Below are 55,843 nucleotides of genomic sequence, written 5' to 3' on the forward strand. Positions count from 1 at the left end.
AGCTTGCGCTGTCTTCTCGCGCTGCGCTCTGTGTTGCGGGCCCGGCTCAAAGTGATTTCACGGCCTCAGGCGACGGGATGACCACCCCGCTCCTTGATTGGGTCAGGCTCGCGGCCACCAGACCCGGCGATCCCGCGCTACCGGCGGATCAGCTCATCCGCCACCCATTGCGCCACCCCTTCGGGATACGGATCCGCCAGCCCGAGCACGAAGTGCCCGAACCCGGCGTCGGCCGCCTCGGCGATCTTGCTCCGCGTCACCTCCGGCCGGTCGTAGTCCACCGGCAGGAAGATCGACCGGGTGATCTCCGCCGGGTCGCGGCCGATCTCCGCGCAGTACTTGTCCAGCAAGCGGCTGCGCCCCGCCAGGTCCGCGATGTCACCGCCGCCCGGGATGTTCCACATGTTCGCGTGCTCCGCGACCACCCGCAGGGTGGCGCTCGCCCGGCCGCCGATCAAGATCGGGGGGTGCGGGTGCTGCACCGGCTTGGGGTTCCCGAATGCTCCGGTCAGCCGGACGTGCGATCCCGCGAAGTCGAACGGCTCCGGGGATGTCCACAAGCGACGGATGACCGTGCACGCCTCCGCCAGCGCCGCGACCGCGTCGTCCTGACTGTGGTACGGCAGGCCGTGTGCGTCGTACTCGCGGCGGGCCAGCGGGTGGCTCGGCCGGGAGCCCGCGCCGATGCCGAAGTCGAGGCGGCCGCCGGAGACTATGTCGACCGTTGTGGCGATCTTCGCCAGCATCGCCGGTGGGCGGAATCGGTTGCTGGTGACCAGAAGCCCGATTCGCAGGCGGGAAGTCTGGGCCGCCAAGGCCGAAAGCAGCGTCCAGCCGTCGAAGATCGGGCCGTCCGGGTCGCCGCCGATCGGCATCAGGTGGTCGAACAGCCACGCGTGCTCGATCTCCGGCACCGTGTCCGCTTCCCGCCACACGCGCAGAATCTCGTCGTACCGCACCTGCTGAGGTGCGGTCAGGATGCCGAACCTCATCGGCGCCGCCGCAGCGACGGGTCGAGCAGGGCCGGCGGGGTGTCGAACTTCTCGCCCGGGGCCAGGTCGGTGCCCGGGGCGACGATCGCGTCGATCTCGTCGAGGACGTCGGCCGGCAGCACAGTGCCGGCGGCTTCGAGCTGCGAGCGCAGGTGGTCGAGCGTCCGCGGGCCGATGAGGGCGCTCGTCACGCCGGGGTGCGCGGTGACGAAACCGAGCGCGAGCTGGATCAGGGTCAGCCCGGCCTGCTCGGCGAGCTTGGCCAGCTGTTCGACGGCGTCGAGCCGGGCCCGGTTGGCGGGGACGTCGAGGTTGAAGCGCTCCGGCACGACCTTCGCGCGATTGCCACTCATCTCCCGGCCCGCGCGGACCGCGCCCGACAGCCAGCCCGAAGCCAGCGGGCTCCACGCCAGCACGCCCATGCCGTACTCCTCGGTCACCGGCAGCACGTGGGCTTCGATACCGCGCTGCAAGATCGAGTAGCTCGGCTGCTCGGTGACGTACCGGCCGAGGCGGTGCTCGCGGGCGGCCCACTGCGCCTGCACGATGCGGTACGCGGGGAACGTCGAGGACCCGAAGTAGCGGATCTTGCCCGCGCGCTGCAGGTCGGTCAGCGCGGAAAGCGCTTCCTCGTCGCTCGTGGCGGGGTCCCAGCGGTGGATCTGGTAGAGGTCGACGTGGTCGACGTCGAGGCGGCGCAGGCTGTCCTCGAGCGCGCGGACCAGCCAGCGGCGCGAGTTGCCGCGGTGGTTGCGCTCTTCGCCCATCGGCATGGTCGCCTTCGTGGCCAGCACGAGGTCGTCGCGGCGGCCGGCGATCGCCCGGCCGACGATCACCTCCGACTCGCCCTGGCCGTACATGTCGGCGGTGTCGATCAGGTTGATCCCGGCTTCGAGCGCGGCGTCGACGATGGCGGTGGCCTCGTCCTGGGGGACGCGCCCGATGGCGCCGAAGTTCATCGCGCCCAGCGCGAGGGTGCTGACCTGGACGCCGGTGCGGCCCAAGGTGCGGTACTGCATGGGGGGTGCCTCCGTGGCATGATGAGCAAACGGAACGTTGCTCCGCTAACGATACGGAACATTGCTCCGCTTAGCAAGGAGGGGTCGTGGGCGAACTCAAGCCCAAGCGGGCGGATGCCCGGCGCAACGAAAAGGCGCTGCTGGACGCGGCGGCCGCGGTCTTCGTCGCGTCCGGCGTGGACGCGCCGGTGCGGGACATCGCGGCGAAGGCCGGGGTCGGGATGGGCACGATCTACCGCCACTTCCCGACCCGCGCGGACCTCGTCATCGCCGTCTTCCGGCACCAGGTGGACGCCTGCACGGAGGCGGGCCCCGCGCTGCTGGCCGCCAGCGAATCGCCGTACGCCGCGCTGGCGCGGTGGATCGACCTGTTCGTCGACTTCCTGGTGACCAAGCACGGGCTCGCCGGGGCTCTCCAGTCCGACAACGCCGGCTTCGAGACGCTGCACGCGTACTTCCTCGACCGCCTGGTGCCGGTGTGCGGCGAGCTGCTCGACGCCGCCGCCGCGGCCGGCGAGATCCGGGCCGAGGTGGCGCCCTTGGACCTCATGCGCGGCGTCGGCAACCTCTGCATCGGCGCGGACGACCCCCGGTACGACGCACGCCGGATGGTGAAAGTCCTCGTCGCCGGACTGCGGTGCGGCACGATGGGCGCATGACGGCGTGGCGGGAGTTCGAAGCGGCGGAGCCGGAGTTCGCGCGGCGGGTGCGGGCCCTGTTCGACGCGCACAAGCACAAGACGATCGCCACCCTGCGGGCCGACGGCTCGCCGCGGATCTCGGGGATCGAAACGGCTTTCGAGGACGGTGAGCTGGCCTTCGGGTCGATGCCGAACGCGCGCAAGGGCGCGGACCTGCGGCGGGATCCGCGGTTCGCGCTGCACAGCGCCACGGTCGACCCCGTCGAGGGCGCCGAGGCGCAGTGGCCGGGGGAGGCGAAGATCGCCGGGCGGGCGCGCACCGAGGACGGCGAGCGGTTCCTGGCCGACGTCGCCGAGGTCGTCCACACCCACCTGAACGAGGCGGCAACGTTGCTGGTCGTCGAGTGGTGGACGCCGGAGGGCGGTCTGCGCAAGGTCGAGCGCGAGTAGTCGGCCCGCCCCAAGGTCGCGAATGAGTCATTCGCGACCTCTGAGGTCCCGAATGAGTCATTCGCGGCATCCGGGTGCGCCTCGATTAAGTCAACTGCTTGACTTAATCGCGGATCGTCGCCATGCTCGGGACAGGGGACATTCACCAACGAGAGGCCCGTGATGACGCCCAGCCACACCGACCCGTTGCCGCGTTTCCCGTTCGAGGCCGCCACCGCGCTGGCGCCGCCGGCCGAGTGGGCGGAGTTCCGGGAGAAGTGCCCGGTCGCGCGCGTGGCGCTGGCCAGCGGGGACGAAGCCGCCCTGATCACCCGCTACGACGACGTCAAGACCGTGCTGTCCGATCCGCGGTTCACCCGCCCGACGCCGGCGGACAACGCGGCCCGCGTCGCGGACACCGAGTCGGGCGGGGTGTTCAACAGCGAGATGGCGACCGTGCTCCCGCAGCACGGCGAAGCGCACCTGAAGTGGCGGCGCCTGCTGGGGAAGTGGTTCACCGCCAAGCGGATGAACGCGCTGCGGCCGGGCATGGCGGCGATGGCCGAGCAGCTCATCGACGAGCTGGTCGCGAAGGGCGCGCCCGGCGACCTCAAGGCCGGCCTCGCCTTCCCGCTGCCGGTCTGGGTCATCTGCGACATGCTCGGCGTGCCGGACACCGACCGCGACCGGTTCGCCCACTGGTCCGACGTCATGCTCAGCATGACCCGCTACACCCAGGCGGAGTTCGACGCGGCGCAGGCGGAGTTCGGCCGGTACATGGGCGCGCACATCGCGGCCAAGCGGGCCGAGCCGGGCGAAGACATCCTCAGCGCGCTGATCGCCGAGGGCGCCGGCTGGTCCGACGCGATGCTGACCGCCACCGGCATCGGCCTGCTCATCGCCGGCCACGAGACCACCGCGAACATGATCGCGAAGATGACGGCGATGCTGCTGGCCGACCGGAGCCGGTGGGAGCAGCTGCTGGCCGACCCGTCGCTGGTGCGCACGGCGGTCGAGGAGGCGCTGCGGGCGGACGCCAACGCGGGGGTGGGCATGCAGCGCTACCTCACCGAGGAGTTCGAGGTCGGCGGCACGGTGCTGCCGGCCGGGACGACCGCGATGTGCAGCATGGCCGCGGCCAACCGCGACGAGGACGCCTTCGAGAACGCCGCCGAGCTGGACCTGACCCGCAGCCCGAACCCGCACCTGGCCTTCGGCGCCGGCGCGCACGCGTGCCTCGGGCAGCCGCTGGCCCGCACCGAGCTGCAGGTCGTGCTGGAAGTGCTGCTGCGCAAGCTGCCGAACCTCGAGCTCGCCGTGCCGGCGGACGAGCTGCGGCGGGTCGAAGGGCTCGCGGTCGGCGGCCTGCGGGAACTGCCCGTCCGCTGGTGACGGACCGGGCGCGGGCGACGCGGGAGCGGATCCTCGTGGCGGCGGAACGCCTCTACGCCGAACACGGCGTGCTGGCCGTGTCCAACCGGCAGATCAGCGAGGCGGCCGGGCAGGGGAACAACACCGCCGTCGGCTACCACTTCGGCACCCGGGCGGAGCTGGTGCGGGCCATCGTCCGCAAGCACACCGGGTCGATCGAACGGCTGCGGGATCGCCGGCTGGGCCAGGGCCACGCGGAGCTGCGGGACTGGCTCGGGTGCCTGGTGCACCCCACGACCGAGCACCTGGCCGGGCTGGGCACGCCCACCTGGTTCGCCCGGTTCGCCGCCCAGGTGATGACCGAGCCGTCGCTGCGCGCGGTCATCGTCGAGGAGACGCTGACGTCCCCGTCGCTGGCGCGGACCCTCGCGGGCCTCTACCGGTGCCTGCCCGGGCTGCCCGCCGAAGTCCGCGCCGAACGCAACGACATCACCCGCCTCGTGCTGATGCACGCGCTGGCCGAGCGGGAACGCGCTCTCGCCGAAGGCGCGGGCACCCCGGCGGCCGGCTGGCGCGACACCGCCACCGCCCTCACCGACGTGCTGGCCGGGCTGTGGCTCGCGCCGGTCACCGAGCAACTCCAGTGAAAGGAACCACCATGAAGGTCACCGTGGACGAAGCCAAGTGCTGCGGGGCAGGCACCTGCGTCATGCTCGCCCCGGACGTGTTCGACCAGCGCGACGACGACGGCATCGTCATCCTGCTCGACGAACACCCCGGCGAAGCGCTGCACGGCGTCGTCCGGGAGGCGGCGAGCGTGTGCCCGGGTGTGGCGATTTCGGTCAGCGAGCAGGGATGACCGGCGACGTCCTGGTCGTCGGCGCCTCGGCCGCCGGGCTCGCGACCGTGGAAGCCCTGCGCCGCAAGGGCTACGCCGGGCGCGTGACGGTCCTGGGTGCCGAGGCGCACCTGCCCTACGACCGGCCGCCGCTGTCCAAGCAGGTCCTCGGCGGGAGCTGGGCGCCCGGGCAGGCGCAGTTGCGGACGCCCGCGGCACTGTCCGCATTGGACGCCGAGTTCGTGCTCGGCGACCCGGCGGTGCGCCTCGACGCCGGGGCGCGGACCGTCCACACCGCGGCCGGGCGGATCCTGACCGCGGACGCGGTCGTGCTCGCCACCGGGCTGCGGCCGCGCACCCTGCCCGGGCAGGACGGCCTCGCCGGCGTCCACGTGCTGCGCACCCTCGACGACGCGCTGGGCCTGCGCGCGGACCTCGCGCCGGGCAAGCGGGTGGTGGTCGTCGGCGACGGTGTGCTCGGTGCGGAAACCGCCGCGACCGTGTGCGCGGCGGGCGTGCCGGTCACCCTCGCGGGCCCCCAGCCCGCGCCGCTGGCCTACCAGTTCGGCTCCTTCGCCGCGGGCCTGCTCGCCGGACTGCACGCTGCTCGCGGTGTCGAGCTGCGGCTCGGCTCCGCGGTCACCGGGCTGGCCGCCGACGACGGCCGGGTCTCGGGAGTGCGGCTGGCCTCCGGCGAGGTGCTGCCCGCCGACGTCGTCGTGGTCGCCTTCGGGGCCGCGCCGGCGACGGAGTGGCTGGCGGGCAGCGGGGTGCTGTGCGACAACGGTGTCGTGTGCGACTCCCGCTGCCGGGCGGCGGACGGGATCTACGCGGCCGGTGACGTCGCTCGCTGGCACCACGAGGGCCTCGATGCGCTGCTGCGGCTGGAAAACCGGACCAACGCCACCGAGCAGGCGGTCGCCGTCGCGGGGAACATCCTCGGCGAAGACCGCCCGTACACGCCGGTGCCCTACTTCTGGACCAACCAGTTCGACGCCCGGATCCACGTGCACGGGACGTTGTCGGCGGACGCCGAGGTGTCCATTGTGGAAGGTGACCCGGGCGTGGGCCGGTTCGTGGCGCAGTACCGCCGCGGGGGTGCCGTCACCGGCGTGCTCGGCTGGAACATGCCCAAGCAGGCCCGGCTGCGGCGCCAGGACATCGCCGGTGCGGTGCTGGCCGGGAGAACCTGAAACCCCCCATCCGTCGGTTGACGGCGGTGCGGCGGCGGTCGATCCTTGTTCGCGTTAACACCGCGGGAAGGGTGCGCCATGGCCACGAAGAGAGCGCTTTCCAGAATTCTCGGCGTGCTGGTGGCCGCGGCCCTGCCGCTGCTGCCCGCCGCACCCGCCGAGGCGGCCGTCTCCGTGGTCAAGATCGCCGACACCCAGCTCGACGCGAAGGCGCTGTACTTCGTCTCCTACGACGGGCTGGTGAACAACGACTCCTTCCAGCAGAGCGGGATCTTCAGCTACGCGGGCTACCAGTACGCGGCCTGGTACACCGCGGACCGCAGTGCCGTGGTCGCCCGGCGGGCCGGGGGCGCCGGCGCGTGGCAGACCGTCGCGCTGCCGCACAAGCTGACCGTGGACGACTCGCACAACGTCATTTCGATGGGCGTCTCGCCCGAGGACGGCCGGCTGCACGTGGCCATGGACACCCACGGCAACCAGGTCTACTACGTGGAGTCGGTGGCCGGGCTGCTGTCCGCGCCCGCTTCGCACGCCTGGACGTCGTCGGCGTTCGGCGGGGTCCAGCGCACGCTGAACGGCGTCGACCTCGGCGCGATCACGTACCCGCAGTTCGTCGTCACACCGGAGCGCAAACTGCAGCTCAGCTACCGGACCGGGGCGTCCGGCAACGGCACCAACGAGCTCGCCGAGTACAGCGGGGGCAGCTGGCGCAAGCTCGGCAAGTGGTCGTCGGCGACCGGCTCGTGGACCTCCGGCAACGGCGTCACCAGCACGACCCGCAACATGTACCTGCACGGCATCACCTACGGCCCCGGCGGCCGGCTGCACACGACGTTCACTTGGCGCGAAGGCAATTCCGGGGTGCTGTGCAACTCCGGCGGCCTCGCCAACCACGACACCGGCTACGCCTACAGCGACGACCGCGGCCGGACCTGGCGGAACAACGCCGGCGCGGTCATCGCGACGACGGGCGGCACGCCGGTGGCCGTGTCCTCGCCCGGCACGGTCGTGGACCCGCTCGGCGTCGACCACGGGCTGATGAACCAGGAGAGCCAGGCCGTCGACTCCGCGGGGCAGCCGCACGCGGTGATCAGCTACGTGCCCGGCCGGTTCACCCAGTGCGTCTCGAACTACTCCGCGCAGCGCAAGCAGTACGGCCGCACGTTCTTCCTCAGCCGGGCGGCCGACGGCAGCTGGACCAAGCGCGAAGTGCCGGTCGCGCCCGAGTCCACCCAGCGGACGAAGCTGGTCTTCGACCGCGCCGACAACGCCTACCTCGTCATGCCGTACGGGCGGATCGTCGCGGCCACCAAGGCGAGCGGCTGGACCGACTGGAAGACGGTGTACAGCCCGGACCTGAACGCCTTCGGCGAAGTCGACGTCGACGACTCGCGGCTGGCCACCGACGGCGTGCTCTCCGTGCTGTACCAGCAGGCTTCGAGCGGGACGACACCCTCGCCGATTCGGGTGGCCGACTTCCGCCTGGGCTGAAGTGCTACTCGACTGTGACGGATTTCGCCAGGTTGCGCGGCTTGTCGATGTCGTAGCCCAGGGTCAGCGCCGCGTGGTAGGCGAGCAGCTGCAGCGGGATGGTCAGCAGGATCGGGTCGAGCTCCGGCTCGGTCTTGGGCACCACGATCCGCGGGACGTCCAGTTCGCCGAAGTCGACGTCCGCGTGGGTCACCGCCAGTACCGCGCCGCCGCGGGCCTTGATCTGCTGGACCGCGGCCAGGTTGCGCCCGGTCAGCTCGTCCGACGGCACGATGGCGACCGTCGGGAGTGCTTCGTCGATCAGCGCGAGCGGGCCGTGCTTGAGCTCCGAGGTCTGGTACGCCTCGGCGTGGCGGTAGGAGATCTCCTTGAACTTCTGCGCGCCCTCCCGGGCCACCGGGAAGCCGCGGACCCGCCCGACGAAGAAGAGGCTCTTCGCGGCGGCGACGGTCTTCGCGTGCTCGGCGATCTCCGGTTCGAAGTCCAGGACGGCCTTGATCTGGCCGGGCAGCGCGCGGATCGCGTCGATGATCCGCTGACCGTCCGCATTGGACAGATCGCGCACCCGGCCGAGGGCCAGCGCGATCAGCGCGAACCCGACGGCCATGTTGGTCAGCGCCTTGGTCGAGGCGACCGCGATCTCCGGGCCGGCGTGCAGGTAGACGCCGCCGTCGCAGGCGCGGGCGATCGTCGAGCCGACGACGTTGACCAGGCCGACGACCCGGCCGCCCTTGCGCTTGATTTCCTCGACGGCGAAGGCGGTGTCGATCGTCTCGCCGGACTGGCTGACCGCGATGTAGAGCGTGTCGGCTTCGATGATCGGGTTGCGGTAGCGGAACTCCGACGCGGCTTCGGCGTCGGCCGGGATCCTCGCCAGCTCCTCGATCATCGTCGCGCCGATCTGGCCGACGTAGTAGGCGGAGCCGCAGCCGAGGATCTTCACGCGGGCGAAGCCGCGCAGCTCCCGCGGCGTCAGGTTGAGCCCGTCCAGGCGGGCGACGCCGAACCGGTCGTCCAGCCGGCCGCGGATGATCCGCTCGACGGATTCGGGCTGTTCCTGGATCTCCTTGGCCATGTAGTGCGGGTAGCCGCCCAGGTCGAGGTCCTCGGCGTTGATGTCGATCTCGGTGGCGGGCTTGGTGGTGTCGCTCTCGTCGACGGTGAAGGTGCGGTAGCCGGTGGCGAAGACGGTCGCGAACTCGCCGTCGTCGAGGTGCGCGACCTGCGAGGTGTGCCGGACGAGCGCGGCGAGGTCGCTGGCGACGAACATCTCCCGCTCGCCGACGCCGATGATCAGCGGCGAGCCGTTGCGCGCGATGACCAGGCGGTCCGGGTGCGCGCTGTCGGTGACGGCGATCGCGTACGTGCCGGTGATCCGCGAGACCGCCTCCACGACGGCGTCCTCGAGGTTTTCGGCGGCCGACCGCGCGATCAGGTGGGCGAGGACCTCGGTGTCGGTCTCGGAGGTGAGGGTGACGCCGGCGTCGGCGAGCTGGGCGCGCAGCGTGTCGGCGTTGTCGATGATGCCGTTGTGGACGACGCTGATCCGGCCGTCCTCGGACGTGTGCGGATGGGCGTTGGCCTCCGACGCGGGCCCGTGCGTGGCCCAGCGCGTGTGCCCGATGCCGGCCTTGCCGGCGAGCCGCTTGGGCAGCGCGGCGGTGAGGTTGCGCACCCGGCCGACGACGCGGTGGACCTGGGTGCCGCCCTTGGCGCCGAGGACGGCGATGCCCGCCGAGTCGTACCCGCGGTACTCGAGCCGGGTCAGGCCCTCGAGCAGGATGGGGGCGGCGTTCTGGCCGCCGATGTAGCCGACGATCCCGCACATGGCGAACCTCTTCCTAGCCGTAGACGATGCGGCGCAGCTGCCGCTCGGAGAGGACCGGCGCGGCCACCAGCCGGCCACGGAGCTCGGCGGCGATCAGCGGGAAGATCTCGGGGTTCTTCCGGCCCTGGGCCTGCAGCTCGGCGTGCCGGTGGCGCACGTAGTCCTCGGTGGGAGTCCGGTAGAAGGCCAGGACATCGTCGACGACCCGGGCGGCGACCCCGGGCGGCAGCCCGGTGGACGCGGCCACGCGCTCGACGATGTCGGTGTCCTCCACGCGGGCCATCATGCCTCTTCGCGCGGTGAACCCCAAATTCTTGCCCGAAATCGGGCAAGTTCTAATTTCGTTGGACAGTGTCACCCGTCCCGGACGAGGGTGGCGGGGTGCGACAGGACATCTGGGACGCCGAGACGGCCGAGCGGTACGACACCCCCGGCACCGGCATGTTCGCCCCCGAGGTCGTCGAGCCCGCCGTAGCGCGCCTGGCCGAGCTGGCCGGCGACGGCCGGGCGCTGGAGTTCGCCATCGGCACCGGGCGGATCGCCGTCCCGCTCGCCGAGCGCGGGGTGCCCGTCACCGGCATCGAGCTCTCCGAGCCGATGCTCGACCGGCTGCGGCGGAAGGCGGCGCTCCCGGTCGTCGTCGGGGACATGGCGACGGCGCGGGCCGAGGGCCGGTTTTCGCTGGTCTACCTCGTGTACAACACGATCTCGAACCTGCTCACCCAGGATGGGCAAGTGGCGTGCTTCCGCAACGCCGCCCGCCACCTGGACCCGGGCGGCCGGTTCGTGATCGAGCTGGGCGTCCCCGAGCTGCGGCGGCTGCCGCCGGGGCAGGACGCCGTGGTGTTCCGCGCCGACAACGGGTACGTCGGTGTCGACACCTACGACACCGTGCGCCAGCACCTGGTGTCGCACCACTTCACGTTCGGCGACGGCCGGCAGGCGCGGGTGGGCCGCTCGCCGCACCGCTACATCTGGCCGGCCGAGCTGGACCTGATGGGCCGCCTGGCCGGGTTCGAGCTCGAGTCAAGGCACGCGGACTGGACCGGCGCGGAGTTCACGACGGCGTCGGAATCGCACGTTTCGGTCTATCGGCTGGGCTGATCGCTTCGCCCGGGGAAGCCGCGGGGGCCAGTTCGGCCAGCACCGCCCGGATCGCCGGGCTCGCCTCCGCACTGCGCCGCCACACCGCGTGCACCTCGCGCTTCGGCGGCCGCCGCAACGGCCGCGCCACCAGGCCTTCGCCCAGCGGCGGCCGCGCGAGCCGGGGGATCAACGCCACCACCTCGCCCGGAACCACCAGCGACAGCTGCGTCGCGAAGTCGTCCACCGAGTGGCGCACGTCCGGCTGGGCCTGCGCGAACAACCGCCGGAACCACTGGTGGCACACGGTTCCCGGCGGGCTGGTCACCCACGCGTGCCCGGCCAGGGCGGCCTCGTCGAGCGGCGCGTCGAGCCGGGCCAGCGGGTGCTCGCGGCTCATCACCACGTCGCCGAGGTCCGTGTGCAGCCAGCGCCGCACCAGCGACGGCGGCAGCGGGGCCGGCAGCAAGCCGTCGGCGTCGTGGACGAGCGCCAGGTCCGCCGTTCCCGCGCCGACACTGTGCAACGCCTCGTCGGGGTCCTGCTCCGTGAACTCCACGCGCAGCTCCGGGCACCGCGCCGCCAGCCGGGGCACGACCGGGGCGAGCAGGCCGCGGATGGCCGTCGAAAACGCCGCCACCCGCAGCGTGCCGCGCGGTGCGGCCGCCGACACCGACCGGGCCGCTTCGGCGCAGCGTTCCAGCGCCTGGAACACCTCCGGCGCCGAGTCGGCGATCGCCTGCCCGGCCGGGGTCAGCACCACCCCGCGGCCCGCCGGGGCCAGCACCGGCACCCCGATCTGGCGTTCCAGCCGCTTGATCTGCTGCGACACCGCCGACGCCGTGAACCCGAGCTCCTCGGCCGCCCGGGCCAGCGACCCGAGTGCCGCCACCGCGCGCAACGCCCGCAGCGCGCCCACCTCGATCATGAAGCCAGGCTACGCAATACCCGCAAAAAAGCATCGCTGGACCGCAGCAGTCGCACTGGGCAAGGTCAGGGCATGACCGAATTCGGCGCCAACCTCGTCGCGATGGTGACTCCCATGCAGCCCGGCGGCGCGCTCTGCGAACCCGGCCTCGCCCGGCTCGTCGACCACCTGCTGGCCACCGGGTGCGACGGCCTCGTCGTCGGCAGCACCACCGGCGAGTCCCCGACGCTGTCCGGCGCCGAGTCCGCGGGCCTGATCCGGGCGGTGGTGGCCCGGACCGGAGACCGCGCCCGGGTGATCGCCGGCGTCGGCACCCACGACACGGCGACGAGTGTCCGCCGCGCCCGCGAAGCCGAGGCGGCCGGCGCCGACGCACTACTGCTCGTCTGCCCCTACTACTCGCGGCCGACGCAGGCCGGCGTGCTCGCCCACTGCCGGGCCGTGGCGGACGCCACCGAGCTGCCGGTGATGCTCTACGACGTCCCCGCGCGCACCGGCCTCGCGATGACGCCGGCGACCCTGATCGAACTGGCCGGCCACCCGCGGATCCGGGCGGTCAAGGACGCCAAGGGCGACCTGGCCGAAGCGACGACGGTCATGTCCCGGACGTCGCTGGCGTACTACTGCGGCATCGACGAGCTCAACCTGCCCTACCTCGCGTGCGGCGCCGCGGGCCTGGTCAGCGTCGTGGCCAACGTGGCCGCCGGGCGCACCGCCGACCTCATCCGCACCGTCCGCGACGGCGACCTCGAGCGGGCGCGCGCGATCAACAAGGAGCTGATGCCGGTGACGGACCGCCTGATGCGCGCCGGCACGGGCGCGGCGAACGCCAAGGCCGCCCTGGCGGATCTCGGGATCATCCCGCACGCGAGCGTGCGGCTCCCGCTTGTCGAAGCGAAGACCGCCTGATCAGCCTGCCGTCCCGGTCGGCCGGAGCTCGCCTTCGGGATCGTCAGTCCCTGAAGGCGTCTTCGGCGCTCGGGTACGTGGGGAAGAAGTCCGCGAGGCCGATCAGCCCGAACGTCCGGCTCAGCCGGGCCGGGAGGGCGGCCAGCGCGACGGCCGCTCCGGCCGCCTCGGCGACGTTGCGGGCCGCGATGAGCGCGGAGATCCCGCTGGAGTCGCAGAACGTCACCCCGGCCAGGTCCACCACCAGCACCTGGCCGGGCTGCAGGACGAGCGCGGCCACCTCGGCGCGCAGGCGCGGTGCGGTGGCCACGTCGAGCTCTCCCTCGACGGTCACCACCGCGCCGCCCGAGGTGGTGCGCGTCGTGACGGAGAACGAGGTACCGGTCACGGTCGTTCGCCTCCGGGAAGCGGGATGCTCAGCGCCAGCAGGGCCGTGTCGTCCTCGACGCCGTCGCCGAAGCCGGCTAGCAGGCCGGTGACCGCCGTGATCACCGCCGGTGCCGTCGTCGGCGCCAGGCCGGTCAGGTGCTCCTGCAGCTGTTCTTCGCTGTAGCGGACGCGGCCCTGGGTGCGGGCTTCGGTCAACCCGTCGGTGTACAGCAGGAGGGTGTCGCCCGGGGTCAGGAAGACGTCCACGGCGGCGAAGCGCGCGCGGGGCAGCGCCCCCACCAGCTGGCCGCCCGGGACAGGCAGGAACGTGGACGTGCCGTCGGCGCGGATCAGCAGCGCCGGCGGGTGGCCGCCGGTGGCCAGGGTGATCGCCGCGCCGCCGTCCCCGGGCCGGAGGTGGCCCTGGATTACGGTGCAGTAGCGCGGGTCCGGGCCGCGGTACTCGTGGTGCAGCACGGTGTTGAGGTGAGCCAGCACGGTGGCCGGGTCCGGGTCGTGCACCGCGGCGGCGCGCAGCGTGTAGCGCGCCAGGGACGTCACCACGGCCGCGGCGGCGCCCTTCCCGGACACGTCGCCGAGGAAGAACCCCCAGGTGTCGCCGGTCAGCGGGAACAGGTCGTAGAAGTCGCCGCCGACCTCGTCGGCCGACGCCGGGTGGTAGTAGGCCGCGACCTGCACCCCGGGCACCTCGGCCAGGGTGGGCGGCAGCAGGGTCTGCTGCAGCGTCCGCGCGAGCCGCTGCACCCGGTCGCGTTCGCGCTCGGCCTCTTCGCGCGCCCGCAGCAGTTCCTGCTCGTAGGCCCGCCGGTCGCGCGCGTCGAAGATCGTGGTCCGGATCAGCTGCGCCTGTCCGTCGGAGCCGGTCTTGACCGTCGAGGTCACCAGCACCGGCAGCCGGCTCCCGTCCGCGGCCTTCAGCTCGAAGGCGACCCCGCCGAGCTGACCCTGCATGCGCAGGAGCGGCGCGAAGTGCGTCTCGTGGTAGATCCGGCCGCCGACGGTGAGCAGGTCGGCGAACCGGCGCCGGCCCACGACGTCGTCACGCTCGTAGCCGAGCCAGCCGAGCAGCGTCGCGTTGATCTTCGCGATCGTGCCGTCCAGCAGTGTCGAGAGGTACCCGCAGGGGGCGTGCTCGTAGAGGTCTTCCGCGCTGTCCTCCAGCAAAGCCGAGAATTCCGGTGCGGCGCTTTCCTGACCACCCGGGCCCGGGTGGTCTTGGCACATCATGGGCCGCCCACGAACGCCGTGATCGCCTCGGCCGTCGCCTCCGGCGCGCTGAGCTGGGGGCAGTGCCCGGTCGCGGCCAGCGTCACCAGGGTGCTGCCGCTGATCTGCTCGTGGGTGAACCGCCCCACCTCGGGCGGCGCGATGGCGTCGTTCGAGCATTCGAGCACGAGCGTCGGCACCGCGACCTTCGCCAGGTCGGCCCGGTTGTCGGAGAGGAACGTCACCCGGGCGAAGACGCGCGCGATCGCGGGATCGGTGCGGCAGAAGCTGTTCGTCAGCTCCTCGCCGAGCTCCGGCCGGTCCGGGTTGCCCATGATCACCGGCGCCATCGTCGCCGACCAGCCCAGGTAGTTCGATTCGAGCGAGGCGAGCAGCTCGTCGATGTCTTCGCGGCTGAACCCGCCGCGGTAGCCGTCGTCGTCGAGGTAGCAGGGGGACGGCGTGAGCAGCACCAGCTTCGCGAACCGCTCCGGTTCCCGGTTGGCGGCCAGCACCGCGATCATCGCGCTGACCGAGTGGCCCACCAGCACGACGTCCCGCAGGTCCAGCTCGTGGCAGATGGCCAGGACGTCGTCGGCGTAGCCGTCGAGGCTGCCGTAGCGCTCGGGCGTCCAGGCGGCCAGGTCCGAGCGCCCGGCGCCGGTGTGGTCGAACAGCACGACCCGGTACCGCCGCGCGAGTTCGGGGACGACGAGACGCCACAGGTTCTGGTCACAGCCGAAACCGTGGGCCAGCAGGACGGTGGGGCCGTCTTCCCGGCCGGTGACGGTCACGTTGTTCCTGGCGCGCATGCTCACCGCGCACATCCTGCCACCGACCCGGCACCACCGTGGGCTGAGCGCCGGTTTTCCGCGTCCGCGGCTTCGAGCTCACCGCCGCCGCTGGGCGAAGCCGTCCAGCAGGCAGTCCAGGCCGAGCTCGAAGCGGGCGTCCGCCGTCAGGTCCGGCAGGTCCGGGAGCCAGGCGGCGAGCGAGTCGTCGGCCATCTCGCCCGCGTATGCCCCCAGGTCCTCGGTCGAGCCGATGCCGAACCGCTCGAGCAGCACCAGCTCGCGGCTGACGCTCATCGCCGTCCCGGTGACGTAGTTGTCCAGCAGCGAGGCGTAGGCGACGGCCGGCGTGAGGCCCGCGCCGTCGAGGACCGTCAGCAGGAAGGCGGCGCGGCGCAGGGTGCGGGGGCCGAACGGCGGCCGGCCGTCCACGAGCTCGGCGTACCAGCGGTGCCGGCCGATCATCGCCCACAGGCTGGTGGCGAGCCCGCGCAGGTCGCCGCGCCAGTCGCCGCTCGGGGCCGCGGGCACCGCGACCTCGGCCGACACCTCGTCGAGCATCAGGTCGACCAGGCCGTCCTTGTTCAGGACGTACCGGTACAGCGACATCGGCGCCGAGACGCCGAGCGCGTCCGCCACCGCCCGCATGGTCAGGGCGGCGACCCCGCCGGTGTCGGCGACTTCGATGGCCGCGCGCACGACCGACGCGCGGGTGAGGGCGTTCTTGCGGCCCGGCGGCTCCGGGTGGTGCCAGATGAGACGTGGCATGCGCGGAGTGTACAGCGTACATTCGAGTGTACGACGTACATTCGGGAGGGTGGATGCAGCTCCGGGGGATCAACTACGACACCGGCTTCGGCGGCGCGGTCGGCGACCGGTCGCGCCGGGACTTCGAGCCCGCGGTCGTGCGGCGGGAACTCGAGATCATCGCGACGGACCTGCACTGCGATGCGGTCCGGATCAGCGGCGACGATCCGGACCGGCTCGCGCTGGCCGCGCACGCCGCGGTCGACGCCGGGCTGCGCGTGTGGTTTTCGCCGTTCCCGATGGACCGCACGCCACCGCAGCTGACGCCCTACTTCGCCGAATGTGCCCGGCGAGCGGAGGAGATCCGGGTGCGGGACCCGGAAACGGTGCTCGTGCTCGGCTGCGAAATGTCCCTGTTCTGCACCGGGTTCGTGCCCGGCGCCTTCCTGCTGGAGCGCTTGCGCAACGCGGCGGATCCCGCCGCCTGGGCCGGGTTCTCCCGCGAGTGGGACTTCGGCACGATGCTCCGCGAGCTCGCCGGGGTCGCGCGGCAGCACTTCGGCGGCCGGCTCACCTACGCGGCCGGCGAGTGGGAGGAGATCGACTGGGCGGACTTCGATTTCGCCGCCGTCAACCTCTACCGCTCGGCCGCCAACGCCGGCGACTTCGCCCAGCACGTCCGGGCTCACCGGAGCCACGGAAAACCGCTGGTCGTCACGGAATTCGGCTGTTGCACCCACCGGGGCGCGGCCGACGCGGGCGGACTGGGGTGGACGATCGTCGACTTCGACGCCCGCCCGCGGACGCTGAACGGCGACTACGTCCGCGACGAGGCCGGTCAGGCGGCGTACTTCACCGAGCTGATGGACGTCTTCGAGGCCGAGGGCGTGCACGGCGCGTTCTGGTTCACCTTCGCCGGCTACGAGTACCCGTCCGGTCCGGAGCCCCGGCACGACCTCGACCTGGCGAGCTACGGCGTCGTCAGAGTCCTCGACGGATCGGACGGCACGGCGTACCCGGGGCTGACGTGGGAGCCGAAGGAGGTCTTCCACGCCGTCGCGGCCCGGTTCGCCCGGCCTTGATCAGCCGAGCGCGTCGTCCCGGGTGGCGGCGACGGCCAGCGCCTCGTGCAGGCCGGTCAACCGCAGGGTGCGGTTGACGACGCCGCCTTCGGGGGCGACGACCCGGACCCGGGTGCCGGGACCGGCCTCGCGCCGGGCCTCGAGCAGCGCCGTGATGCCGATGGACGCGAGGAAGGACACGTCGGACAGGTCGATGACCAACAGTTCCGGCGCGTCGGCGAGGGCGGTGGTGACGCCGTCGCCGAGCACGGGGGCACTGAGCAGGTCGATCTCGCCCGCCACCGCCAGCACGACCGCGCCGCCCGAGTGGTGGGCCGTCACGCGCAGGAGGTCCTGGGGCCGGACCCGGTTGCCCTCAGCGGCCACGATCACCCCTGGGCTGCATGCGGAAATCCCTTCTTCGCCGAGCGGCCGGTCCGCTCCGGATCGGTGGTACCCCGGCGTCGCAATGACGAAACATCGGGCAACGACCCGAACGGAGTCATTCTCGCGGGGCGGGTGTCCCGCCGGGCGTCATCGGGCCGCGCGTTGAACGCGATTACGGTGATCGGGGAGGCATCTCGCGTGATTGAGGAGTCGACTCGCGTGATTGGAGGGACGACACGCGTGACTGGAGGGGCGACACGGTGGGGCCGGGCCGGGCGTGAGAGGTCAGATCAGCGGCTCCGCCCGGTACCGCCCGATCCGGTCGACCAGGGCACCCACCGCCGCGTCGCCGCGATGCGCGCGCAGGAGCCGCTCCAACGGCGCCAGCCGGTCCTTCGGCCGGACCGAGCCCACGTGCCCGGCCAGCGTGACCGCTTCCTCGCCGATCCGGGTGGCCTCGTCGAGATCGCCCCGGAGCGCGTGGTTCTGGGCCAGCATGATCAACGTCAGCGATCGGCTCCGGGCCATGTCCGGGCCATAGCGGTCCGCCGCTCCGGTCAGCTGGGTGATCGCTTCGCCGCTGTGGCGGGCCGCCACCACGGTGGCCAGCTCCGTCAGGACCGTGCCGCGCATCGCCGCCATGTCCGGCTCGCGGAAGAACGCCTCCCACGGCCTCGGGTCCGGCCACGAACCCGCCGCCGCGAACGCCGTCTCGGCCTCCGCCAGCCGGGTCAGGGCCGTGCGCTCGTCGCCGCCCATCGCGAACGCCCACGCCTCGTTGGCCGCGAGGATCGCCAGGGCCCGGCGGGAATCCGAGCGCCGCGCGGCGGCCCGGCCCCGGGCGAACTCGCCCAGCGCACCGGGCACGTCGTGGCGGTGCAGGTGCACGCGGCCGAGCCGGTAGCGGATGTTCGCCACCAGGCTGTCGTTGCCGGCCTCGGCCGCGATCTCCAGCGCGCGTTCGAAGCGGCGCCGCGCCGGTTCCCCGCGTCCGATGTCGAACTCGGTCCAGCCCAGCAGGTTGTGCACGTCGGCCAGCACTGTGGACAGCCTGGCCCGCAACGGTTCCGGGACCGTACCCCAGTGCAGCAGCAGGCTCGCCGTCTTCACCACCCGGACGGCGTCGCGGCAGAACCCGCCGCCCTGCCGGTAATCCAGCGCCCGCAGGACACCGACGGCCGCTTCCAGCTCGCCGACGTCGGTGGTCTCGATGTGGATCGGAAGGGATTCGCCATCGCCTGTCGTCGTCACCATGACCTCACCTCGCGCAGTGCGCACGCATGGTCGGGTTGCCGGCGCCAGGGAGATACCCACGACGAGCCCGGCGGAAACGGCCGTCACCCGTCGGGGAACGTCAAGGACGCAGGAACCGCGCGAGCGGCAACCGGGCCTCGGCCATCGCCCGCGCGACGAGCGCGGCGAACTGCTCGGCGCCGTACCGGCTGAGGTGGGTCGCGTCGTCGACGCCGTCGTGCGCGAGCGTCAGGTACAGCGGCCAGGACGCGGCTTCGCCCAGGCTTTCCACCAGCGCCTGGCTGCGGGCGGTCAGGTCGAGCAGCGGGATCTGCTGCTGCCGGGCGACGTCCCGCAGCACCGCGGGCAGGTCCACGCCGAGGTTGTTGACGACGAGACCGAGCGGCGTGAGCTTGCCGTCCGCGCCGAACCGGTGCCGCACCGGGGGTGTGACCATGACCGGCAGCCCGCCCTGGTCCCGGACGCCGGTGATCAGGGTGGCGAGGTTGGCGCGGTAGACGTCTTCGGTCGTCTGCTTGTCGTTGTGCGCCAGCTGGATCAGGACCGTGTCCCCGCGCCGGATCATCGGCCGCACCCGGGCGAAGTAGAGCGGGTCCGCGAGGTAGCTGACCGTGCTCGCGCCCGATTGGGCGTAGTTCCGCACGCTCGGCCCGGCGCGGAAGAACTCCGGCAGCGCCTGGGCCCAGCCGTTCTTCGGCAGGTACGCCCAGTCCGACGCGGTGGAGTCGCTGATGACGAAGACCCGCGGCGCCCTCGGTTCCGGTGTCACCGCGATCCGGACCGGCTGCGGCGCCGGACCGGTGAGGTGCACCTGCAGTCCCGGCGTGCCCGGGCCGTCCTGGCCGCTCGGCATGCCCTCGGGCGTGCGCACCTCGACCGTCACCGAACGCTCGACGTACTGTCCCGCCCTGGTGGACACCGGGGCGAGCGCGATCCGCCGGGCCTCGACGTCCAGCCCGGTCGACCCGGCGTCCCGGCCGCCCAGCACCACGTCGATCCGGTAGTCGCCCGCCGGGACGTCGAACGAGCACGAGCCGGTGCACACGGTCCACCGTGGAGCCGCGTCCGCGACGGCCGGGAGGGTGCCGAGCGCGAGGGCGGCCACCAGGACGAGGATCTTCACGGCGCTTCCTCCGGGGCGATGGCGAGCAGGGCGATGGTGGCGAGGTTCCGCTGTGCGAAGTCGTTGGTGGCGAACGTGGCGAAGTCGCCGGCGGGGTTCGTCGTGGTCCGGGTGGGGATCTCCGTCACCGGAGCGGCCACCGCGGAACCGGTGACGCGTTCCGCGGGCGGCCACGGCTTGCCCGCCGGGTCACTGGTGAACTGGTCCCAGCCGCGCTTGCGCAGGTTCGCGTCGCCGAGCTGCTCGCCCGCCCAGGCCGTCACGCGGGAGTAGATCGTCTTGAACAGCCCCGGGTTGAAGTCGCGGCCGTACCGGGCGATCTTCTCGGCCGACGGCGCCTGCGCGTACCGGGCGAAGTCCAGGTAGGTCCGGCGGAACTCCGGGACGTCGACCAGGTCGAGGGCTTCCCAGAGGATCTGCTCGCCGAGGAAGGCCATCGACAGGTTGTAGCCGCCGTCGAAGTCGCCCTTCTCCAGGTTCACCAGGTGGCCGGTCGCCGGGTCGAAGCCGACCGCGCCGCCCGCCTCGCCGGTGAACAGCCCGGCGGGGAACGTGGCGATGTCCTTCATGCCGGTGACGATCCGGTCGCGCCAGCGGACGTCGCCGGTGCGTTCCCACTCCGTCAGCCAGTTGCTGACCAGCGCGTACCAGTCGGGTCCGATGCGGACGCGGGCCGGCGCCTTCGTCTGCGGCGGCAGGACTTCGCGCAGCGGGTCCACCGTGCGCAGCGTCTCGTCCACCTGCAGCGACGACCGGATCAGCTCGCCCAGCAGCTCGTCGGCGGTGAGGTAGTAGGAGAACCGCTTCGTGAACGACTCGCCGACCCGCGCCTCCTTGGCGCCGTCGCCCCAGTGGACGACGGCGTGGCGCGACCCGAGCCCGGCGAACCGGCCGCTGTGGTGGGTGTCCACTTCGGACACGTGCTGGGTCATCGCGTGCGCCAGCCGGAACGTCCGGGGATCGCCCGAGCGCAGGAAGGCGTACCAGAGCAGGGCGTCCGTGCCGAGCTCGGCGTTGTCCCAGGCGTACCCGCCGACGTCGTAGCGCCATTCGTGGCGGTCCGCGTCGTAGGTGTGCATGACGTCGCCGTAGTGCCAGAACCCGTACCACTCGCGCTCGTCGACCTGGTCGGCGTAGAACCCGATCTCCCGGGCGATCCCGTCTTCGAGGGCCGCCCGGGCCGGTGTGCTGCGGTCGGGCAGGCTCCAGCGGCCGAACACCCCGGCCGCGTGGTAGGTGCCCGGATCGGTGACGAGCTGCGGCGGCGCGGTCAGGGTGGCCGACAGCGCGGCGATCGTGTCGCGGGGCGGGGTGGCCGCCAGGGCCCACAGCCGCAGCTCGGTCGAGCGGACCATGCCCTGCGGCGTCGCGAAGCCTTCTTGGACGTCTTCGTAGGACAGGTCGAGCCCGTGGGCGACGGTGTCGTAGGTGCGCAGGTCCATCGCCGGGGCCAGCGGGGAGTACGACCAGAGCGTCACCGACGCCGTGTCCGTCGCCGCACCGCGGACGTCCAGGGAGCGCGGGGCGCGCTGCCAGAAGTCACGCAGCCCGAAGCCCAGCCCGCCGGCGGGACCGCCGACGTAGCCGAAGCCGGACGCGCGGTCGCCGTGACCCGCGTGCTTGAGCCAGCTGCCCGCGGCGCTCGTGCGCTTCCACACGGCGAAGTGGCGGGCGGACTCCTGGAACAGCGTGAAGTCGTTCCACAGAGCGAGGTTCTGGTAGCCGTCGCGCACCTGCTGGCCCCACTGCGCGACCGGCGGGGTGGCGGTGCCGTCGGTCTGGGCCTTCCGGACGGCCGTGCCGGGGTCGCGGCGCAGGCCGGTGAGCACCCGGACGGGCTCGCCCCAGACGCCGCCCGCGGCCGTGCCGAAGCGGACGTGCCGGTTGTGCGGCTCGTCGGTCAGCGGAACGGCGAACCGCAGGCCGAGCCCGCGGACGAAGTCGTGGTTTTCGTCGGCGTCCCAGCGGAAACTGTGCACCACGCGCAGGGATTCGTCACCCGCGCCGAGGTAGACGCGCAGGGTCCAGGGCAGGATCGCGCGGGTGCCGCGGCCGCGGTCGCGCCGGTACCGGCCGGTCAGCTTGACCACCGCGCGCACCGGGCCCGCCTGCTCGACCTCGGCGCGTTCGACGATGCCCGTCCAGTCCTCGCGGCGGGGCACCCGGGTCTCGCCGTCGTCGTCCGGCTGGTCCTGCAGCCGCAGCACCAGCTCGCCGTCGCGGGCGACGACCCGGCCGGCCCGGGACAGCGACGGCAGCGCGACGGCGCCGGTCGTGGCGAGCTTCAGCTCGACCGTTCCGTTGGCCACGGCGATTTCGCGCGGCGACCGGCGGACGGTGACCGGAACCGGTGGCGGCGCGGGTGTGCCGGGGGCCAGCGCGAAGGTGTCCGCGGTGGCGGCCGGCGGCACGGCGTGCCCGGTCCACTTGACCGAGCCGTCCGGCCAGTACGCCAGCGGCCACGACTGCAGCGGGACTCCGCTGCCGTCCCCGGCGTGCAGGGCCAGCGGGACGTTCCTGGACAGCGTTCCCCGCGGCCACGGGACGCCGAAGGCGCAGCCCACCGGGGCGGCGGGCCGGCCGTCCAGCCAGTGCAGGCGCACTTCGCCGCCGCCGGACGCAGGGGCGGTGTCCGGGGCGGTGGCCGCCGCGGCGGCCACCGGTGGGGTGACGGCGGTGGCGGCCAGTGCCGACACGCCGCCGAGGAAGACTCTGCGGGAAAGGGGGAACTGCGGGGACATCGTCGGCCTCCGGATCAGCTCGTCGCTGCCGCGATGAACCGATTCAAGCCAGACCGTTCCCGGGTTGTCAACCCGGTCGACCCGATCAGTCCAGTCCGCGAGTAAGCGCTTTCTCGATGATCGGAGGAACGCGTGCGGCCGTTCGATCGATTCGAAAGTTTCGGCGCTTTCGGGGCGATCATTGCTGGTTGACGCCGCCCGCGCGCGGACTTACCGTGCTTGAACCGATTCAAGACCGAATTCCGGTGAGCTCGCCCGGGTGGTGGTCGCCAGAAGGGAAATTCGATGAACGGACGGTTCGGGGTGCGCGCCGGCTGGGCGGCGGTCGTGGCGGTCACGCTGGCGGGTCTGGTCACCGGGTGCGGTAGCGGCGGCGACGCGCCGGGACCCACGACGATCCGCTTCGTCTGGTGGGGCAACGAAGACCGCGCCAAGGTCACCAAGGCCGCGGTGGACCTGTTCATGAAGGACAATCCGGGCATCACGGTCCAGACGGAGTACGCCGCGTACGACGCCTACTTCCAGAAGCTCTCGACCCAGGTCGCCGGCGGTGCGTCGCCGGACCTGGTCCAGCTGGACCGCGCGACGCTCGGCGAGTACCAGCACCGGCACGTGCTCGAGGACCTGAGTCCGTACGTGGGCAAGGCGGTCGACGTCACCGGGATCGCGCCCGCGCTGCTGGCCGGCGGGAAGATCGACGGGAAGCAGTACGCCGTGCCCGGCGGCCAGACCACGCAGATGCTCGCCTACGACCCCGCGGTATTCACGAAGGCCGGCGTCGAACCGCCGTCCGGGCCCGGCAAGAGCTGGACCTGGGCGCAGTTCGGCGACGGCTTGCGCAAGGTGGCCGCGACCGGGGTGGCCGGGACGACCGACTTCGGCTGGGCGATCGACTGGTTCGAGGTCTGGCTGCACCAGCACGGCAAGCAGCTCTACACCGACGACGGCAAGCTCGGCTTCACCGCCGCCGAGCTGACGCAGTTCTGGACGCTGACCGGCGGCCTGCGTGCGGCCAAGGCCGTCACCGCGCCCGAGGTCACCACGAAGATGGACGGCTCGATGCCGAACTCGGGCCTGGTCACCAAGCACGCCGGGTCGGAGATCAACTACGACTCCAGCCTCAGCGCCTACGTCTCGAGCTACGGCCCGGGGATCAAGGCGGCGCCGCTGCCCACCGACGGGACGGCGTCCGGCATGGCCGCGATGCCGCCGGTCACCTTCGCGGTCGCGCAACGCTCGGCCCACAAGGAGGCCGCCGCCAAGCTGCTGAGCTTCCTGGTCAACAACCCCGAAGCGGGGAAGCTGCTGGGCGTGGCGCGCGGGCTGCCGCCCAACACGGCGATCCGCGAGCAGGTCTGCGGCGCGGCCCAGGCCGCCACGAAGGCGGTGTGCGACTACGAAAAGTCGGTCGCCGACCGGATCGGCCCGGCCACCGGCCTGTGGCCCACCGGGTCCGCGGCGGTCAAGCGCGACTTCCAGCGCGTCTACGACGACGTGATTTTCGGCCGCACGAGTGTCGCCGACGGGGCCGCGCGCGTGGTGCAGACCGCGCAGCAGTCGCTCGGGTCCTGAGGGAGAACGCACGATGACGCAAGCTGTGCTGGACCGGCCGGTGGCGCCGGACCGGGCCGCGCCCCGCCGTCGCCGCGCCGGCCAGGGCACCGGCTACCTGTTCCTGTCGCCGTGGCTGCTCGGCGTGCTGGTGCTGACCATCGGCCCGATGATCGCGTCGCTGTACCTGTCGTTCACCGACTACGACCTGTTCGACGCGCCGCGCTGGGTCGGCCTGGACAACTACGCCACGATGTTCACCCGCGACGAGCGGTTCTGGCACGCCGCCGGCGTCACCGCCCGGTACGTCGGGCTCTCGGTGCCGCTCAAGCTCGGGCTGGCGCTGGCCGTCGCGATGCTGCTGAACCGCGCCCGCCGCGGCGCCGGGCTGTACCGTTCGGCGTTCTACGCGCCCTCGCTGCTCGGCGCGAGCGTGAGCCTCGCCCTGGTGTGGCGCGCGATGTTCTCCACCGGCGGCACGGCGGACCGGGTGCTGGCCGCGTTCGGCCTCGGCACCGGCGGGTGGGTCGACCAGCCGCAGTTCGCGCTGCTGGCCGTGATCGCGCTGGCCGTCTGGCAGTTCGGCGCGCCGATGGTCATCTTCCTGGCCGGGCTCAAGCAGATCCCGAAGGAGCTGTACGAGGCGGCGGAACTCGACGGCGCCGGGGCCTTGCGCCGGTTCCGGTCGGTGACGCTGCCGATGCTGTCCCCGGTGCTGCTGTTCAACCTGGTGCTGGAGACCATCCACGCGTTCCAGTCGTTCACCGGCGCGTTCGTCGTCAGCAGCGGCCGCGGCGGGCCCAGCGACTCGACCCTGCTCTACACCCTCTACCTCTACCAGCGGGGGTTCACCGACTTCCGGATGGGCTTCGCCTCGGCGATGGCCTGGGTGCTGCTGGTGGTGATCGGCGTGCTCACCGCGCTGCTGTTCCGCGGCTCGCGCCGGTGGGTGTTCTACGCGGGGGAGGGGCGATGACCCGCCGGTCGTGGGGGTGGCACCTGCTGATGGTGCTCATCCTGGTGGTGCTGCTGTACCCCGTCGGCTGGCTCGTCTCGGCGTCGTTCAAGCCCGCGGAGGAAGTGCTGGCCGGGCTTTCGCTGCTGCCGTCGCACGCCACCGGGGACAACTACGCGCAGGTGTTCGCCGGCGTGGCCGGCTACAGCGTCTGGCACTACTTCGCCAATTCGCTGGTGATCTCCGTCGGCGCGGTGATCGGGAACGTCGTGTCGTGCTCGTTAGCCGCCTACGCGTTCGCTCGCCTGCACTTCCGGGGCCGCGGGCCGATGTTCGGGTTCATGCTCTCCACCATCATGCTGCCGCAGCACGTCGTGCTCATCCCGCAGTACGTGATCTTCCAGAAGCTCGGCATGGTCAACACGTTCTGGCCGCTGGTCCTGCCGAAGTTCCTGGCCACCGACGCGTTCTTCGTCTTCCTGATGGTCCAGTTCATCCGCGCGCTGCCCGGCGAACTGGACGAGGCCGCGACGATCGACGGCTGCGGGCCGGTGCGGACGTTCCGGTACGTGATCGCGCCGCTGCTGCGCCCGGCGCTGATCACCACCGCCATCTTCACCTTCATCTGGACCTGGAACGACTTCTTCTCGCAGCTGATCTACCTCAACGACCCCGGCCGGTTCACGCTGCCGCTGGCGCTGCAGATCTTCGTCGACCAGACGAGCCAGTCGGCGTTCGGCCCGATGTTCGCCATGTCGGTGCTCGCCCTGCTGCCGATCGGGCTGTTCTTCTTCGCCTTCCAGCGCTACCTGGTGGAAGGCGTGGCGACGTCGGGGCTGAAGGGATGAGCGCCCCAATGTGGCCTTGGTTGCGTCTGACGCACCCAAGGCGGCCTTCGGTGCGTCTGACGCACCGAAGGCCACATTGGGGCGCTCGGGCGCTGACGCTGCTCGGCGAGGTCCTCTTCGTCGGCCTCCTGGTCTGCGCGGCCTCGGTGTTCGTCGTGACGTCCCTGGCCGCGGCGGCCGCCGGTTCGGTCCTGGTCACCGAGGTCGCCGCGGACGTCCGGACCCCGAGCGTGCGCCGGTTCGCCCGGCTGTTCCGCACGGCGCTGGCCCACCCGGTGGCCGTGCTGGCCCCGCTGGGTCTGCTGGCCGTCGGGGCGCTCGACGTCGTCGCGGTGCTGGGCGGGCTGCCCGGCGGCCGGGTGTTCGGGGCCGTGCTGGGCCTGGTGCTCGCCGCGCTCCTCGCGGCCGGCCTGCGGGGCGCGGCGGCCTGGCGACCGGAGCGGCGCTGGCCGGCGGTGCTGGCGGCGGCCGGCCGGGAAACGGTCCTGGACTGGCGGGGCAGCCTCGGGCTGGTCGCCGCGATCGTCGTCGTGGCCGTCGTGGTGGGGCAGGCGCCGGCCTTCGTGGTCGTCGCCCCGGGCCTGCTTCTGCTGGCCGCGGTGGCGGTGGGCTCCCGGGACCGCCGGTGAAGCCGCCGATCGGCATCCGGGACGTCGCCGTCCGGGCCGAGGTGTCGGTCGGGACGGTGTCCAACGTGCTGAACCGCCCCGACGTGGTCGCCGCCGCCACCCGCGCGCGGGTCCTCGCCGCCATCGACGCGCTCGGGTACGTCCGCAACGAACCGGCGCGCCAGCTGCGTTCGGGCACCGCCCGCACGATCGGCCTGGTGGTGCTCGACGTGGGCAACCCGTTCTTCACCGACGTCGCCCGCGGTGTCGAAGAGGCGGCGAGCGAGGCCGGGCACGCGGTGATCCTGTGCAACAGCGGCGAATCCGTGGCCAAGGAACGCGGGCACGTGGAGCTGCTGGCTTCCCAGCGGGTGCACGGGGTGCTGATCACGCCGGTCGAGTCCGGGCCGGCACCGGTGCGGTGGCTGCGGGAGCGGGGCATTTCGGTGGTCCTGCTCGACCACCCGACCGCGGAGGAGGACCTCTGCTCGGTCGCGGTGGACGACCGCCACGGCGGCGAGCTCGCGGTCACCCACCTGCTGGCCGAGGGGTGCGAGCGCATCGTGATGGTCACCGGCCCGGCGGGCATCCACCAGGCCGCCGAACGCCACCGCGGTGCCCGCGACGCGATCCGGCTGGCGGGCCGGCCGCCGGACGTCCTCGAGGTGCTGCCCGCGCCGGCCCTCAACGTGGCGTGCGGCCTGCGGGCCGGCGAGCAGCTGCTGGCCAGGGCGGTGCTGCCGGACGCCGTCTTCTGCGCGAACGACCTGCTGGCGCTGGGCCTGCTCCAGGCCGCGGTGCGGGCGGGCGTGCGGGTGCCGGAGGACCTGGCGATCGTCGGCTACGACGACATCGACTTCGCGGCGGCGGCCGCGGTGCCGCTGACGTCGGTCCGCCAGCCGCGGCACGCGATCGGCCGCGCGGCCGCGGACCTGGTCATCGCCGAATCGCTGGCGCCGTCCGAGCACGAGCACCGGCACGTGGTGTTCACGCCGGAGCTGGTGGTCCGCGAATCGAGCCGCCGCCCCCGTCCTCGCCGGACAGCTTCGAGAACTCGATCAAAGGAGATCGGATGACCGTGTCCCGCACCGGCCGCCTCGCGACGGCGGCCCTGATCCTGGCGGCCCTCGCCCTGCCCGTCCCGGCGGCTTCGGCCGCGAACTCCCTCGGCATGCTGGGCGCGGACGTTTCGACCGCCCAGCGGGCGCTCGACCTCGGCGCGAAGTACACCGACGCCGCCGGGGTGGCCCGCGATCCCCTCGACATCCTCAAGGGCGCGGGCGTCAACTACGTGCGCCTGCGCGTGTGGGACAACCCGCGCAGCGGCTACAACAACAAGGCGAAGGTGCTGCAGTACGCCCGCGCGGTGAAAGCCAAGGGGCTCAAGCTCCTGGTCGACTTCCACTACTCCGACACGTGGGCCGATCCCGGTACGCAGACCAAGCCCGCCGCCTGGGCCGCGCACCCCATCGGCCGGTTGCAGACCGATGTGTACGACTACACCTACGACGTCTGTTCCGGGCTCAAGGGCCAGGGCACAGCGCCGGACAGCGTGCAGATCGGCAACGAAATCAACGTCGGCATGCTGTGGAACGACGGGAAAGTCGTCAACAACGACTTCACCAACCTCGGCCTGCTGCTCAAGGCCGGGTACAACGCCACCAAGGCCTGCAACAGCGGCACCCAGGTGATCGTCCACACCGCGGACGCCGACAGCGACGCGCACGCCCGCTGGTTCTACGACGGGATCCGGGCCCAGGGCGTCCCGTGGGACATCGCCGGCCTGTCCTACTACTGCTACTGGCACGGCACGATGGCGAACATGGCCGGCGTGGTGTCCGACGTGCGGTCCCGGTACGGCAAGCCGGTCGTCCTCGCCGAAACGGCGTACCCGTACACGACGGCCAACGACGACAGCACACCCAACGCCGTCTCGGCCGCGCAGCCGTGCGCGGGGTACCCGGCCACCCCGGCCGGGCAGGCCGCGAACTTCACCGCGGTCCAGGACACCGCCCGCGGCGCCGGCGCGATCGGCGTCTTTTACTGGGAACCCACCTGGTACGCGGTGAACGGCAACGGCTGGGACCCGGCCGACATCTCCGGGTCCGGCGACGGCTGGGAGAACCAAGCCGTCTTCGACCACTCCGGCCGGTTCAACCCCCAGGTGCGCTGGCGGGCCTGACCGGCCATCGTGAAAACGCTTTCTCGAACTCCGGGCCCGGCAGCTTAACGTTCAGCGGATTGGCCGTTTTCTGTCTCGCCGCCGGTGTTCCGCCCGCGGGTCCCGTGTTACCGTGGGAGCGCTCCCAGCCTGAAACTTTCCTGTCGAGTGGTTCTCCAGGAGGTCGGTAATGAACTGGCGATTCCTCCGCGCGCTCGTGGCCGGCCTCCTGGTGGCCGCCTGCGCTGTCGTCGCCCCCGCCGCGGCCGGGGCGGCCACGCCCACGCGGATCATGGCGCTCGGCGACTCCATCACCGGGTCGCCCGGCTGCTGGCGCGCGCTGTTGTGGAAGCACCTCCAGGAGACCGGCCACACCGACATCGACTTCGTCGGCACCCTGCCCGCGCAGGGCTGCGGTTTCACCTACGACGGTGAGAACGAGGGCCACGGCGGGTTCCTGGCGACCGGGATCGTCCGGGACAATCAGCTGCCCGGCTGGCTGTCGTCGACGCACCCGGACATCGTCCTGATGCACCTGGGCACCAACGACGTCTGGAACAACATCCCGGCGAGCACGATCCTCGACGCCTACACCACGCTGCTGGGCCAGATGCGGGCCGCCAACCCGGCGACCAAGCTGATCGTCGCGAAGATCATCCCGATGAACCCGGCCAACTGCGCCGCCTGCGGCCAGCGGGTGGTGGACCTGAACAACGCCATCCCCGGCTGGGCGCAGGCGCACTCCACGGCCGCGTCGCCGATCACCGTCGTCGACCAGTGGACCGGCTTCGACACCGCCGCCGACACCGGTGACGGCGTCCACCCGAACAACACCACCGGCATCCAGAAGATGGAGAGCCGCTGGTACCCGGCCCTGGTCGCCGCGCTCGGCCCCGACACGCCCGCCGCGACCGGCCTGCACGTCGACGGCACCCGGATCCTCGAGGGCAACGGCTCGCCGTTCGTGATGCGCGGGGTGAACCACGCGTACGTCTGGTACCCGAGCCAGAACCGGGCCTTCGCCGACATCAAGTCCTTCGGCGCCAACACGGTCCGGGTCGTGCTCGGCAGCGGGCAGCGGTGGGGACCGACCCCGGCCGCCGAAGTCACGAGCGTCATCGGGCAGTGCAAGCAGAACCGGCTGATCTGCGTCCTGGAAGTGCACGACACCACCGGGTACGGCGAGCAGAGCGGGGCCGCCACCCTCGACCAGGCGGCCGGTTACTGGATCAGCGTGGCCGACGCGCTGAAGGGCCAGGAAAACTACGTCGTCATCAACCTCGGCAACGAGCCGTTCGGCAACGACCAGCAGGTCAGCGCGACCTGGACGAGCGCGACGAGCAACGCGATCAAGCGGCTGCGGGCCGCCGGGCTGCAGCACCTGCTGATGGCCGACGCGCCGATGTGGGGCCAGGACTGGCAGAACATCATGCGCGACAACGCGCCGGCGGTGTTCAATGCCGACCCGCAGCACAACACGGTCTTCTCCATCCACATGTACGGCGTCTACGACACCGCGGCCGAGATCAACGCGTACTTCGACGCCTTCCGCACCGCCGGGCTGCCCCTGGTCGTCGGCGAGTTCGGCAACATGCACACCGACGGCAACCCGGACGAGGACACGATCATGGCCCAGGCGCAGGCCCGCGGCCTCGGCTACCTCGGCTGGTCCTGGAGCGGCAACAGCAGCGACGTCGCCTACCTCGACATGACGAACAACTTTGACCCGGCGAGCTTGACGGCGTGGGGCGAGCGGTTCCTCAACGGCGCCAACGGGATCCGGCAGACGTCGAAGGAAGCCACGGTCTACGGTGGCGGCCAGAGCGATACCCAGGCGCCGTCGGTGCCGGGCACGCCGGCCGTGTCGGGCGTGACGGCGAGCGGTGCCACGCTGAGCTGGACCGCGTCGACCGACAACGTCGGCGTCACCGGCTACGACGTCCTCCGGGCGCCGGGAGCGAGCGGGGGCGCGTTTGCCGTGGTCGGTTCGGCCGCGACGACGTCGTACACCGACAGCGGCCTGACGGCTTCGAGCACGTACCGGTACCAGGTGCGGGCGAGGGACGCCGCCGGGAACACCTCGGCCGGCTCCGGAATCGCGACGGCGACGACGAGCGCGGGCGGCGGGTCCGGCGCGTGCAAGGTGGCCTACACCGCCTCGAACTGGGGCGGGGGCAACGGGTTCACCGCCAACGTCACCATCACGAACACCGGCACGAGCGCGGTCACCGCGTGGACGCTGGCCTTCACCTTCGCCGGCGGGCAGCAGGTGACCTTGCCCGGCTGGGGCGCCACCTTCGCCCAGTCCGGCGGCGCGGTCACCGCCAAGAACCTGAGCTGGAACGGCACGCTGGCGCCGAACGCTTCGACCGGCGTCGGCTTCAACGGCACCTACAACGGCGCCAACCCGGCACCGGCGGCGTTCACGCTCAACGGCAGCGCCTGCTCGGCCGGCTGAACCACCCTCCCGATCGGACGATGTTCACCAAGGACAAAGGAGTCCTCATGTCCCTCAGGCAGCGAGCGGTCATCCTCGCCGGCCTGGCCGCGGCCACCCTGGTTCCCGTACCGGCGGTGGCCGCGGCCGTCCAGGAAGCGCTTCCCGCTCAGTGTTCGGGCACCGCGCCGATCAAGTGCCACTTCGCCGTGGCGCCGGGGAACTACGACGTCACCGTCGGACTCGGCAGCACGACGAAGGCGGCCAGCACGTCGATGTCGGTCGAGGCGCGCAGGCAGGTCCTGAACGCCGTCTCGACGAGCGCGGGCCAGGTCGTCCCCACGACGGTCACGGTCAACGTGCGCGACCCCGAGGGGCAGCCCACCGGCCAAGGCGGCACCGGCACGGCAGGCCTCGACATCACCTTCGGCGGCAGTGCCCCCGCGATCGGCTCGCTGACCGTGACCGCGGTTCAGGCCCCGCTGGTGACGTACCTGGCCGGCGACTCGACCGTCTGCGACCAGCCGGCGGCGCCCTACACCGGCTGGGGCCAGGTCCTGCCCACCGCCGTCCGCTCCGGCGCCGTGATCGCGAATTACGCGGACTCCGGTGAAAGTTCCGGCAGCTTCCTGGCGAACAAGGCGTTGTTCCCGACGCTCAAGCCGCTGATCAAGAGCAAGGACCTGGTGCTCATCCAGTTCGGGCACAACGACAAGCAGACGTCGGCGACGGCGTTCCGCGACAACTTGACCAAGCTGGTCAACGGCGTCCGGGAGCGTGGTGGCGTGCCCGTGCTGGTGACGCCGCCGGTGCGGCGGCTGTTCAGCGGCAGCAAGCTGACGCCGACCGCGCTGCACGTCAACGGCGTGGGCGCCGACCTGCCCGTGGTGATCCGGGCGCTGGGCAAGAGCGCGGGCGTGCCGGTGATCGACCTGACGGCCAAGAGCAAGGCCCTGGTCGAGTCCCTCGGCCCGTCGGCGTCGCAGCAGATCTACCTCACCCAGGCCGCCGACGGCGTCACCGACAACACGCACTTCTCGGCCTACGGCGCGACCCGGATGTCGGACCTCGTGCTGCAGGGCGTCCGTGAGCTCGCCCTCCCGCTCGTCGCCTATCTCCGCTGAACCCGGAAGGGAACAACCATGCGCAACTTCGGCAAGCGGCTCGTCGTGGCCGCCGCGGGCGTGGTCGTGGCGGGCCTGGTGCCCGCTCCGGCCACCGGCGCGGCCGTGGCCGCCGCACCGCAGATCGACAAGCTGAACCGCGGGGTGGTCAGCGTCCACACCGCCCAGGGCAACACCGTCGGCTGGCGCCTGCTCGCCGACGACCCGGCCGGTGTGGCGTTCAACGTCTACCGCGACGGCACGAAGGTGACCGCGGCCCCGGTCGGCGGGCCGACGAGCTTCGTGGACGCGGGCGCCCCGGCGGGGGCCCGGTACACCGTGCGCGCGGTGACCGGCGGGGTCGAGCGGATGTCGGCCTTCGCCGCGGAGGACTCGCTGACGTTGGAAAGCGGTGCCGCGGCGAGCACCCGCGACGTCCCGATCCAGCCGCCGGCCGGCGGCACGACCCCGTCCGGGGAGAGCTACACCTACACCGCGAACGACGCCAGTGCCGGTGACCTGGACGGCGACGGCCAGTACGAGCTCGTGCTGAAGTGGGACCCGACCAATTCCAAGGACAACTCGCAGTCCGGCTACACCGGGAACGTCTACGTCGACGCCTACCGGCTCGACGGCACCCGCCTCTGGCGGATCGACCTCGGGCGCAACATCCGCGCCGGCGCGCACTACACGCAGTTCCAGGTCTTCGACTACGACGGCGACGGCAAGGCCGAGGTCGCGATGAAGACCGCGGACGGCACCCGGTCGGGCACCGGCCAGCTGATCGGCAGCGCGAGTGCCGACTACCGCAACTCGAGCGGGTACGTCCTGTCCGGTCCGGAGTTCCTGACCATGTTCAACGGGCAGACCGGTGCCGCGGTGTCCACGGTGAACTACGACCCGCCGCGCGGCACGGTGTCCTCGTGGGGTGACAGCTACGGCAACCGCGTCGACCGGTTCCTGGCCGGGACGGCCTACCTGGACGGCTCCCACCCGAGCCTGATCATGAGCCGCGGTTACTACACCCGGACCGTGATCGCGGCCTGGGACTTCCGCGGCGGCGCGCTGACCGAGCGGTGGAAGTTCGACTCGAACTCGGCCGGCTCGCAGTACACCGGCCAGGGCGACCACCAGCTGGCCATCGCGGACACCGACGGCGACGGCCGTGACGAGATCGTGTTCGGCGCCATGGCGATCGACGACAACGGAAGTCCACTGTGGAACACCCGGCTCGGCCACGGCGACGCCATGCACGTCGGCGACCTGATCCCGAGCCGCCCGGGCCTGGAAGAGTTCAAAGTGGACGAAGACAAGTCCAAGCCGGCCGCCTGGATGGCCGACGCGAAGACCGGGCAGATCATCTGGCAGAACGCCTCCTGCAACTGCGACAACGGGCGCGGCGTGTCGGACGACATCTACGCCGGCAGCCCCGGCGCCGAGTCGTGGTCGTCCGCGGTGTCCGGGCTGCTGAACACCAGCGGCCAGAACATCGGGCGCAAGCCGTCGTCGACGAACTTCGTCATCTACTGGGACGGCGACGCCCAGCGCGAGCTGCTGGACGGCACCCACATCGACAAGTACGGCACCGGCGGCGACACCCGGCTGCTGACCGGCTCCGGCGTGCACGCGAACAACGGCACGAAGAACACGCCGGCGCTGCAGGCCGACCTCTTCGGCGACTGGCGCGAGGAGGTCGTCTGGCCGACCTCGGACAACCGCGCGCTGCGGATCTACTCGACCACCGACTCGACGAGCATCTCGCACGTGTCGCTGATGCAGGACCGGCAGTACCGGGAAGCCGTGGCGTGGCAGAACACCGCGTACAACCAGCCGCCGCACCCGAGTTTCGCGCTGGGCCGGTGATGGCGGTGTCCACGCTGCGGAAAACCGTCGCCGGGGTGCTGGCGCTCGTGCTCGCGCCGCTGACCGTGGTGTCCGGCACCGCCGGCGCGGGCACCACCGCCGGCGCGGGCACCACCGCGGTGAACCGGTACCGGACGGTCACCGACTTCGACGCCGGCTGGCTGTTCAACTACGGTGACGCCAGTGGTGCCGGTGGTGCCTCCTACAACGACGGCGGCTGGCGCAAGCTCAGCGTGCCGCACGACTGGAGCATCGAGGGCAAGAACCCACCGGCCAACCCGTTCTCGCAGTCGGCGCCGAGCACGGGCCGCGGCGGCTACCTGCCGTCGGGGATCGGCTGGTACCGCAAGCACTTCTCGCTGGCCGGGGTGCCCGCGGGCCGCCGGGTGTCGCTGGAGTTCGACGGCGTGATGGCGAACGCGAGCGTGTACGTCAACGGCACGCTCATCGGTACCCACCCCTACGGCTACACCGGTTTCCGCTACGACGTCACGGCGGCGGCGAAGCTGGGCGGCGACAACGTGGTCGCGGTCAAGACGGATACGACGTCGCAGCCGGCGTCGCGCTACTACACCGGTGCCGGGATCTACCGTGACGTCCGGCTGATCGCGACCGATCCGGTGCACGTCGGCCAGTGGGCCACACACGTCACCACGCCGAACGGCAACACCGTGCACGCGGAAACCACGGTGGTCAACGAAGGGGGCGCGGCGGCGAGCGTCAGCGTCCAAGGTGTGCTCAGCGACCCGGGCGGGGCCGCGCTGCCCGCGGTCACCACGGCGGCGAAGACCATCGCCGCCGGGGCGTCGGCCACCTTCGCCTTCGACGTGCCGGTGAGCAACCCGAAGCTGTGGGACCTGGCCAACCCGAACCTGTACTCGCTGGCCACCACCGTCCTCGTGGGCGGCGCCGCGGTGGACGACGACGTCACCTCGGTGGGTCTCCGGACGCTGACGTTCAGCGCTTCGACCGGGATGAGCCTCAACGGCAAGTCCGTGAAGTTCCAGGGTGTTGCGCTGCACCAGGACCTGCACGGGCTCGGGATGGCGGCCCCGCAGCGGGCCGTGCAGCGGCGGCTCGCCCAGCTGAAGGCCCTCGGGGTGAATGCGATCCGCACCGCGCACGACCCGCCGAGCCCGGCGTTCCTCGAGCTGACCGACCGGATGGGGTTCCTGGTCCTCGACGAGTTCTTCGACGTCTGGACCCAGCACAAGTACGCCGACGTCGGTGACTACGCGACTTACTTCAACCGGACGGCCTCGGCGCCGACCGGGACACCCGCGGTGCCCGGCGCGAGCGGCTCGGTGCCGTGGTACCAGGTGGACACCACCAGCGTGGTCATGCGCGACCGCAACCACCCCAGCGTGGCGATGTGGAGCACCGGCAACGAGATCCGCGACCCGATCGCGACCCGGACGCCGCTGCTGACCCGGATGGCCGCGATCGCGCACGCGCTGGACCCGGGCCGTCCGGTCACCCAGGCGCTGTTCCGGCCGGCCGACAGCGGCGACGTCACCGGGGCCACCCGGACCCTCGTCGACGTCTTCGGCGGCAACTACCGGCCGGACGAGGTCATCCAGGCCGCGAAGACGTCGCCGGCGCGGGCCGGGCTGTTCACCGAGATGGGCACCGACACCTCGGCGTGGACGACGGTCCGCAACAACGCCATGATCACCGGCCTGTTCCTCTGGACGGGTGCGGCGTACCTGGGGGAGGCCGACGGCCTGTGGCCCCGCGTGGAGCCGGACTTCGGCCTGCTGGACGGTGTGGGCACGGTCCGGCCGATCGGGTATTCGTGGCAGCGCACGTGGGGTGCGCCCACGACGTCGCCGCCGGCGACCGGCACCACGGCGAACCGGGTGGTGCTCGCGCCCGACCACAGCTCCGTGTCGACGGACGTCGACGACGTTTCGTACGTGAAGGCGACCGTCGCCGATTCCTCCGGGCGGGTCGTGACGAGTTCGTCCGCGCCGATCACGTTCAGCGTCAGCGGGCCGGGCGAGCTGGTGGCGGTCGACAGCGGGAGCCCGGTGCAGGAAACGTTCCGCGGCCCGGTGCGGAAGGCCTACCAGGGTGTCGCGTACGGCCTGGTGCGGGCGACGGGCGCGGGCACCATCACGGTGACCGCGAGTTCCGCCGGGCTGACGCTCGGCACGACCACGCTGACCGGCACCACGGCACCGTTCGTGCCGTGTTCCGGCAGCTGCGACTGAACCCTTGGAGTGCCGATGAAACTCGCAATTTCCCTCGTGGTGTTCGCGACCGCGGTGACCGTCGCCGGCACCCCGGCCGCCGCGAGCAGCCCGGCGGCCGGGAAGACCTACTACGTCGCTCCGGCGGGCAGTGACAGCGCCGCCGGGACACAGGCCGCGCCCTGGGCGTCGGTCGCGCACGCCCAGGCCGTCGCGCAGGCGGGCGACACGGTGTACCTCCGGGGTGGCACCTACGTCTACTCCCGGGCGAACAAGGCCTGCGCGAGCCAGACCGACCGGGTGGACGCGATCACGCTGAACAAGAGCGGCACGTCCGGCAACCCGATCCGCTACTGGGCCTACCCCGGCGAAACGCCCGTCTTCGACTTCTCCCGCGTCAGTGACGACTGCCGGATCAAGGGCTTCGACGTCACCGGCAACTTCATCCACCTCAAGGGGCTGGAAGTCAAGGGCGTGCCGCAGAACAACAACCTGAACCACGAGTCGTGGGGGATCTGGGTCTCCGGGAGCGACAACACGTTCGAGCTGCTGAACCTGCACAACAACATGGGACCCGGGTTGTTCGTCCAGGACGGTGGCGGCAACCTCGTGGTCAATTCCGATTCCCACGACAACTACGACCCGCGGACGTCCAACGGCGCCGGGGAAAGCGCCGACGGGTTCGGCGCGCACATCTCCGCCGGCCACCCGGGCAACGTCTTCCGCGGCTGTCGCGCGTGGTGGAACTCCGACGACGGGTTCGACCTGATCAACGCCTTCTCTTCGGTGACGATCGAGAACTCGTGGGCCTGGCGCAACGGCTACCTGCCGCAGACGACCACGGCGTCCGGCAACGGCAACGGCTTCAAGATGGGCGGCTACGGCGGCAAGTACGTCAGCAACGGCGTCAAGCACACCGTCCGCACGTCGGTGGCGTTCAACAACCGTTCCGCCGGCTTCTACGCCAACCACCACACGCTGGCCAACGACTACTTCAACAACACCAGCTACAACAACCACCCGGACTACAACATGCTCGGCATCACCTCGAGCGGCGCGGCCACCGGACTGGGCAACCTGCGCAACAACATCGCCTACGCGGGCACCCTGACGTCGAACATGTCCGGCACGAGCGCTTCGAACAACTCGTGGAACCTGGGCGGCACGCTGTCGGACGCGCAGTTCCGGAGCGTGTCGACGGCCGGCTGGGACGCGCGGCGCCAGGCCGACGGCAGCCTGCCGGTGCTGCCGAACCTGCGCCTGGCGGCGGGCAGCTGGCTGATCGACAAGGGCACCAACGTGGGCCTGCCCTACCAAGGCAGCGCCCCCGACCTCGGCGCCTTCGAATCCTGAGAGGACGGAGCGGTGGTGACGACCCCGGGGTTCACCGCCCGGCCGAGCGGGTAGCCGGGGGGCACCGAGCGGCAAGACGGGGAGACGACCATGGCCATCCGGCTGGGCAGCACCGTGATCAACTGCGCCGACCTGGACGCCATGACCCGCTTCTGGAGCGCGGCGCTCGGCCTCGAGCCGGCGTCCGAGGCCGACGACTTCCGGCTGCTGCGCGGCCCGCACGTCAACCTGTCGCTGCAACGGGCCTCGGCGCCGGTGTCGGCGCGGGACCAGATGCACCTGGACCTCTACACGGACGACCAGCGGCACGAGGTCGACCGGCTGGTCGGCTTGGGCGCGCGGTTCGTCCGCCACGTCGAGGACGACCCGGCCGACGACTGGGTCGTCCTGGCCGACCCGGAGGGCAACTTGTTCTGCGTCTGCGCGAAACCGGCGGCCGAGGTCCGCGACCCCGGGGCGCGGGCGGGGACGCCGGGAGCGGGCCCGGCGGCGTAGTCTCGGTCCGTGCTGATGCCGACCGAGCGGGAGAGCGGATCGTTCTCGCCGGCCCGTGACCACGTCTGCCGGGGGTACCGGAGGCGGGGCGAATTCGTGGCCCACGCGCAGGAGTTCCTGGCCGAGGGCCTGGCGGCCGGCGAGCGGGTGCTCTACGTCGCCCCGGGCGACGACGCCGCGCTGGCCGGGCAGCTGCGGGCGGACGAACGCTGCGACGAGGGCCTCGAACGCGGGGCCGTCCAGGTCGCTTCGGTCGAGGCGACCTACCGCACGGGAGCGGTCGTCGACCCCACCGGCCAGGTCGAGCACTACGCCGCGGCGACGTCCGAAGCGCTGGCGGCCGGGTTCACCGGGCTGCGGGTCGCGGCCGACGCGACGTCGCTGGTGCGCACGCCGGCCCAGCTGGACGCCTTCGCCCGCTACGAGCACCTGGTGGACCGCTACCTGGCCGAACACCCGATGTCCGCGATGTGCGGCTACGACGTGGCCGAGCTCGGCGGCGAAGTCGTCGCGCAGCTCGCCTGCATGCACCCGCCCGCCCCCGGCGGCGGGGCACCGTTCCACCTGCACGGCCACGTGCGCGACGACAGCGCCGCGGCGCTCGACGGGGATTTCGACCTGGAGTCCCGCCGGCTCTGGCCCCTGGCGCTGGAGCGCGCCGGCCTGCGGCCCGAGGGCGGCACGATCGCCATCGACGCCGCCGGCCTGGACTTCGTCGACCACCGCAGCCTCGTCGCGCTGGCCGGCTACGCCGAGCGGCACGCCACCACGGTGGTCCTGCGGACGCGGTTGTCCACGGCCGCCCGGCTCGTCGAGCTGCTGGACCTGACCGGCGTGCGCGTGGAGCGTGCCGCATGAGCGTCGGCCAGGACCGGGGTTACGACCACGCCGCCGTCCACTACGACGGCGACGAGGAGCTGCTCGCCGTCGCCGTGCCGTTCCTCGAAGGCGGGCTCGCCGCCGGCGAGCCGACGCTGGTGTCGATGGAGCCGGAGCGCGCCGAGCTGCTGCGCGGCGCCCTGCCGCCGTCGGCGCGGGTGGAGTACCTGCCCACCCGCGACCTGTACGCCCGGCCGGCGGCGGCGATCAAGTCCTACCGGGAGCTGATGGCCCGCTTCGTCGCCGGTGGCGCGGCCGGGATCCGCATCTTCGGCGAGATCCCGCCGGCCGCGATCGACACGTCGTGGGACTGGTGGGCCCGCTACGAGTCGGCGGTCAACCACGCCTACGACGAGTTCCCGCTGCGCAGCATGTGCGCCTACGACTCCCGCACCACCCCGCGGCACGTCCTCGACGACGTCGCCCGGACGCACCCGTTCGTGGCCACTCCCGGCGGCCACCACCCGAACACGGGCTACATCGACCCCCTGTCCTTCCTGGCCGGCCCCCGGCCGATGACGCCGCTCCCGATCGAGCGCACCCCGCCGCTCGCGGACCTGGCCGACCCCCGGCCCGCGGACGCGCGCCGGGCGGTCATGGCCATCGCCCCGATCGACCTGCCCGCGGACGAGGTCGACGACCTGGTCCTGGCGGTGAGCGAGATCGTGGACAACGCCCTGCGCCACGGCCGCCCGCCGGTCCGCGTCCGGATTTGGGCGGCCGCGGGACAGATGGTGGTCTCGGTGCACGACACGGGCGAAGGGCCGGCCGACCCGTTCGCCGGGCTGCTGCCGGCGGCCCGCAGCATCGGGGGCCGGGGGTTGTGGATCGCCCACCAGATCTGCAGCCAGGTGACGTTGCACCGCGACGAAACCGGCTTCACGGCCCGCCTCACGGCGGGCCGCCCCTGGTAGCGCGGCCCCGACTCGGCCGTGCCGCGGCGAGGCACCCGCCGGGCCGGCGGGGTCGGCCGGGTGGGACGGCCGGCTGGGTGGGGCGGTCGGGCGAGCGACTCGGCTAGTGTCGCGCGTCCGAAGTTCAGTGACAGCGGCCCGGTCCCCGAGCGCCCCAATGTGGCCTTGGTTGCGTTGAACGCACCCAAGGCGGCCTTAGCGGAATTTCAACTTAGGTTCCCAAACCCATGAACGGAACCCAAGTAGTAGATCATGGCGCTGGACCTGCGGAAACGCAGGTCCAGCACGCCACTTATCGCCCTGTGCGGCGTGTCTTGTCGGCTAGACTCGGCGTGCACATCATGGGGTCCAATGGCGACCACCGCCCAGCGAGGTGCTGGGGGTTTGTTCGTGGGTAAGGCACTGAACCGGCGGCTGGCGAGGACGATCACCGGGGAGCTTCCGCCGCTGCGCGCGGTGATCTACGCCAGAGCGTCGAACGAGACGAAAGCTCGGAAGGTCGCGGTGGCGACACAGATCGCGGTCGGCCGCAAGTTCTGCAAGGACAACGGCATCACCGTGGTCGCGGTCCTGGTGGACAACAACCTCTCGGCGTCGCGGTACGCGACCGAGGAGCGGCAGGACTACAACGAGGCCCTGCGCCTGCTGTCGACCGGGCGGGCGAATCTGCTCTGGACCTGGGAGAACTCCCGGGCTCAGCGCAACCTGTCGATGTTCGCCCGGCTGCGCGAGATCCTGGAGAAGGTCGGCGGCTACTGGGCCTACGACGACCGGATCTATGACATGAACGATCCGGACGACCGGATCGACACCGCCGAGGACGCGGTGGACGCGGAGCGGGAATCGGAGAAGATCCGCAAACGGGTCCGCCGAGGTGTCGAGGCCCGCGCGCTGGAAGGGCTATGGGCCGGACCGGTCGGCTACGGCTATCAGGTCGTCTACGACCAGCGGACCGGTGAGGCCGACCGACTGATTGACCCGGAGACGGCACCGATCGCTGAGGCGATTGTGGACCGGCTGATCGCGGACGGCAACGAGTCGACCCTGGTCCGGGAGCTGAACGAGGCAGGAGTGCCGTGCGCCCGGGGACACATGTGGCGGGCGGATCACGTCAAGAAGCTGGTGCACCTGTCGAAGGACGCAGTCGGCTGGGCGAAGCTGCTCGACTCGCTGTCCGCCGAGCTGCAGGAAGCGGCGTATGAGGCGCTGGTCCGGGTGCGGAAGGACAGCCCGTCGCAGGTCGCGCAACAGCTGAACCGGGAACAGTGGGTGCATCCGCTGCTGGGCCAGTGGAACGTGTCGAAGGTCCGCAACATCGCGCTCAGCCCGGTCCTGGCCGGGTTGCGGGTGTTCCGGGGCGAGATCATCGGCAAGGGCACCTGGGAGCCGATCATCAGCGATCGCAAGCGGGCGCTGATCGTGGCTCGCCTGGGCGACCCGAGCCGGAGCAACGTGCGGGATGGGACGCGGGTCAAGTACCTGCTGAGCGGGATCCTGCGGTGCGGGCGCTGCGAGCAGGCGACCCGGTCAACTCCGCAGTCGCGAGCGCGTCCGGGATATCGGTGCCCGTCCGGGCATCTCGCGCGGGACATGGAGCGCACGGACGCCTATGTGGTCGAGGCGGTGCTGACCCGGTTGGAGTCCGAGGACGGGCGGGAGCTGTTCCGCTACGAGGACCAGGCCGACGAGCTGACGAAGGCCGTGTCGACGGCGCGTGAGCTGCGTGCTCGGTTGGACGGGTTCACCGACTCGGCCGCCAACGGCGGGATCTCGCCGGACCGGCTTGCCCGGATCGAGGCGAGACTGTTGCCGCAGATCGAGACAGCCGAAGAGCGCGTTCGCCAGATCGGGGTATCGCCGGTGGTCGCGGAACTTCTCGGAGCCGATGCGAGGACGGTGTGGGCTGGGTTGTCGCTGTCGCAGCAGCGGGAAGTCCTGCGGGCGGTGGTGGCTCCGAGGTTGCTGCCGAGCAAGGGCGGGCGCGTGCCGTTCAACCCGGACGACATCTTGTTGACGTGGCTCGGCGCACCGGCCGCCCTCCCGGGCGTAGACGACGAACCGTTCGAGGAGGAGGAGCTGCTGAGCGAGGTCAGCTGAGAATGTGACGAGAGCGTGGCCCCGGCACCTAGTGAAGGTGCCGGGGCCACGTGCTGTCAGCCGCCTGTCCGGTCTCGGAAGACGCGGCTCACGGTCGGGCCGAAGATGCAGGCGAGCCGGTCACGCTGGGCCTGGCTGAACGGCGGCGCCGTGGCCGCCGCAGCCCTGGCAGCCTGCAGCTGGGCCGGGGTGAGCACGGAGGCCGGGTCGGTGATCGCCGTAGCGGCGGCCGGTTCAGCCACGGTCGGCCTCCCAGCTACCGGCATCCCCGGTCAGGTCCTCTCCGGCGGTTTCAGCGGGTGTGAGCGGCTGGCCCTGCCGGTTGCGGGGGTCGGCCAGCGGGGTGACCTTGTGCTCGGTGGAGACGACGACGCCGAACGTGGCGAGCAGGGTGACCAGGCCGGTGATGATGCCGGTGACGGCGTTGCCCTGGTCGGTGGTGAACAGGCCGGAGCCGACGAGGCCGGACACGACGGCGGTGAGCGCGCCGACGATCGAACCGGCGATGCGCAGCGGGTAACGAGACATGGATTTTCCTTCTGTGGTGCGAGGTTGCCGTGGCGGCAGGGTGTCGAGGAACTGATAGGCGCGGACGAACGCGCGGGCGGCTTTCAAGCAGAGCCAGCCCCCGACGATGGCGAGCAGCATCAGCGCGCCCACTGGGTCTACGGGATGTCGAGCCACTGGCCCGCGTAGATCCGGTTCGGGTTGGCGATGTGGTTCCGGGCGGCGAGGGCGCCCACGGTGGTGCCGAACTTCGCGGCGATGGCGGAGAGCGTGTCTCCCGATCGGACCTGGTAGCGGCGGCCACCGCTGGTGGCGCCGCCGGGGAGCCGGAGCGTCTGCCCGGCGTAGATCAGGTTCGGGTTGGCGATGCCGTTGAGCCCGACCAGCACGGCCACGGTGGTCCCGAACTTCGCGGCGATGCCGGAGAGCGTGTCGCCGGAGTGGACGGTGTAGGTCCCGCCGCCGGTAGGCGGGGGCGGTGCAGGTGTCGGCGGAGCCGGTACGGGGGCGGAGCCGTCCACGGTGAGGTTGGCCAGCGACCACGAGCCCACGGTGGCGTTGCGGTCCACGTTGCCCGCGACACCGGGAACGCTGCCCTTCTGGGTGTGCTGGTGCACAGCGAGATGCGGGTGGCTCCACCCGGGATTGCCGGGGTCGCCGTTGTAGCGGGCGATCCACAGCAGTACGTCGTCGTCGACCCAGCGGCTTGGGTCGAGGACGTGGGTGAACCAGTCGAGGTTCGCGTACACCAGGACCTTCCGGATCCCGGTGGCCGCGCGCAGCTGGCCGATGAAGTCGGCGATGAATCCGTTCGCGCCGGGCCGCAGTTCCGCGGCTTCCATGTCGAGCATCGGCGCGAGCGAGCCGCCGCCGAGCAGACCGCCGGCGCGGAGCTGCCCGGCGAAGTGCGCGACCTGCCCGCCGATGTCGCCGGGCCGGGCAAAGTGGTAGCCGCCCGGTGCGATCCCGGCTGCGCGGGCCGGGCCGATGCGGGCGGCGCTGGTGGTGTCGGTGTAGGTGGTGCTCTCGGTGAGCTTGAACGAGCAGAAGCTGATGCCGTTGCCCCGGATCGCCTGCCAGTCGGCGACGGAGTTCCAGTGCGAGACGTCGATGCCGTAGTCGGTCAAGAGTGGTTCGGTCCTTCGGGTGAATGTCCCATCTGGGCGCGCAGGGCGCCGACTTCGAGCAGCAGCCGCGCGTTCTCCTGGCGCACGGCGATCAGTTCCGCTTTGACGGCGGTGAGTTCCGCGAGGACGTCGCGGGTGTGGGTGGCGCGGTCGTCGAGCAGGGCTTGATAGCCGCTGTGCAGCGCGGCCAGGGCCTGCGCGTCGGTGCTCGCCTTTGCGGTTCGCACGGCTCGGCGGGCAGCAACCAGGCCGGTGAGTACGCCAGCGACCGGGCCGAGGGTGGCAGCGAGGGCGGTCAGCCACTCAGGAGTCACCGGCGGCTCCGCGTGTTTGCTGAACCGGTGGGCCCGCGCGCCTCGGCGCGTTCGGGTCGGCCGGTCGGATATCCGAGTCGTCGTCGGACGCGGGTGTGTCCGGTAGATCTGCGGTCGTTGCCGCGCTGGTGAGGGTGGTGCTGACCCACGGTCCCGCCGGACTGCCGTTGATCACGGCGTCCCACCGGTGCGGCTGGATCGTCTCCACGTAGCCCTGGGCGAGTAGGTCGACTGTGCCGGATGGGTGCTGTGGTGGCAGGCCGAGGATGGAGATGCGGTCGCCCAGGTCGAGCAGCCGCCACCGCGCGAGAAGGTCCGCGTTGGTGTTGAGCGCGGGGCTCACGGTCGGGTACCGCATTCCCGGCCAGGTCCCCAACTTGACCAGCCACGCCGCGATGTCGGGTAGCTGGTCATCGCGGGAGACGTTGAGGGTGATCTGTTCGTCGTAGCGGCCCCGCCGAGCGATGTCGGCAGCGTCGGTGACCCGGGCTGACGAGCCGCCCCGGCGGGACACGGTCATGTCGTTGCGGGCGCCCTGGTCGTCCAGGATCGGCGTGAACGGGTTGACGATGTCGCCGGGCCCGTTGTCCGCGTCCAATGTCAGCACCGAGGTTTGATCCAGCATGGACACGCGGGTCCGGAACTCCAGACCGCCGGTCGAACGCGACTCGTAGAGGACTCCGCCGTCGGCGTCGGCGCATTCGCGTAGCAGCTGCAGGAGTGTCCCGGCTGCCTGCGGGCCCATTGGCCGGGTGGTGGCCGGGTCGCCGACGACGGCGATCGGGATCTGTTCGTCGGCGGCCAGGCGTTGTACCCGCTTGCCCGCGGTTTCGCCGTCCCAGCCGCGCAGCGCGGCGATGATGGTGGCGTCGTAGAAGCCGGGGACGTTGAACAGCGCCACGTGCCCGATCGCGACATCGTTGACCTGGTTCAGGAACCCGAGCACCACGAACGACGCGCGGATGAACGTGTTGGCCTTGAGCACCCCGGAGAACACGCCGGGCACGGTCTGGCTGGCCTCGAACCCGGACAGCTGCCACGCGATATCCGGGCCCTGCTGCTGCAACCACAGCGACACGATCATGGATTTGCCGTTGAGGTTGAACGCGATCTCGCCCGAGTCGAAGATCACCGCGTCGGTCTTGTCGGTCACGACGAGCTGAAGCCCACCTGCGGCGGTGATGTCGACGAACCAGTTGAACGTGGTGCCGGTGGTGTGCAGCACCCAGAACGACCGGGCCGCCCCAGCGCCGACTCCGGCCTTGGGGACGTGCGCCAGCGCGACGAACCGGCACTGCCCGGTGGCGGGGAACTCGGCCTCGGTCAGGTCCGCGCGCAGCGAGCTGTTGTGCAGCACCGGAAGCGGCGCGGTAGAGACGATCTCGTTGAACGCGCCCAGCGCGGTACCCGCGCTGTAGGTCATCGGCCGCCCACCGGTCGCCGACGCCAACGTCGTGGCCCCGGCAGCGTCTTCCCCCGGCCAATACCCCAGCGGACGACGGGCCGGGTTGTTCAGCATTTCCCGCCGCAACGCCGACTGCACCGGGGCCGCGCCCTGGCCCAGCCGACGCAGGATCCCCGCCCCGGCCACCGTGACCCGGGCCGCACCGAGGTCGGTGGGGCCGGGGCCGGAGAGGTCGCCGTAGGGCCAGTGCGGCGCCCACTCGCTGACGTACCCGGTCCAGCGCGGCTCGATGTGCCGGGCGGACAGGTGGTCGAAGCGCACCGCTGGTGCTCCGGTGGGGTCACCGGAGATCGCCAGCCCGATCCCGCCCAGGGGTGAGGCATTGGGGACAGCGGCGCTGCTGACGTCGATCAGCCACGCCGCCGGTTCGGCGCCGGTAGCCCAGATCTTGACCTGCTGCCGGTTGCCAATCGCGCGCGCCCGTACCCAGAACGGCGTTGCTGCCGCGTAGGTGAGACCGGTCGCGACCGGGGCTTGAATGACGGTCGGGCCGTGGGCCAGGCCGAGCGTGACGGTGCCGTTCGCGGCGAAGAACGCCTCGACGAAGTAGGCGTGATCCCGGTCGGCCCAGCGGTAGGCCAGAGCGGCGATGACCACCCGGCCAGTAGCAGACACCTGGGACGCCTGCAGGGACACCGTGACGTCGACGTCGCCGTAGACCTCCGGGATGTACTGGGCCTTGCGACCTGTCTCGGTGCCGGTCTGCGCGATCTTCGCCGTGAGCCCGCCCACCGAGTAACTGGCCGGGCGGTCGGTGATCCAGCGTTGCCCGGTGTCGGCGTTGGCCCAACCGGTAGTGACGTTGCGCTGGAACTCGTCGATCACACCCGGGATGTCGAACTCGGGCGGCAGGTCGACCCAGATCCGCATCGGGGTGCCGAGCACGACGTTCGGGTAGTACACCGACTCCGCTTTGCCTGGGGTGTAGTTGCCGCTGGTGTTGTCCAGATACAGGCTCGTGATGGAGGGCTGGACCTGGGCCATCTCGTCCTGGCGACCCCTGGCGATCTGGATCGTCTGCGGCGGAAGATCCGCCGTGACGTCGGTCCAAAGCCAGGTCGCCCGGTTGGTGCCGGGCAGCGCACCGAACGCCATCTCCACCCGTGCCGTCAACCGGTCGGGAAACTCCAAACAGTTCTCCTATGCTATCGGCCGAAGGCGGCCTGAACGGATCCGCCGCCTTCGGTGCGGACGGCGTGACGCAGCCACTCGGCCAGCGCCCGAGGCAGCCCGGTGCCATCGATGACGACCGTCACCCCGCCACGAGCGGGGTCCATTGAGGACGGTGACAACCCGGCCGCAGCCGGGATGCGGGCGGCCTGCCCGGCGACGGCCGCACCGGGCGGGGCGCCCGTGGTGGTGACCGTGCCGTTCACGTCGAGCGGCAGGGCGTCGGTCAAGCCGGTGAGGTAGTCGCGGATCTGGGGCTCACCGTCCTGCAGCCCGGCCAGCAGGCCGTTCATGATGAGGCGGCCGTTGCCCGAGAGCAGGACCTTGTCCCGGGCGGGCGGGCCCTTCCACGAAGTGATCCAGTTCGTGAGCTGGCCGAGTTTGTCTTTCACCCAGCCGAATCCGGCGCCGATGCCGTCGACCAGACCCCGGATGATGTTCTTGCCCGCGTCCAGCAGTAGCCCGCCGAGGTTGCCCAGGGCACCGAGGATGCGGCCAGGCAGACTGACGAAGAACCCCAGCAAGCCGCCGATCCCGTCGGCGACAACGCCTTTGATGATGTTCCAGATCCCGCCGAGAATGTTCTTGATGCCGGACCAGGCTTTGTCCCAGTCGCCGGTGATCAGACCCATGACGACGTCAATCACGCCCTGGATGACCTGCATGGCGCCGGAAATCACCGCGACGATCGCGGTGAAGATCGGTTGCACGAAGTCGAACAGGGTCTGAATGATCGGGATCAGGAGCTGAGCGATCTGGGTAATCAGCGGCGCGATCGCCGACACCAGCGACGCGAACAGCCCCGCCGCCTGCACGATGATCGGCAGCAGCGACGTGATCAGCCCGAGCAGCGGCGGCAGCAGCGCCGACACCAGCTGCAGGATCGGGGGAAGGATCGGCAGCAGCGCGGTAACGATCGAGAGGAACGCCCCGGCCAGCGGCGGAATCACCGGCAGCAGCGCCGAGAGGATCTGACCCGCGATCTGCCCGAGCAGCGCACCGACCTGCGACAGCACCGGCGTGGCCGTCTGCAGCGCGGCGCCAATGACGCCGGCGAGTTGCTGGATGACCTGCACGATCACGGGCAGCACCGGCATGACCGCCTGCAGGGCTGCGAGCAGCACCGAGGTGAACAGCCCGGACAGCGCGGAAATCAAAGGCATGACAGCAGACAGCGCTTGGATCAGCGCGCCGCCAAGCTGGCCGACCAGCGGACCGATCGCCGTCATCAGCTGCGCGAGCGCGGGCGCCGCGAGCTGAAGGGCTTGCACCAGCAGCCCACCGAATCCGGAGATCAGCGGGGCCAGCGTCTGCGCCAGCTGGACAAGCGTCGGCGTCAGGGTCGTGATCGCGCCGCCGAGGGCGCCGCCGAGCTGGCCGACCAGATCCGCGACCACCGGCGCCAGCGCGGCCACGATGGGAGCGAGCGCGGCGGCTGCCGGAACCAGAACGGCCGCCAGGGCTTGCGCCGCTGCGCCGAGTACCGGTGCCAGCGCGCCGAGCACCTGGCCCAGCGGAGCGATAGCAGGCGCCAGTGCGGCGAACGCGGACCCGATCATCGGGCCTAGCTGGCTGATCGCCGGGGCGATCGACGTGACGATGGCCTGGCCCAGAGCGACCAGGATCGGCAGCAGCCCGGTGGTGACCGCGTGCAGGCCGTCGAAGATCTGCACCAGCGCGGTCGCGCCTTGAGCGGAGTTGACGAACGCTGCGATCTGCCCGGTGATCGTGACCAAGGTGGACAGCAGGCCAGCGCCGCCGGTGCTGGCAGCGGAGAACACCGCGAACACGACCTGGCCCAGGTTCTTCAGGATCGTGACCAGATCCCCGACCGCCGACAGCCCGGCCGAGAGCCATTCCCGCAACTGCCCGGACTCACGGGCGGACGCGATGAAGTCCGCGAACTTCTGCGCGCCGTCGGCCAGGCCAGCGCCGAAGCCGGGCAGGAACTCCGCCCCCACGGCCGCGATATCCCGCAAGCCTTGAAGGAACGGCTGCACAGCCCGCGCGAGCTCGTGCATGGTTTCCGAGGTGCTGCCCAGGATCGAACCGACGTCGGAGACCGTGCGTCCTTCGCGGGCGAACGCGGCGAAGCCGAGAGCGCCGGCGTTGAGCCCATCGGAGATCCCGCCGAGCCCGTGACGCAGCAGCGGCAGATACGTCCCGGCCAGCACGGTGATCTCCGAGGCCAGGCCGGTGAACAGCCGCTGCTGCACCTCTTGCCGCAGGCTCGTGAACTCCGGACGCAGCGCGCGGACCGCGTTCGCGGCCGCCGCCATCGCAGGCGGAAAGTCCTTGATCGCCTCGGCGTACTTCTGCGGGTCGCTCTCCTTGAGCGCGTCGGAGAAGCCGGACACTCCGAGCTTGAGCGTCTGCATGATCGCCACGGCCGCGAGCCCGGCCGCCGGAACCGCCAGCAGGGACCCCGACGTGGTGGCCGCGACGGACCCGAGCCCGCCAAGAGCGGTCACGGCCTGCCCGGCTCCGGCCGCCAGCGCCCCGTACTTCAACGTGGCCACGCCGACCGCGCCCGTGTGCTTGGCCAGGGTTCCGGTCAGCTTCTGCATCCCGGAATCCACTTGCGATAGCCCGTGGATGCTCGCGCCGACTGACTTGTCGAGCACGACCTTGAGTGAGATGTTCTGGCCGTCGAGGCGGCGCTTCAGCGCGGCAAACCGGGTTTCGGCCGGTTCCGCGTCCAGCTCGGCCAGCAACCGGATAGCGGTCTGATCACCCTCGCGGGCAGCCGCGCGCAGCTGCTCGCGCAGCAGCGCGGTTTTCAGATCCGCCGACAGGCTGACCTTCGGGGCCTGTCCCTCGGCCTCCCGGACCTGGTCGCGTAGGTGACGCCCGAGGCCCTGCAGTGAGGGCATGATCTTGAGGTAGGCGTGGGCGACCGAGGTCACGGGCGTTCACCACCCGGACGGGAATCAGTCGCCGCGCATCCACAGCGCGATCTCGCGCAACGACTTCAGCTCGGCGCCGTCATGGGCGGGGGTGCTGCTCGACGGGATATCCGTGCCGCGTGAGGACGGTGCCCACGTGTCGAGCGGCCCGGACAGCTGCTCGTCGGTGACGTCCTGGCCCAGCGCCACGGCCACCGTTGCCCAGAGCACGGTGACTCGCCGTTCGATCGTGGCCAGCACGAGCCCTTCGCGGGTCATCGCGCCGTGCGGATCGTGTATCCGCCAGACCGCCGCGTCGTCGGGCAGGTGCGTGACCAGAGCGCAGACACGCCGGTAGGAGAGGAAGCCGCGGTAGAGGTCGAGCAGGTCGACCCCATACCGCAACAGATCGGTTTCGAGCGCTTCGGCGGTCGCCTCGTCAGCGAGGAGCAGGGCGACCGTTACGGGTTTCCCCGGCCCAGCTCCTTCATCACAGCAGCCGAGAACTCCTCGGCGTCGGCGGCCGTCGACGCCAGGCCGCGCCACGTCGTGTACTGGTCGGGGCCGAGAATCAGCTTCAGTGCGGTGAGGTGCTTGCCGTCCTCTTCAGCTTCGAGAGCTTCGAGCGGGAAGTCTTCGGCGCGCGGGAGGGTGAAGCGTGTGCCGCGCCAGTGCACGGTCAGGCCGGTGGACGGCGAAGCGGGTTTGCCGACCGCTTCGGCGCGCTGACGAGTAGCCATCGTGAGTAGTACTCCTTAACTCGGGTTCGGGCGTTGATCGGGCGTTCTGGGTTCCCGTAGGGTCACGGATTGACATCGTGTCGCTACGGCTTGGAGGGAGCCCCGCGTGGATGGGCCTGGTTTTCATGTCGACGTCGAGAAGATGGAGGGAGCGGCGTCCGGCATTCACCGCAGCGTGTCTGACCAGGCAAACTTCGCGTTGCGGGGGCTCTGCGGTGACACCCAGCTCTACGGCCACGGCGGCATCCACGACGCCCTGATGAACTTCAGCGTCCGCTGGAGCGACGGCCTCGACACCCTGACCGAGGACGCTGGCGCCATCGGCGACGTACTCGGCCGCGCCGCCCAGGCATACCGCGCCGCCGACGCGGCCGCCGCCGGTTCCCTTAAGGTCGACCCGGGCGAGCAGGCAGTCAACGATGGCTGAACTCGGCGAAACCACCGACCCGAGAGCGCTAGTACCCGGCAATCCGGAGGCGATCGAGGAGAACATCCGGGTCCTGCAGGCGCGCGGTGATGAGGCCGAGCAGGCGGCCGAGGGACTGCGGGCAATCGACACCGGCTCCTGGGACGGACCGGCCGCCCGGGAGTTCCACGACAAGTTCAGTTACGAGCCGAACAAGTGGTACGACGCGTCCGACGCCATGCACCGCGGCGCGTCGCTGCTGGAGGACTACGCGACCACCTTGCGCTGGGCCCAGAGTCAGGCCGGTGAAGCCGTCGCGCTCTGGGACAAGGGCCAGGCCGCCACCCAGCAGGCGAAGGCTGGATACGAGAAGGCCGCAGCCGACGCGGCCGCGCACGGCCAGCCGCCGCCACCGTTCACCGACACCGGAGAACCCTCGCGCCAGGCCGCGCGTGACACGCTCAACCGCGCCCGGACACAGCTGAACGAGGCGGGCGACTCGATCTCGGGCATGCTCAACGCCGAAGCCGGGGACGCACCGCAGCAGTCCAGCTGGCTCGACGACGTCGGCGACTTCGCGCAGTCCTTCGGCGCCCACGCCCTCAACGGCCTGGCCTCCTTCGGCAACGCCATGCTCCAGCACCCCATCGACACCGCCGCCATGGTCGGCGGCGTAGCCCTCACCCAGATCAGCGCGGCGGGCGAAGCCGGTGGGCTCATGCTCGACGCCACCGGCGTTGGCGCCATCATCGGCGTCCCGGCCAACGTGGTGTCCGCAGCCGGAATCGCCGTCGGCGGAGCCATGATCGTCACCTCAGGAGGTGACCTGGCCCGTCATGCGGCCACCGACGATCATGTCGAGGTCGTGAAGCCGCGGTCGAACCCGACGCAGCCGACGAAGACCGACCGGCTCAAGGAGCACCTGACTGACCGGGATCTCGACGCCGCCCGGCGCGAGCTCAACGGCGAGGTCGTCGCCCGCAAGAGCGGTGGCACGCCCTGGGATCACGTCAAGGAAGTCAAAGAGGCGCAGCAAGGCTTGCTGAACCAGGTCAACAAGCTCAAGCGGATGCTCGACGATTCCCGGTTGTCACCTGCGGATCGCCCGGGCATCGAGAACGAGCTTTCCGAGGCGAGCAAACTGCTGGACTACAGCGAACAATGGGTACCACGAGGCTAACCCGGGAAACCCGGCCCGAACGAGAGCGACCTGTGGCAACGAACATGACCAATGACGGAACTCAGACGCTGGAACAGCTGGAAGGCAACCCGTGGGGCGACCCGCCCGCAGACGCCTCCCGGCTGATCACGACGGTGCACGGGCTGCGCCGCAAGCCAGTCGGGCAGCTGGATGCCGAGGATCTGCGCGTCCTGCTGAGCCAGCAGGTCGGCATCGACGCACTCGTCCCATATGCGCTGGACGTGCTCGACGACAACCCGCTCGCCGAAGGCGACTTCTACCCCGGCGACCTCCTGAAGGCCGTCCTCGAACTGCCCGCCCAGTACTGGCAGCAGCACCCCGACCACGAGAAACGGATCACCCAGGTGGTGTCCGTCGTGGCCTCGATGGACCTCGACGCCCACTATGCGCCAGCGGACGTCATTCACGCCGCCATCGAGCGTTACCGATCGCGCTAGTCGAGTGCGACGCGGGTCAGTCGCTGGCGGTCGGTGCCTCGTCGGCGATGATGTCCAGGCCGCTGGACGTGATGGACGGGGCGCCGAAAAGGACAGCGGGGTCGTTGGTCAGCCAGACCGCGATGAACGTCTTTCCCTTGGGCGGGGTGAGCGCGGAGAAGGTGAGGCCCCAGCGTGCTTCCTGGGTGCGGGAGAACTGGGCGTCCTGGGTCTCGGAGACCTCGGCGCGGGGCAGGTACAGGCGGTGGCTGTAGATCTCGGTGTCGGAGACGACGTCGGTCCAGTCCACGCACAGCGCCCGGACGTCGCTCTTGGGGATAGAGCTGATCTCGGCGCGGTAGTTTTTCGGTGTGCCGGTGCCGACGGTCGTGAACTTCATGCCGCCGAAGTAGGCGGAGAGGACTTCGCCCTTGGTCTCCTGGAACGCCGACGCCACTGTCAGCTCCAGGGACTTGTAGATGTAGCGGGCCGGAGTGAGCTGCTGCCAGTGCTCCGTGCCTTCCTTCTCGACCTTGCGGGCCAGCGTTGTGCCGTCCGGGGTGGTCAGTCCTAGCCCGGTCCAGGCCGCTGCGAGCGGCGTAGTGGCGTCGGGTGGTTCGGGGGTGTCGGCGGCCGCGAGAGACACCTCTCCGGTGCCAGGTACGCGCACGAGCGCGGAATTCATTGCCATGTCAGGGAAACCTCAAGTGTTTGGGGTGCGCGCGAAGACTGCGGCAGCGCAGGTGGCCAGCGGTGCGGCCGTGTGCGGATCGATCCCGGCCAGCGGCCCGGCGATCGGTTCAGCTCGGATGATCGGTCCCGGCGGTCCGGGTGCGCAGAGCAGGCCGAGCGCGAGCGCGGCCAGAGCCTTCGACGAGTACGGGCTGCGGTGCCAGACGGTCAGCCGGACGACGGCCCGCTGCACAGCGGGCCACTGCCAGGTGTGCCCGTCCTCGGCGACGAGCAGCCACGGCAATGTGGGCGGCCCGCCGTCCGGCCCGGCGCCGGTCTCGGTCGAGACCTGCACCTGTTCGGCCTGGTCGCCGAGCAGGCCACGGAGGCGGTGCACGACCAGCTCGGCGACGTCGACCGGCACAGGTACGCGGCCGGTCACGTCTCGACGTCCGGGTCGACGCCTCCGCCGACTGAGAGCCCGCCGGCCTCCGCCGCGCGCTTGAGCACGCCGTACCGCGCTTCCATCCCGAGACCGGCGGGGTGCCTGATGGCGACGGTCCAGCCGACCCGGTCGGTGTTGGGGTCGGAGTAGACGTCGATCGGCAGCGGCTCGCCGGAGGTCACCACGTGCCCAGATGCCCGCGCGACGTCGGCGACCTTCTCGGCTGCGGCCCGGATCTCCTGCTCGAACTCGGCCGAACGCAGGATCTCCGCCACCTCGGTGTAGTCGATGCTCACCCGTTCCAGAGCCACGATTCAGCCCTCCACATGGGTCAGCGTGAGCTCGTAGTGGACGTAGCCGAATCGGGGTGACCAGCGTGCCGGTTCGCCTGTGACCTCGAACGTCCGGCTGTCCCACTCGATCCGTTCGCGGGCGGTGACCGGCTCGGCGGTGAACGCGCGCCAACTGGTGACCACTGGTTGGCGACCGGGTACGGCCGGTTCGGTCGAGCTGCCCGGCTGCACGAGACCGGGCACGATCCGGCGGGGCGCGTCGGGGCCGTAGGTCAGCCTCGGAACTGGGTTTCCGTACTCATCGGTCGTCGCGACTGGAGACACGACGGTCAGGAGGTGCGGGAGGCGCATGGGCGTTCACCCCTCACACGGTCCAGATTGTGAAAGTTGCGCGAGGCGCAGGCACCGGCGGGCGCAACAGGTCCAGCTCGTCATCGGTGAGGTACAGGCCGCCCCCGGCGTGCGCGGCGGTCCGGGAGTGCCCGCCCACGGTCTCGGACGTGTTGCCGTCCGCCGGTGACGCCAGCGCCCGCAGGACGGCCGTACAGATGACTCCCGGCGTCGTAGCCGGTGGCGGGTCTGGCAGATCTGGCACCCGTTGCCGGGCGAGCGCCGACGCGTCGGCGATCAACACCGCCACCCGCGCTTCCTGCTCCGGGCTGAGCTGGGCGTCTGTGCGCGCCTGCACGTCGGTGACGGTGGCCAGCGGCGAGGACGAAGCCATGACCGCACCTCCGCGTGCTGTTGGTACGATCGGTGTGCGTTTTCAGCTGGCTCGACAATCCAGCCAAGCGGCGCAAATCGAAAACCAACCGCTAGCGGCACCCCGGAGATGCCCCGGGTCGGTGCGAACCCACCCCGGACGGGTGAGCATCGAGGCGGAGGAGAGCAGCACCGATAACTGAACACCTACTCACAACGACCAGATCGATCTTCGAGGGCTCCGGGCCCCTCGCGCAGATCGACTACTGGAGGCGTTCCGTGAGTTCGGTGTTGGCGATCCCCGGCATTGCCATTTGCTGTGTGGCTGTGTGTTTCATCGCGTCTCTGCCTGTTTGCGCCTACATCGCCAAGAAGCGTGGTGCTGAGGGGCTCAAAGCGTTTGCCGAGGTCGTCCGTGCGTTCTGGGGTCGGAGGCCGTAGATGCGCAGCAGCCTAGTTGTCGTCCGGTGTCTTCGGTGGACGTCCGCCTGCGGCACGGACGCCGATCTCTGGCGGCAGGGCCTTGAGCGCGTCGGAGGTGGCCTTGTCGGTGACCTCGGCTTCGCCGTCGACGAAGGTCACGCAAAGGTCGTGCACGACCAGCTCGGGGTACTTCGTGCTGGTGAACTTCATCAGCTACCACTCCCCGCCGGGCCGGTGGTCAGGCCGGAGATCTTGCCGTGGGCATTCTCCGGCCCGTACTCCAGCCCGATCTCCCCGTAGATCTGCGCCTTGTCCGCCGAGCCGGTCTTGGCCAGCGGTTCGGAGAACAGGAACCCCTTGCCCGGCGTCTCGAGCAGCACCGGCGCGCACTGGTCCAGGGACACCACTTCGACCGTGTCGGCGGGCATGTAGCGGTTGAGCATCACGTTGAGCGTGCCGAAGTCCGTTTCGATCGTCGTCACGGACACGCCCGCCACGTTGCGGGTCTGCTCGCGGTAGTTCTTCTTCGTGATGAACTCCGCGGTGAGCATCCGCTTCTGCCAGGCTCCGCACATCAGCGTGGCCGTCTCGGAAACCTGGATGCCGCCGTTCGTCCAGACCTTCTGCAGCAGGTCCAGCACCATCGCCTCGGTCAGCGCGGCCGCCGTGGCGTTGGTGATGACGTTGGTCTTGGTGGCCTCCAGGATCCCGCGCGTCTTGCGGACCTTGGAGTTGTCGGTCGGCTCCTGGAACGTGCCGATGATGAACCCGGTCTCGACGTCCCGCCCGATCTGGATCAGCGCCTGACGGGTCTGCCAGTCCATCTCGTTGACGACCGGGTTGGTGCCGCCGATCGAGGCGGCGTTGGGGTTCGCGCTGCCGGTGGCGGCGAACATCTGCTGCGTGGCCTGGCGGGTGTAGGTGACGCCGATGGTCTCCTGGTGGATCTCCAGGACGTTGCGGTCGGTGCCCCGGACCCGGGTGTCCGGGTTCGGTGCGTCGGCGCCTTCGGCGCGCTGCCGGTTGGCGTCCGGTGCGCGCAGGTCGTAGACCTGCCAGGTGTGCACGACGGCGTTGGCGCGCTTGCCGCCGGTCAGGCCGCCGATGGCGGACAGGAACGGGGTGTCGGTCGGGGTGAGGGCGAACAGTTCGCCGACGAAGTTCGGACTGTTGTAGGTGTTGGCGATTGCGGCCACACCG

At 71.2% G+C, this 55,843-nt stretch carries 56 protein-coding genes (1 of these 56 cut by a window edge); 28 read left to right on the plus strand and 28 right to left on the minus strand.

The genetic code is table 11. The features are described 5' to 3' along the window. Positions 1 to 137 precede the first annotated feature (137 nt). Both AB0M30_RS40860 and AB0M30_RS40865 read right to left on the minus strand, forming a co-directional pair. Complete coding sequence (locus AB0M30_RS40860; protein WP_364595967.1) at positions 138 to 992, minus strand: LLM class flavin-dependent oxidoreductase; 855 nt, start codon at positions 990 to 992, stop codon at positions 138 to 140. After that, complete coding sequence (locus tag AB0M30_RS40865) at positions 989 to 2,011, minus strand: aldo/keto reductase (protein ID WP_364595970.1); 1,023 nt, start codon at positions 2,009 to 2,011, stop codon at positions 989 to 991. Before AB0M30_RS40865 ends, AB0M30_RS40860 begins: the two co-directional genes overlap by 4 nt. Before the next feature lie 86 nt (positions 2,012 to 2,097). Between AB0M30_RS40865 and AB0M30_RS40870 the strand changes: the two genes are divergently transcribed. From AB0M30_RS40870 to AB0M30_RS40900, 7 genes are all read left to right on the plus strand, one after another. Continuing rightward, complete coding sequence (locus tag AB0M30_RS40870; protein ID WP_364595973.1) at positions 2,098 to 2,670, plus strand: TetR/AcrR family transcriptional regulator; 573 nt, start codon at positions 2,098 to 2,100, stop codon at positions 2,668 to 2,670. After that, on the plus strand, positions 2,667 to 3,101 hold the full coding sequence (locus tag AB0M30_RS40875) for a pyridoxamine 5'-phosphate oxidase family protein (protein ID WP_364595975.1): 435 nt from the start codon (positions 2,667 to 2,669) through the stop codon (positions 3,099 to 3,101). The genes AB0M30_RS40870 and AB0M30_RS40875 overlap by 4 nt, the downstream gene beginning before the upstream one ends. A gap of 162 nt (positions 3,102 to 3,263) precedes the next feature. Continuing rightward, on the plus strand, positions 3,264 to 4,472 hold the full coding sequence (locus AB0M30_RS40880) for a cytochrome P450 (RefSeq protein ID WP_364596215.1): 1,209 nt from the start codon (positions 3,264 to 3,266) through the stop codon (positions 4,470 to 4,472). After that, positions 4,469 to 5,098 carry a TetR family transcriptional regulator gene (locus AB0M30_RS40885; protein WP_364595978.1) on the plus strand — a complete coding sequence of 210 codons (630 nt, stop codon included), beginning with the start codon at positions 4,469 to 4,471 and terminating at the stop codon, positions 5,096 to 5,098. Before AB0M30_RS40880 ends, AB0M30_RS40885 begins: the two co-directional genes overlap by 4 nt. 11 nt (positions 5,099 to 5,109) lie before the next feature. Beyond that, positions 5,110 to 5,310 carry a ferredoxin gene (locus AB0M30_RS40890; protein WP_285985589.1) on the plus strand — a complete coding sequence of 67 codons (201 nt, stop codon included), beginning with the start codon at positions 5,110 to 5,112 and terminating at the stop codon, positions 5,308 to 5,310. After that, complete coding sequence (locus AB0M30_RS40895; RefSeq protein WP_364595981.1) at positions 5,307 to 6,482, plus strand: FAD-dependent oxidoreductase; 1,176 nt, start codon at positions 5,307 to 5,309, stop codon at positions 6,480 to 6,482. Before AB0M30_RS40890 ends, AB0M30_RS40895 begins: the two co-directional genes overlap by 4 nt. Before the next feature lie 78 nt (positions 6,483 to 6,560). Next, positions 6,561 to 7,973, plus strand: a complete 1,413-nt coding sequence (locus AB0M30_RS40900) for a BNR repeat-containing protein (protein ID WP_364595984.1) — start codon at positions 6,561 to 6,563, stop codon at positions 7,971 to 7,973. Between the two features lie 4 nt (positions 7,974 to 7,977). On the opposite strand, the gene glmS is transcribed toward AB0M30_RS40900, so the two are convergent. After that, positions 7,978 to 9,801, minus strand: coding sequence for a glutamine--fructose-6-phosphate transaminase (isomerizing) (gene glmS, locus AB0M30_RS40905; protein ID WP_364595987.1), 1,824 nt, complete (start codon positions 9,799 to 9,801; stop codon positions 7,978 to 7,980). Positions 9,802 to 9,814: 13 nt separating this feature from the next. Further along, the gene (locus AB0M30_RS40910; protein ID WP_364595990.1) at positions 9,815 to 10,087 is read right to left on the minus strand and encodes a hypothetical protein; all 273 of its coding nucleotides are present in this window, start codon (positions 10,085 to 10,087) and stop codon (positions 9,815 to 9,817) included. Between the two features lie 95 nt (positions 10,088 to 10,182). Between AB0M30_RS40910 and AB0M30_RS40915 the strand changes: the two genes are divergently transcribed. Then, the gene (locus AB0M30_RS40915) at positions 10,183 to 10,905 is read left to right on the plus strand and encodes a class I SAM-dependent methyltransferase (protein ID WP_364595992.1); all 723 of its coding nucleotides are present in this window, start codon (positions 10,183 to 10,185) and stop codon (positions 10,903 to 10,905) included. Here the strand turns inward: AB0M30_RS40915 and AB0M30_RS40920 are convergent. Further along, positions 10,859 to 11,812 carry a LysR substrate-binding domain-containing protein gene (locus AB0M30_RS40920; protein WP_364595995.1) on the minus strand — a complete coding sequence of 318 codons (954 nt, stop codon included), beginning with the start codon at positions 11,810 to 11,812 and terminating at the stop codon, positions 10,859 to 10,861. The two genes, AB0M30_RS40915 and AB0M30_RS40920, sit on opposite strands and share 47 nt — an antisense overlap. A 72-nt stretch (positions 11,813 to 11,884) precedes the next feature. Here AB0M30_RS40920 and dapA point away from each other — a divergent pair, with 72 nt between their 5' ends. Beyond that, a complete protein-coding gene (dapA, locus tag AB0M30_RS40925) occupies positions 11,885 to 12,721 on the plus strand; it encodes a 4-hydroxy-tetrahydrodipicolinate synthase (protein ID WP_364595998.1) in 837 nt (278 codons plus the stop codon). Between the two features lie 43 nt (positions 12,722 to 12,764). Here dapA and AB0M30_RS40930 read toward each other — a convergent pair whose 3' ends face one another. The 4 genes from AB0M30_RS40930 to AB0M30_RS40945 all read right to left on the minus strand — a co-directional run bounded on the left by AB0M30_RS40930 (position 12,765) and on the right by AB0M30_RS40945 (position 15,876). Continuing rightward, positions 12,765 to 13,109 (minus strand): STAS domain-containing protein, encoded by a 345-nt coding sequence (locus AB0M30_RS40930; protein ID WP_364596001.1) that lies wholly within the window; start codon positions 13,107 to 13,109, stop codon positions 12,765 to 12,767. After that, entirely contained in the window at positions 13,106 to 14,275 is a 1,170-nt protein-coding gene (locus tag AB0M30_RS40935; RefSeq protein ID WP_364596004.1) for a SpoIIE family protein phosphatase, read from the minus strand. The genes AB0M30_RS40930 and AB0M30_RS40935 overlap by 4 nt, the downstream gene beginning before the upstream one ends. 59 nt (positions 14,276 to 14,334) lie before the next feature. Continuing rightward, a complete protein-coding gene (locus tag AB0M30_RS40940) occupies positions 14,335 to 15,144 on the minus strand; it encodes an alpha/beta hydrolase (protein WP_364596007.1) in 810 nt (269 codons plus the stop codon). Between the two features lie 63 nt (positions 15,145 to 15,207). Further along, positions 15,208 to 15,876 (minus strand): TetR/AcrR family transcriptional regulator C-terminal domain-containing protein, encoded by a 669-nt coding sequence (locus tag AB0M30_RS40945; RefSeq protein WP_364596010.1) that lies wholly within the window; start codon positions 15,874 to 15,876, stop codon positions 15,208 to 15,210. Between the two features lie 53 nt (positions 15,877 to 15,929). Between AB0M30_RS40945 and AB0M30_RS40950 the strand changes: the two genes are divergently transcribed. Continuing rightward, positions 15,930 to 16,937, plus strand: coding sequence for a hypothetical protein (locus AB0M30_RS40950; RefSeq protein WP_364596013.1), 1,008 nt, complete (start codon positions 15,930 to 15,932; stop codon positions 16,935 to 16,937). On the opposite strand, the gene AB0M30_RS40955 is transcribed toward AB0M30_RS40950, so the two are convergent. From AB0M30_RS40955 to AB0M30_RS40970, 4 genes are all read right to left on the minus strand, one after another. Beyond that, the gene (locus AB0M30_RS40955; RefSeq protein WP_364596016.1) at positions 16,938 to 17,309 is read right to left on the minus strand and encodes an STAS domain-containing protein; all 372 of its coding nucleotides are present in this window, start codon (positions 17,307 to 17,309) and stop codon (positions 16,938 to 16,940) included. Between the two features lie 279 nt (positions 17,310 to 17,588). Then, positions 17,589 to 18,557 carry a hypothetical protein gene (locus AB0M30_RS40960; protein WP_364596019.1) on the minus strand — a complete coding sequence of 323 codons (969 nt, stop codon included), beginning with the start codon at positions 18,555 to 18,557 and terminating at the stop codon, positions 17,589 to 17,591. A 100-nt stretch (positions 18,558 to 18,657) separates the two neighbouring features. Then, positions 18,658 to 19,680: a GDSL-type esterase/lipase family protein gene (locus AB0M30_RS40965; RefSeq protein ID WP_364596022.1), complete on the minus strand. Its 1,023-nt coding sequence runs from the start codon at positions 19,678 to 19,680 to the stop codon at positions 18,658 to 18,660. After that, on the minus strand, positions 19,677 to 22,421 hold the full coding sequence (locus tag AB0M30_RS40970) for a hypothetical protein (RefSeq protein ID WP_364596024.1): 2,745 nt from the start codon (positions 22,419 to 22,421) through the stop codon (positions 19,677 to 19,679). Before AB0M30_RS40970 ends, AB0M30_RS40965 begins: the two co-directional genes overlap by 4 nt. A gap of 285 nt (positions 22,422 to 22,706) precedes the next feature. Between AB0M30_RS40970 and AB0M30_RS40975 the strand changes: the two genes are divergently transcribed. From AB0M30_RS40975 to AB0M30_RS41045, 15 genes are all read left to right on the plus strand, one after another. Further along, entirely contained in the window at positions 22,707 to 23,993 is a 1,287-nt protein-coding gene (locus AB0M30_RS40975) for an extracellular solute-binding protein (protein ID WP_364596026.1), read from the plus strand. 13 nt (positions 23,994 to 24,006) lie between these two features. Beyond that, positions 24,007 to 24,948 (plus strand): sugar ABC transporter permease, encoded by a 942-nt coding sequence (locus tag AB0M30_RS40980; protein ID WP_364596028.1) that lies wholly within the window; start codon positions 24,007 to 24,009, stop codon positions 24,946 to 24,948. Next, positions 24,945 to 25,775, plus strand: a complete 831-nt coding sequence (locus tag AB0M30_RS40985; RefSeq protein WP_364596031.1) for a carbohydrate ABC transporter permease — start codon at positions 24,945 to 24,947, stop codon at positions 25,773 to 25,775. The genes AB0M30_RS40980 and AB0M30_RS40985 overlap by 4 nt, the downstream gene beginning before the upstream one ends. A 50-nt stretch (positions 25,776 to 25,825) precedes the next feature. After that, entirely contained in the window at positions 25,826 to 26,404 is a 579-nt protein-coding gene (locus AB0M30_RS40990; protein WP_364596034.1) for a hypothetical protein, read from the plus strand. After that, on the plus strand, positions 26,401 to 27,459 hold the full coding sequence (locus tag AB0M30_RS40995; protein WP_364596037.1) for a LacI family DNA-binding transcriptional regulator: 1,059 nt from the start codon (positions 26,401 to 26,403) through the stop codon (positions 27,457 to 27,459). The genes AB0M30_RS40990 and AB0M30_RS40995 overlap by 4 nt, the downstream gene beginning before the upstream one ends. Next, positions 27,456 to 28,565, plus strand: a complete 1,110-nt coding sequence (locus tag AB0M30_RS41000; RefSeq protein ID WP_364596040.1) for a glycosyl hydrolase 53 family protein — start codon at positions 27,456 to 27,458, stop codon at positions 28,563 to 28,565. The genes AB0M30_RS40995 and AB0M30_RS41000 overlap by 4 nt, the downstream gene beginning before the upstream one ends. Positions 28,566 to 28,734: 169 nt before the next feature. After that, positions 28,735 to 31,002, plus strand: coding sequence for a cellulase family glycosylhydrolase (locus tag AB0M30_RS41005; RefSeq protein ID WP_364596042.1), 2,268 nt, complete (start codon positions 28,735 to 28,737; stop codon positions 31,000 to 31,002). A gap of 47 nt (positions 31,003 to 31,049) precedes the next feature. Further along, positions 31,050 to 32,105: a rhamnogalacturonan acetylesterase gene (locus AB0M30_RS41010; RefSeq protein ID WP_364596045.1), complete on the plus strand. Its 1,056-nt coding sequence runs from the start codon at positions 31,050 to 31,052 to the stop codon at positions 32,103 to 32,105. A gap of 18 nt (positions 32,106 to 32,123) precedes the next feature. Further along, entirely contained in the window at positions 32,124 to 33,947 is a 1,824-nt protein-coding gene (locus AB0M30_RS41015) for a rhamnogalacturonan lyase (protein WP_364596048.1), read from the plus strand. Beyond that, entirely contained in the window at positions 33,947 to 36,160 is a 2,214-nt protein-coding gene (locus AB0M30_RS41020; protein WP_364596051.1) for a glycoside hydrolase family 2 TIM barrel-domain containing protein, read from the plus strand. The genes AB0M30_RS41015 and AB0M30_RS41020 overlap by 1 nt, the downstream gene beginning before the upstream one ends. A gap of 15 nt (positions 36,161 to 36,175) precedes the next feature. After that, complete coding sequence (locus tag AB0M30_RS41025; protein WP_364596054.1) at positions 36,176 to 37,492, plus strand: right-handed parallel beta-helix repeat-containing protein; 1,317 nt, start codon at positions 36,176 to 36,178, stop codon at positions 37,490 to 37,492. Between the two features lie 90 nt (positions 37,493 to 37,582). Beyond that, entirely contained in the window at positions 37,583 to 37,987 is a 405-nt protein-coding gene (locus AB0M30_RS41030) for a VOC family protein (RefSeq protein WP_364596057.1), read from the plus strand. A 15-nt stretch (positions 37,988 to 38,002) separates the two neighbouring features. Further along, positions 38,003 to 38,845, plus strand: a complete 843-nt coding sequence (locus AB0M30_RS41035; protein ID WP_364596218.1) for an MEDS domain-containing protein — start codon at positions 38,003 to 38,005, stop codon at positions 38,843 to 38,845. After that, complete coding sequence (locus AB0M30_RS41040; protein WP_364596060.1) at positions 38,842 to 39,780, plus strand: sensor histidine kinase; 939 nt, start codon at positions 38,842 to 38,844, stop codon at positions 39,778 to 39,780. Before AB0M30_RS41035 ends, AB0M30_RS41040 begins: the two co-directional genes overlap by 4 nt. Before the next feature lie 390 nt (positions 39,781 to 40,170). Then, positions 40,171 to 41,877 carry a recombinase family protein gene (locus AB0M30_RS41045; RefSeq protein ID WP_364596063.1) on the plus strand — a complete coding sequence of 569 codons (1,707 nt, stop codon included), beginning with the start codon at positions 40,171 to 40,173 and terminating at the stop codon, positions 41,875 to 41,877. A 56-nt stretch (positions 41,878 to 41,933) separates the two neighbouring features. On the opposite strand, the gene AB0M30_RS41050 is transcribed toward AB0M30_RS41045, so the two are convergent. The 8 genes from AB0M30_RS41050 to AB0M30_RS41085 all read right to left on the minus strand — a co-directional run bounded on the left by AB0M30_RS41050 (position 41,934) and on the right by AB0M30_RS41085 (position 50,085). After that, the gene (locus tag AB0M30_RS41050) at positions 41,934 to 42,119 is read right to left on the minus strand and encodes a hypothetical protein (RefSeq protein WP_364596066.1); all 186 of its coding nucleotides are present in this window, start codon (positions 42,117 to 42,119) and stop codon (positions 41,934 to 41,936) included. Next, on the minus strand, positions 42,112 to 42,537 hold the full coding sequence (locus tag AB0M30_RS41055; protein ID WP_364596069.1) for a hypothetical protein: 426 nt from the start codon (positions 42,535 to 42,537) through the stop codon (positions 42,112 to 42,114). The genes AB0M30_RS41050 and AB0M30_RS41055 overlap by 8 nt, the downstream gene beginning before the upstream one ends. 5 nt (positions 42,538 to 42,542) lie before the next feature. After that, positions 42,543 to 43,511: a LysM peptidoglycan-binding domain-containing protein gene (locus tag AB0M30_RS41060; RefSeq protein ID WP_364596072.1), complete on the minus strand. Its 969-nt coding sequence runs from the start codon at positions 43,509 to 43,511 to the stop codon at positions 42,543 to 42,545. Then, the gene (locus tag AB0M30_RS41065) at positions 43,508 to 43,738 is read right to left on the minus strand and encodes a hypothetical protein (RefSeq protein ID WP_364596075.1); all 231 of its coding nucleotides are present in this window, start codon (positions 43,736 to 43,738) and stop codon (positions 43,508 to 43,510) included. Before AB0M30_RS41065 ends, AB0M30_RS41060 begins: the two co-directional genes overlap by 4 nt. A 76-nt stretch (positions 43,739 to 43,814) precedes the next feature. Further along, the gene (locus tag AB0M30_RS41070) at positions 43,815 to 46,421 is read right to left on the minus strand and encodes a hypothetical protein (RefSeq protein WP_364596078.1); all 2,607 of its coding nucleotides are present in this window, start codon (positions 46,419 to 46,421) and stop codon (positions 43,815 to 43,817) included. A gap of 14 nt (positions 46,422 to 46,435) precedes the next feature. Further along, positions 46,436 to 49,366, minus strand: coding sequence for a hypothetical protein (locus AB0M30_RS41075; protein ID WP_364596081.1), 2,931 nt, complete (start codon positions 49,364 to 49,366; stop codon positions 46,436 to 46,438). Between the two features lie 24 nt (positions 49,367 to 49,390). Then, on the minus strand, positions 49,391 to 49,750 hold the full coding sequence (locus AB0M30_RS41080; protein WP_364596084.1) for a hypothetical protein: 360 nt from the start codon (positions 49,748 to 49,750) through the stop codon (positions 49,391 to 49,393). 56 nt (positions 49,751 to 49,806) lie between these two features. Beyond that, positions 49,807 to 50,085, minus strand: coding sequence for a hypothetical protein (locus AB0M30_RS41085; RefSeq protein ID WP_364596087.1), 279 nt, complete (start codon positions 50,083 to 50,085; stop codon positions 49,807 to 49,809). 106 nt (positions 50,086 to 50,191) lie between these two features. Here AB0M30_RS41085 and AB0M30_RS41090 point away from each other — a divergent pair, with 106 nt between their 5' ends. Genes AB0M30_RS41090 through AB0M30_RS41100 form a run of 3 tightly spaced genes read left to right on the plus strand, consistent with a single transcriptional unit; the run spans position 50,192 to position 52,129 of the window. Next, positions 50,192 to 50,512 carry a hypothetical protein gene (locus tag AB0M30_RS41090; RefSeq protein ID WP_364596090.1) on the plus strand — a complete coding sequence of 107 codons (321 nt, stop codon included), beginning with the start codon at positions 50,192 to 50,194 and terminating at the stop codon, positions 50,510 to 50,512. Next, on the plus strand, positions 50,505 to 51,671 hold the full coding sequence (locus AB0M30_RS41095; RefSeq protein ID WP_364596093.1) for a putative T7SS-secreted protein: 1,167 nt from the start codon (positions 50,505 to 50,507) through the stop codon (positions 51,669 to 51,671). Before AB0M30_RS41090 ends, AB0M30_RS41095 begins: the two co-directional genes overlap by 8 nt. A 32-nt stretch (positions 51,672 to 51,703) precedes the next feature. After that, complete coding sequence (locus AB0M30_RS41100) at positions 51,704 to 52,129, plus strand: contact-dependent growth inhibition system immunity protein (RefSeq protein WP_364596096.1); 426 nt, start codon at positions 51,704 to 51,706, stop codon at positions 52,127 to 52,129. A gap of 16 nt (positions 52,130 to 52,145) precedes the next feature. Here the strand turns inward: AB0M30_RS41100 and AB0M30_RS41105 are convergent, their stop codons facing one another. The 7 genes from AB0M30_RS41105 to AB0M30_RS41135 form a co-directional block, all read right to left on the minus strand. Then, complete coding sequence (locus AB0M30_RS41105; protein ID WP_364596099.1) at positions 52,146 to 52,799, minus strand: hypothetical protein; 654 nt, start codon at positions 52,797 to 52,799, stop codon at positions 52,146 to 52,148. 12 nt (positions 52,800 to 52,811) lie between these two features. Next, positions 52,812 to 53,222: a hypothetical protein gene (locus AB0M30_RS41110; RefSeq protein ID WP_364596102.1), complete on the minus strand. Its 411-nt coding sequence runs from the start codon at positions 53,220 to 53,222 to the stop codon at positions 52,812 to 52,814. After that, complete coding sequence (locus AB0M30_RS41115) at positions 53,219 to 53,536, minus strand: hypothetical protein (RefSeq protein WP_364596105.1); 318 nt, start codon at positions 53,534 to 53,536, stop codon at positions 53,219 to 53,221. Before AB0M30_RS41115 ends, AB0M30_RS41110 begins: the two co-directional genes overlap by 4 nt. Positions 53,537 to 53,539: 3 nt before the next feature. Beyond that, on the minus strand, positions 53,540 to 53,869 hold the full coding sequence (locus AB0M30_RS41120) for a hypothetical protein (RefSeq protein ID WP_364596108.1): 330 nt from the start codon (positions 53,867 to 53,869) through the stop codon (positions 53,540 to 53,542). 13 nt (positions 53,870 to 53,882) lie between these two features. Continuing rightward, positions 53,883 to 54,242, minus strand: coding sequence for a hypothetical protein (locus AB0M30_RS41125; protein WP_364596111.1), 360 nt, complete (start codon positions 54,240 to 54,242; stop codon positions 53,883 to 53,885). Positions 54,243 to 54,673: 431 nt separating this feature from the next. Further along, positions 54,674 to 54,853 (minus strand): hypothetical protein, encoded by a 180-nt coding sequence (locus tag AB0M30_RS41130; protein WP_364596114.1) that lies wholly within the window; start codon positions 54,851 to 54,853, stop codon positions 54,674 to 54,676. After that, positions 54,853 to 55,843: the 3' portion of a DUF5309 family protein gene (locus AB0M30_RS41135; RefSeq protein ID WP_364596117.1), read on the minus strand. The gene runs 5 nt beyond the window's last position; the window shows 991 of its 996 coding nt (coding positions 6-996); its start codon lies beyond the right edge, outside the window — the gene reads right to left on this strand; its stop codon occupies positions 54,853 to 54,855. The genes AB0M30_RS41130 and AB0M30_RS41135 overlap by 1 nt, the downstream gene beginning before the upstream one ends.

Origin of the sequence: Amycolatopsis sp. NPDC051716 (genome assembly GCF_040681595.1) — a bacterium.
GTDB lineage: Bacteria > Actinomycetota > Actinomycetes > Mycobacteriales > Pseudonocardiaceae > Amycolatopsis.

What these genes read in the sequence shown, in the direction of transcription:
- AB0M30_RS40860 (WP_364595967.1), bottom strand. Translation starts at nt 992, where the DNA reads ATGAGGTTCGGCATCCTGACCGCACCTCAGCAGGTGCGGTACGACGAG.
- AB0M30_RS40865 (WP_364595970.1), bottom strand. Translation starts at nt 2,011, where the DNA reads ATGCAGTACCGCACCTTGGGCCGCACCGGCGTCCAGGTCAGCACCCTC.
- AB0M30_RS40875 (WP_364595975.1), top strand. Translation starts at nt 2,667, where the DNA reads ATGACGGCGTGGCGGGAGTTCGAAGCGGCGGAGCCGGAGTTCGCGCGG.
- AB0M30_RS40880 (WP_364596215.1), top strand. Translation starts at nt 3,264, where the DNA reads ATGACGCCCAGCCACACCGACCCGTTGCCGCGTTTCCCGTTCGAGGCC.
- AB0M30_RS40890 (WP_285985589.1), top strand. Translation starts at nt 5,110, where the DNA reads ATGAAGGTCACCGTGGACGAAGCCAAGTGCTGCGGGGCAGGCACCTGC.
- AB0M30_RS40895 (WP_364595981.1), top strand. Translation starts at nt 5,307, where the DNA reads ATGACCGGCGACGTCCTGGTCGTCGGCGCCTCGGCCGCCGGGCTCGCG.
- AB0M30_RS40900 (WP_364595984.1), top strand. Translation starts at nt 6,561, where the DNA reads ATGGCCACGAAGAGAGCGCTTTCCAGAATTCTCGGCGTGCTGGTGGCC.
- glmS (WP_364595987.1), bottom strand. Translation starts at nt 9,801, where the DNA reads ATGTGCGGGATCGTCGGCTACATCGGCGGCCAGAACGCCGCCCCCATC.
- AB0M30_RS40910 (WP_364595990.1), bottom strand. Translation starts at nt 10,087, where the DNA reads ATGATGGCCCGCGTGGAGGACACCGACATCGTCGAGCGCGTGGCCGCG.
- AB0M30_RS40920 (WP_364595995.1), bottom strand. Translation starts at nt 11,812, where the DNA reads ATGATCGAGGTGGGCGCGCTGCGGGCGTTGCGCGCGGTGGCGGCACTC.
- dapA (WP_364595998.1), top strand. Translation starts at nt 11,885, where the DNA reads ATGACCGAATTCGGCGCCAACCTCGTCGCGATGGTGACTCCCATGCAG.
- AB0M30_RS40940 (WP_364596007.1), bottom strand. Translation starts at nt 15,144, where the DNA reads ATGTGCGCGGTGAGCATGCGCGCCAGGAACAACGTGACCGTCACCGGC.
- AB0M30_RS40945 (WP_364596010.1), bottom strand. Translation starts at nt 15,876, where the DNA reads ATGCCACGTCTCATCTGGCACCACCCGGAGCCGCCGGGCCGCAAGAAC.
- AB0M30_RS40950 (WP_364596013.1), top strand. Translation starts at nt 15,930, where the DNA reads ATGCAGCTCCGGGGGATCAACTACGACACCGGCTTCGGCGGCGCGGTC.
- AB0M30_RS40960 (WP_364596019.1), bottom strand. Translation starts at nt 18,557, where the DNA reads ATGGTGACGACGACAGGCGATGGCGAATCCCTTCCGATCCACATCGAG.
- AB0M30_RS40970 (WP_364596024.1), bottom strand. Translation starts at nt 22,421, where the DNA reads ATGTCCCCGCAGTTCCCCCTTTCCCGCAGAGTCTTCCTCGGCGGCGTG.
- AB0M30_RS40975 (WP_364596026.1), top strand. Translation starts at nt 22,707, where the DNA reads ATGAACGGACGGTTCGGGGTGCGCGCCGGCTGGGCGGCGGTCGTGGCG.
- AB0M30_RS40980 (WP_364596028.1), top strand. Translation starts at nt 24,007, where the DNA reads ATGACGCAAGCTGTGCTGGACCGGCCGGTGGCGCCGGACCGGGCCGCG.
- AB0M30_RS40985 (WP_364596031.1), top strand. Translation starts at nt 24,945, where the DNA reads ATGACCCGCCGGTCGTGGGGGTGGCACCTGCTGATGGTGCTCATCCTG.
- AB0M30_RS41000 (WP_364596040.1), top strand. Translation starts at nt 27,456, where the DNA reads ATGACCGTGTCCCGCACCGGCCGCCTCGCGACGGCGGCCCTGATCCTG.
- AB0M30_RS41005 (WP_364596042.1), top strand. Translation starts at nt 28,735, where the DNA reads ATGAACTGGCGATTCCTCCGCGCGCTCGTGGCCGGCCTCCTGGTGGCC.
- AB0M30_RS41010 (WP_364596045.1), top strand. Translation starts at nt 31,050, where the DNA reads ATGTCCCTCAGGCAGCGAGCGGTCATCCTCGCCGGCCTGGCCGCGGCC.
- AB0M30_RS41015 (WP_364596048.1), top strand. Translation starts at nt 32,124, where the DNA reads ATGCGCAACTTCGGCAAGCGGCTCGTCGTGGCCGCCGCGGGCGTGGTC.
- AB0M30_RS41020 (WP_364596051.1), top strand. Translation starts at nt 33,947, where the DNA reads ATGGCGGTGTCCACGCTGCGGAAAACCGTCGCCGGGGTGCTGGCGCTC.
- AB0M30_RS41025 (WP_364596054.1), top strand. Translation starts at nt 36,176, where the DNA reads ATGAAACTCGCAATTTCCCTCGTGGTGTTCGCGACCGCGGTGACCGTC.
- AB0M30_RS41030 (WP_364596057.1), top strand. Translation starts at nt 37,583, where the DNA reads ATGGCCATCCGGCTGGGCAGCACCGTGATCAACTGCGCCGACCTGGAC.
- AB0M30_RS41035 (WP_364596218.1), top strand. Translation starts at nt 38,003, where the DNA reads ATGCCGACCGAGCGGGAGAGCGGATCGTTCTCGCCGGCCCGTGACCAC.
- AB0M30_RS41040 (WP_364596060.1), top strand. Translation starts at nt 38,842, where the DNA reads ATGAGCGTCGGCCAGGACCGGGGTTACGACCACGCCGCCGTCCACTAC.
- AB0M30_RS41085 (WP_364596087.1), bottom strand. Translation starts at nt 50,085, where the DNA reads ATGGCTACTCGTCAGCGCGCCGAAGCGGTCGGCAAACCCGCTTCGCCG.
- AB0M30_RS41095 (WP_364596093.1), top strand. Translation starts at nt 50,505, where the DNA reads ATGGCTGAACTCGGCGAAACCACCGACCCGAGAGCGCTAGTACCCGGC.
- AB0M30_RS41105 (WP_364596099.1), bottom strand. Translation starts at nt 52,799, where the DNA reads ATGGCAATGAATTCCGCGCTCGTGCGCGTACCTGGCACCGGAGAGGTG.
- AB0M30_RS41120 (WP_364596108.1), bottom strand. Translation starts at nt 53,869, where the DNA reads ATGCGCCTCCCGCACCTCCTGACCGTCGTGTCTCCAGTCGCGACGACC.
- AB0M30_RS41125 (WP_364596111.1), bottom strand. Translation starts at nt 54,242, where the DNA reads ATGGCTTCGTCCTCGCCGCTGGCCACCGTCACCGACGTGCAGGCGCGC.
- AB0M30_RS41130 (WP_364596114.1), bottom strand. Translation starts at nt 54,853, where the DNA reads ATGAAGTTCACCAGCACGAAGTACCCCGAGCTGGTCGTGCACGACCTT.